Origin of the sequence: Comamonas aquatilis (assembly GCF_965139575.1) — a bacterium.
In the GTDB taxonomy this organism is placed as follows: domain Bacteria; phylum Pseudomonadota; class Gammaproteobacteria; order Burkholderiales; family Burkholderiaceae_C; genus Comamonas; species Comamonas aquatilis.
Map to the genome: position 1 here is coordinate 1 of NZ_CBCSIW010000010.1, position 57,671 is coordinate 57,671.

A 57,671-nucleotide genomic window follows, 5' to 3' on the forward strand; every position below is an offset into this window, starting at 1 on the left:
ATATTCGTTGGTACAACGAAAAACGTATCAAAGTATCTCTGGGACGTTTAAGTCCTGTGGAATACCGGCACAAGCTTGGCCTAGCCGCATAAAACCAGTCCAAGTTTTTATCCGCACCTCCACCGGGGGCTAGTGGGTCACTTCTGGGTGGAAATCAACAGCAGTCTTTCAATGAAAGATTGCTTTTTTTACTGGCTGATTCGATTGCGCACTCTGTCTTGCCCCTCTTTGCCATCTTCCAAGGATAGGTCTCCGCGCCTGTCATGCCGGGTCGCGCTTTTGTATGGATTCGGCCGCACTGGATGACTGGATGCTGCGGAGCCGTCACTGTGGAACTGTTGCGTGAGAAAGTTGTGCTGACTTTGCAGCTGGTCTAACTCGTTTTCTGCGTCCAACGCTTTGCGCCACCGAAGGCATTGCTCTTGCGAGCAATGCCTTTTTTGCTTGCCTGTTTCGAGGCGCAAAAGTGCTCTGTTTAGAGTTCCTTGAAGTCTTCGCTTAAGCAACTTGTCAAGCTGGTGAATCCCCTTTTTATTTTCACTGATCAATTGCTTTGTAAAAATAAAAAACGCCGCTAAGCTGGCTTCATGCAAGAAAGCAAAGACATCGCAACACCGCAGCGAAGAGGCAGAGGCAGGCCGCCCAAGAGTGCTCAGCAGCGCAATGAGGGCAACCGTCGCAACGAGCTGATTCTGGCCGCCGGCCGGCAGTTCAGGCTCAAAGGCTTTCACGGCACCAGTACCCGTGATATCGCAGCTGCCGCCGGCATGCAGAGCAGTGCGATGTTCTATTTTTTCGAGAGCAAGGAAGCCATGCTGCACGAGGTGATGCGCAGCGGCATGGATCAGGCCATGCAAAGCCAGAGTGCGGCGCTGGCAGCGCTTGGCAGCCGCGCCAATGCACTGGGGCGTTTGCGTGCGCTGGTGCGCAACCATCTACAGGTGCTGGTGGGGCCGGATAGCGACTTCATTCCCGTCATGTTGTACGAATGGCGCGTGCTCACGGTGGCGCAGCGGCTGGATGTCTCGGCGCAGAAAGATCTGTACGAGGGGCAGTGGATGCCGGCGCTCAATGCCTTGCATAGAACCGGCCGTCTCAAAGCCCAGCCGGAGATCGCGCGACTCCTGATTTTCGGGGCACTCAACTGGACGGCGCAGTGGTACTCGCCTCAGGGCAGTTTGAGTCTGGATGCCTTGACAACCGAAGCCTTGGCTCTGTTTATGGGAGAACGGTGATGTACGGATCTATCTTTCAGGCGGCGCTGTTTGCGCAGCAGGTCGCGGTGGTGACGGGCGGCGGCTCCGGCATAGGCCGCTGCGTGGCGCATGAGCTGGCGTCCCTGGGGGCCCAGGTGGTGCTGGTCGGGCGCAGCGAGGCCAAGCTGCAGGCTGTGGCAGCCGAGATCGCCGAGGCCGGCGGCCGCGCCAGTTGCCATGCCTGCGACATCCGGGACGAAGCTGCCGTCAAGGCCATGGTGCAGGCCGTGATAGCCGAACACGGGCGCATCGATGCCTTGGTCAATAATGCCGGCGGCCAGTACCTGACGCCGCTGGCAGCCATCAGCGCCAAGGGTTGGCAGGCGGTGATAGACACCAATCTCACCGGCGGTTTTCTGGTGGCGCGTGAATGCTTTAACCAGTGCATGGCCGCGCAGGGCGGGGCGATTGTGAACATGGTGGCCGATATGTGGGGCTCTATGCCCAATATGGGGCATAGCGGCGCGGCGCGTGCCGGCATGGTCAGCTTTACCGAGACTGCGGCGCTGGAGTGGGCTGGCAGCGGCGTGCGGGTGAATGCGGTGGCACCAGGCTATATCGCCTCTAGCGGCATGGATCATTACCCGCCCGAGGCCGCGCCTTTGCTGCGCAAGATGCCGGCCACCGTACCTGCAGGGCGCTTCGGCAACGAGGCCGAGGTTTCCGCCGCCGTCGTGTTTCTGCTCAGCCCCGCCGCCAGCTTTATCAGCGGTAGCGTGCTGCGTGTAGACGGTGCCAGGCCTCAGATGCGCATGGGCATGGCGGCCGGTGGAGCTTCTGCCGAGGTGCAGCAGCGCCCGGCGGTACGGCCTTTCGCTGGTTTTCCTCTCTATCAGATGCCCAAGGTGTTCCAGTCATGAGCCAATACGCATCTCAATGGAATGCCGCCGGTGCGCAGGCTCAGGCGCGCTCCGAGGCCACGCTGGCGCGCATTGCGGCCATGCGGGAGCTGGAAGAGCGCGCAGCACAGGCCTCGTTCAAATCCAAGCCCCAGTTTGAAAAACGCGGCCAGTTGCTGCCGCGTGAGAGGGTGGGCTTGCTGCTCGATGCTGGCGCGCCCTGGCTGGCACTGTGCAGCTTGGCAGGCTATATGCAAGACAGCACGGACCCGGCCAGATCCGTGCCCGGCGGGGGAATGATTGCCGGCATCGGCTTTGTCAGCGGCGTGCGCTGCATGGTGGTGGCCAGCGATTCGGGCATTGAAGCCGGTGCGATTCAGGAAAAAGGCCTGGATAAAATCCTGCGGGTCCAGGAGATTGCCCTGCAAAACAAGCTGCCCTTCATCCACCTGGTGGAAAGCGCAGGTGCCAATCTCATGCGCTACCGGGTCGAAGGCTTTGTGCTGGGCGGCGGCCTGTTTCGCAATCTGGCAAGGCTGTCTGCTGCCGGCATACCGGTGATCACGGTGCAGCATGGTTCGGGCACGGCGGGCGGAGCTTATATGCCCGGGCTGTCGGATGTGGTCATCATGGTGCAGGGCCGCTCGCGGGCTTTTCTAGCCGGGCCGCCGCTGCTCAAGGCCGCCACCGGCGAGATTGCAAGCGAAGAGGAGCTGGGCGGTGCCCAGATGCACACCAGCATTTCGGGTCTGGGCGAGCATCTGGCCCAGGACGACCGCCAGGCCCTGGCCATGGCGCGCGACGTGGTGGATCGCTTGTCCCAATGGAAATGCCACGAGACGCATAGTCAGAAGGCACAATATGCTCATCAAGAGATAGCAAATCCACCACTGTTGAATGCCGAGGATTTGCTGGGCCTGATGCCCGCCCATCACCGCGAGCCGGTGGACATGCGCGAAATCATTGCACGCCTGGTCGATGGTTCGGAGCTGCTGGAGTTCAAGCCCGGCTACGGCGCGGCCACCGTCTGCGTGCAGGCGGACATTGGCGGCCATGCGATCGGCATCATCAGCAACAACGGCCCCATCGATGTGGCCGGAGCCAACAAGGCCACGCACTTCATTCAATGGATGTGTCAGCTGGGCCAGCCCATCATCTATCTGCAGAACACCACGGGCTTCATGGTGGGCAAGGACAGCGAGCAGGGCGGAATGATCAAGCACGGCAGCAAGATGATTCAGGCCGTGACGAATGCCAGCGTGCCGCAGATCACCATTCAATGCGGTGCCAGCTTTGGTGCCGGCAACTACGGCATGTGCGGCCGGGGCTATGCGCCGCGCTTTCTGTTCAGCTGGCCCGGCGCCAAGACGGCGGTGATGGGAGGCGAGCAGGCAGCCCGCACCATGCAGATCGTGAGCGAGGCCGCGCTGGCGCGCAAAGGCCTTGCGCCAGACCCCGAGCAATCGCAGCAGCAGTTTGAGCAGATCGTCGCCATGTTCGAGGCCCAGGCCGATGTCTTCTACACCAGCGGTCTGCTGCTGGACGACGGCGTGATCGATCCGCGCGATACCCGCGAAGTGCTGGCGTTTTGCCTGGACACCATGGCCCAGGCGGCGCAGCGCAGTCTGCGACCCATGCAGTTCGGCGTGGCGCGCATGTAGCCGGCCCGGATCGGGGCGCCGTGGCGCTCGCTCCCTGTGATTTCCAGATTCGAACCCCCTTTGCAATCGACGGAGACAGACCATGCAGTTCACCCACGAGCACGAGCAGGTGCGAAGCACGCTCAAGCGCTATATCGATGAGCAGATCAATCCGCATGTGGATGAATGGGAGGAGGAGGGAATCTTTCCCGCGCACCAGGTCTTCAAAGGTCTGGGCAATCTGGGCTTGCTGGGCCTGAACAAGCCCGAGGCCTATGGCGGCTCGGGTCTGGACTATTCCTACAGCCTGCTGATGGCCGAGACCCTAGGCCATATTCGCTGCGGTGGCGTGCCCATGGCCATTGGCGTGCAGACAGATATGTGCACGCCGGCCCTGGCGCGCTTCGGCAGCCCCGAGCTGTGCCGACAGTTTCTGAGCCCGGCGATTGCCGGCGACATGGTGGGCTGTATCGGTGTGAGCGAGCCGGGTGCGGGCAGCGATGTGGCCGGCATCAAGAGCGTGGCGCGCAAGGATGGCGACGACTACGTCATCAGCGGCCAGAAGATGTGGATCACCAACAGTCTCCAGGCCGACTGGATGTGCATGCTGGTCAACACCAGCGACGGCCCCATGCACAAGAACAAGACCCTGGTGATGGTGCCCATGCGCGACGGCCCCCATGGCAAGCTGACCCATGGCATAGAGGTTGCGCAAAAGCTGCGCAAGATCGGCATGAACTCCTCGGACACCGGGCTGATCTTCTTTGACGAGGTGCGCGTGCCCCAGCGCTACCGCGTGGGCGAGGAAGGCCATGGCTTCATCTACCAGATGCAACAGTTTCAGGAGGAGAGGCTGTGGGCAGCGGCCAGCGGCCTGATGGCTCTGGATGAGTGCATACGCGAGACCGTGCAATGGGCGCAGCAGCGCCAGATGTTTGGCGCGCGTCTGATCGATCAGCAATGGGTGCAGTTCAAACTGACCGAGTTGCAGACCGAGGTGGAGGCCTTGCGCGCGCTGACCTATCGCGCAGCCGATATCTATATGCAGGGCAAGGATGCGCTGCAACTGGCATCCATGGCCAAGCTCAAGACCGGGCGACTGACCCGCGAGGTGGCCGATACCTGTCTGCAGTTCTGGGGCGGCATGGGCTTTACCTGGGACAACCGCATCTCGCGTCTGTACCGTGACGGACGCCTGGCCTCGATCGGCGGCGGTGCGGACGAGGTGATGATGGGCATCATTGCCAAGACCATGGGCATGGTTCAGCGGCCTGCCGCCTGAAGGGGATGGACATGTCCGAGCTGCTCTTGATTGAACGCCAGCCCTTGGGCCATGGCTTTGCCGAATGCTGGCGGCTCAATGCCCCCGCCACGCGCAATGCCCTGAGCGATGAAATGGTGCAGGCCTTGCTGCAGGCCTGTGCGCGGGCCGAGGTCGACCAGGGCTTGCGCGCCATCGTGCTGACCGGCAGCGGCGGCCACTTTTGCGCAGGCGGCAGCCTGGGCAGTTTCTCCGGTGCCATAGGCAAGCCCTGCGAAAGCGGCGTGACAGACCCGCTGATTGCCGTCAACCGGGGCTTTGGCCGCTTGCTGCAGGCCCTGGCGGGCTTGCCGCAGCAACTGGTCGTCGCCGTGCAGGGGGCGGCCATGGGCGGCGGCGTGGGCCTGGTGTGCACGGCCGATGTGGTGCTGGCCTCGGCCGATGCATCATTTGCCACCCCCGAGGTGACGCTGGGCATTGTGCCGGCACAGATTGCGCCTTTTGTGCTGCGCCGCCTGGGCGAGGCCAGAGCCCGCGAATGGCTGCTGAGCGGTCAGCGCTGGACGGCGGATCAGGCTTTGGCCGCGGGTCTGGTCAACCAGGTGGTGGCCGGTGATTTCGAAGCGCAGATCCAGACCAGACTGGCGCTTTGCAGCGCGGCGGCTCCCGAGGCGGTGGCGGCAACCAAGGCCTTGCTGGCGGCCGTGCCGAGCCAAAGCCTGGACGCGGTCCTGGATCAAGGCGCTGAGGCTTTTGCCCAGGCCTTGCGCGGCACAGAGGCGGCTGCCGGTCTCCAGGCCTTTGCGAACAAGCGGCCTGCGCCCTGGGCGTCCGGCCAGGAGGTGAAAGCATGAAGCGCATCCTGATTGCCAACCGGGGCGAGATTGCCCGGCGCGTCATTGCCACGGCCCGGCGCATGGGTCTGGAAACCGTGGCCGTGTTTTCCGAGCCCGATGCCAAGGCCTTGCATGTGCAGGAGGCGACCCTGGCCTATGCACTGGGCGGCAAGACCTCGGCCGAAAGCTATCTGAACCTGGCCAGGCTGCTGGAGGCGGCACAGGCCACCGGTGCCGATGCGGTACACCCAGGCTATGGCTTTTTGAGCGAGGATGCCGGCTTTGCCCAGGCGGTGCAGGATGCGGGCCTGATCTGGATAGGCCCGCCGCCGGCAGCCATTCGCCAGCTGGGCAGCAAGGCGGCGGCCAAGGCTCTGGCGCAGGCCCACGATGTGCCCTGTCTGCCCGGCTATGCCGGCGAAGATCAAAGCGATGCGCGCTTTGCCAAAGAGGCGCAGGTCATAGGCTTTCCCGTCATGGTCAAGGCCGTGGCCGGGGGCGGAGGGCGCGGCATGCGCCTGGTGCCAAATGCGGACCAACTGGCGGCTGCAGCGGCCAGTGCGCGCTCTGAAGCGCTGGCCGGCTTTGGCAACGGTGACTTGCTGATAGAGCGCGCCGTCATGCATCCGCGCCATGTGGAGGTGCAGATCTTTGCCGATGCGCACGGCCAGGTCGTGCACCTGGGCGAGCGCGATTGCTCGGTACAGCGCCGCCACCAGAAAATCATAGAGGAAGCGCCCAGCCCGGCGGTGGATGCGGCCTTGCGCGAGCGCATGGGCGCCTGCGCCGTGACGCTGGCCCGGGCCGCAGGCTATGTGGGTGCGGGCACGGTGGAGTTTTTGCTTGAAGGCAATCACTTCTTTTTGATGGAGATGAACACCCGTTTGCAGGTGGAGCATCCGGTAACCGAGGCGCTCACCGGCCTGGATCTGGTGGAGTGGCAGATTCGAGTGGCCCGTGGCGAGCCCTTGCCGCTGGGCCAGTCCGAACTGCGCTTTCAAGGCCATGCCATGGAAGTGCGTCTATGCGCCGAAGACGAAATGTTCAGGCCGCATGCCGGTCAGGTCCAGCACCTGAAAGCGCCGGCTGCTACATGTTTTGAGGTGGGCGCACTGCGCTTTGACCATGCTTTGCAGCAGGGTAGCGAGGTCTCGCCTTTCTACGATGCCATGCTGGGCAAGCTCATCGTGCACGCCGCCACGCGGGCCGAAGCCATCGAGCAGCTGACCGGCGCACTGCTGAGACTTGAGCTGCTGGGTCTGCCTACCAACCGGGCGTTTCTGATCGAGTGCCTGCAGGATGAAACTTTCAAGGCTGGCAAGGCGCTGATCTCTTTTCTGGCGACAGACGCCGATCGCTTGCAAACCCGGCTTCATGAGAAGGAGGGCCGGGCACAGCAAAGCCTGTCCGTGCTTTGCAGTCTGGGTGATGCACCTAGCCGCCTGGCCTGCCCCTATCCCCAGCCCAGACGGCTGCGCCACCGTGGGCAGACGGCTGATCTGTACGTCAAGGCGCTGGGCCGCCAGCAATGGCAGGTGCAGTACGGCGATGGGCGCCAGGATCAGTTGCAGGCTCATCCGGTGGCGATAGGCGAGGACGCACATGGCTGGCAGGTGGCTTTGGGCGACTGCAGTCAGATGCTGACCGGGGTCTGCTTGGAGGGCCTGGAGGGGCAAAGCCGCTGGCATATGCAGGCCCATGGCGTTGACTGGTGGGTCGAGGATGTGAGCTATTTGCCGCCCGCTGCTGCCGGTGGCGCAAGTGTGGCGACCGAGCTGCGCGCGCCTTTCAACGGCAAGTTGCTCAAGCTGGCCGTGCAGCCCGGCCAGAGGCTGCAGGCGGGCGAGGCGGCGCTGGTCATCGAATCCATGAAGCTGGAGCACAGTCTGGCGGCCCCGGCAGCGGTGGTGGTGGCCGAGGTGCTGGTCAGCGAAGGCCAGCAAGTGATGCCCGGTCAGGTGCTGCTGCGGTTTGCGGCGGCCGAGCCAGCGGCAGAGTCAGCGGTACCACCAGCGGCACAGCAGGAGTAAGACATGGCGGCAGATATAGAAGAGCGCGAAGATCGTGAACTTTTGGCGGCCACCGTGCGCCGCTTTGCGCGCGAGCAGATCGCGCCCTATGTGACGCAATGGGACGATGCGGGCGAGTTCCCGCGCGAGCTGTACCGTCAGGCCGCAGCTCTGGGTTTGCTGGGCCTGGGCTATCCGCAGGCACTGGGCGGCACGCCTGCATCCAGCGGCCTGCGTGCCACCCTGTGGGTAGAGCTGTGCCGCCACGGCGGCAGCGGCGGCGTGCTGGCTAGTCTGCTTTCCCACAATATCGGCCTGCCGCCAGTGCTGGCTCTGGGCAGTGCGGCGCTGCAACAGCAAATCATTGCGCCGGTGCTGGCCGGGGAGCAGATTGCCGGCCTGGCCATTACCGAGCCCGGCGGCGGCTCGGATGTGGCGGCGCTGCGCACCAGGGCGCGGCGCGAAGGGAATGAGTATGTGATTGATGGCGAGAAAACCTTCATCACCTCGGGCATGCGGGCCGACTGGCTGACGGTGGCGGTGCGCACGGGCGATGCCGGCGCACCCGGCGGCGGCATCTCGCTGCTGGCCGTGCCGGGAAACAGCCGGGGGCTGTCGCGCTCCAGGTTGGAAAAAATGGGCTGGCAATGCTCGGACACGGCCCATCTGCATTTCGACGGGGTGCGCGTGCCGGCCAGCCATCTGCTGGGCGAGGAGGGCCAGGGCTTCAAGGCCATCATGCACAACTTCAACAGCGAGCGCTTCGGCATTGCCTGCGGGGCGCTGGGCTTTGCCATGGCCTGTTATGACGAGGCCCTGGCCTGGGCGCAGCAGCGCAAGGCCTTTGGCAGCACGCTCAACCAGCATCAGGTCATACGCCACAAGCTGGTGGACATGCAGCAGCGCATACGTTCCACAGCCGCCTGGGTGGAGGCCGTGGCCGCGCGCGCCGATGGCGGCGATACCGGCCATGACTGGGTGGGCGAGGTCTGCGTGCTGAAAAACCATGCCACGCAGGCCATGCAGTTTTGCGCCGATACGGCGGTGCAGATTCTGGGCGGCATGGGATTCATGCGCGGCACGGTGAGCGAGCGCATCTACCGCGAAGTCAAGGTGCTGACCATTGGCGGCGGCACCGACGAGATCATGAAGGAGCTGGCTGCGCGCCAGTGGCAGATTTAAGCGTCAAATCGGGCTGTAGCGCCTATCCACAATGCGCAAGCAGCTTCTAAAAAAGGAGCGAATCGTGTCTGAAAAAGCCATCATCACCTGCTCGGTCACCGGGGTTCTGACGGACCCGAACCAGCACCATGTCCCCGTCACTCCCGAGCAGCTGGCTGCCGAGGCGCGCCGCGCCTACGACGCCGGCGCTTCCGTGGTCCATGTGCATTTTCGCCAGCAGCAAGAGGGCAAAGGCCATCTGCCCAGCTGGGACCCCGTGGTGGCCAAGGCCTGCGTGGATGCCATGCGCGCCGCCTGTCCCGACATCATCATCAACCAGACCACGGGCGTGGTCGGCCCCAACTACCAGGGGCCGCTCGATTGCCTGCGCGCCACCCGGCCAGAGATGGCGGCCTGCAACGCGGGCTCGCTCAACTACCTGAAGGTGCGCAGCAACGGCAGTTGGGCCTGGCCGCCCATGCTGTTCGACAACCAGCCGGCCAAGGTGCAGGATTTTCTGGACGTGATGGCCGAGACCCAGACCTTGCCCGAGTTCGAGTGCTTTGACGTAGGCATTGTTCGCTGCGTCGGCATGTATGTGGAAACCGGCATGTACCAAGGCCTGCCCGAGTACAACTTCGTGATGGGCGTGGAGTCCGGCATGCCGGCCGATCCGGATCTGCTGCCCATCTTGCTCAAGCTCAAGATCAAGGATGCGCCCTGGCAGACCACGCTGATAGGGCGCAGCGAAATCTGGCCTGCGCATTTGCGCACCGCCGAGCTGGGCGGCCATTTGCGCAGCGGCCTGGAAGACACGTTCTATCTGCCCGATGGCAGCAAGGTGACGTCCAACGCTCCGCTGGTTGAGCAGCTGGCCCGCTATGCCCGCGATGTGGGCCGCGAGGTGGCAACACCGGCCGAAGCACGCCAGATGCTGGGCCTGGCTGCGCTATCCGAAGTCTGAACGACTTGCCAAGGAACTCAAGTCATGACATTCGACACAATGCCGCCCACCGTGGGCCATGCCCTGGCGCAGACCGCAGCCCGCCACGCGGGAGCGGCTTATATAGAGCATGGAAAGTCCTATAGCTGGCGTCAGGTGGAGACCACGGTGACTGTGCTGGCGCGCAGACTGCAGGCCCTGGGCATAGGGCGCGGCGACCGCATAGCCATCATCTTGCCCAATTGCATGGCATGGATTCATACCTATCTGGCCGCTGCCCAGCTGGGCGCGGTGGTGGTGGGGCTGAGCGTGCGCTACCGGGGCGAGGAGCTCGACTTCATGCTCGGCGACAGCCAGGTCAAGGCCGTGCTGGCTCCGCTGGAGTTTGCGGGCTTCGACTATGTGAAGTATCTCAACGCCGCCCGCGCGCGCTTTCCAAACCTGCAACTGCTGCTGTTCCTGGGCGAGGTGGGGGAAGGCCAAGGGCTGGATTTTCACTCCCTGCTGCAAGCCGGCGCGGGCGATGAGCAACTGCCGCTGCCGCATGCCGCCGAGCCCGACGACCTGCTGATGATCATCTACACCTCGGGCACCACGGGTCGGCCCAAGGCGGCGGGGTTGACGCACCGCAGCCAGTTGGCCTCGGCCGGGGCGCAAAAAGCCCATACGCAGGCCCATGCCGAGGACAGGGTGCAGCTGGCCATGCCTCTCAACCATGTGGGAGGCATCAGCTGCGGCGTGTTGACGCAGCTGCTGGCCGGCGGTTGCTGCGAGCTGGTGCCCATGTTCAGCGCCGATGCGGTGTTGGAGATGACGCGCCGCAACCCACCCACCATGCTGACCGGCGTGCCTACCATGCTCACGCTGCTGCTGATCAACCCCGGGCTGGCCCAGGCGGATTTCAGTCGTCTGCGCCTGGTCATCGTGGGAGGCTCGAACGTGGAGCCGGCCTTGCTAGAGCATCTGCAAGCGGCTTTTCCGCAGGCCAGCTTCATGAATCTCTACGGCTTGTCCGAGTCCTCGGGCGCGATTGCCATGACGCCCTGGCAGGCCGACCAGCAGGCCTTGCTGCAATCGATTGGCAAACCGCTGGCCGGCGCCGAGCTGATGGTGGCCGGGGCCGACGGCGCGTCGCTTCCCGCCGGTCAGGTGGGCGAGCTGTGGTTTCGCGGTGCCGGCGTCATTCCCGGCTATGTCGGCGCCCAGAGCGACGGCGGGGCTTTTGATGCCGAGGGCTGGCTGCATACCGGCGATCTGGGCTATCTGGATGCCCAGGGACTGATCTATCTGATGGGGCGGCAAAAAGACATGTTCATTCAGGGCGGCTTCAATGTGTACCCGGCCGAGGTGGAAGCGGTGATCGGCACCCACCCCGAGGTGCTGATGGCCGCCGGCATCGGCGTGCCCGACCCGGTGATGGGCGAGGTAGGCCGCTACTACGTGATGCAAAAGCAAGGCAGCACGCTGACCCCGGAGCGTTTACAGGATTTTTGCCGCGAATGCCTGGCCGATTACAAGGTGCCCAGGCAGATCGTGTTCCGCGACCAGCTGCCGCTGACACCGGCAGGAAAGATCCAGAAAGCCGTGCTGCGCTCGGAGCTGACCCTGGCCTGAGCCAGTTCCTCTTCACCCAGGAGTTTGAACATGAATGTGCAATTTGACTTCGCCGGTCGCCATGTGATGGTCTTTGGCGGCACCACGGGCATCAATTTGGGGATTGCCCAGGCCTTTGCGCGCCAGGGCGCGCGGGTGACGGTGGCCAGCCGCAAGCAGGCCAATGTGGATGCGGCGGTGGCCACGCTGGGTGCGCAAGCTCTGGGCGTGGTGGCCGATGTGCGCGATGACGGGGCCGTGGCCGCAGCGCTGCAGCAGGCGGTGGATCGCAATGGCCCAGTCGATGTGCTGGTTTCGGGCGCGGCCGGCAATTTTCTGGCCCCGGCCGATCAGATGTCTTCCAACGCGTTCCGGGTGGTGGTCGATATCGATCTGCTGGGCAGCTTTCATGTGGCGCGCCGTGCCTTGCCGCATCTGCACAAACCTGGTGCCAGCCTGATTTTCATCACCGCACCCCAGGGGGCGGTGGCCATGGCCTATCAGGCCCATGTGTGTGCGGCCAAGGCCGGGGTGGATCAGCTCACGCGGGTGCTGGCGCTGGAATGGGGTGCGCAGGGCGTGCGGGTCAACGCCATCTCGCCCGGGCCGATTGCCGGCACCGAAGGCATGAAGCGGCTGGCGCCCCAGGGCCCTGAGGGCGATGCCATGGTGAAGGCCATGGTGCCGCTAGGCCGCATGGGCACGCCCGAGGATATTGCCCAGCTGGCCATGTATCTGGGCAGTGATGCCGCCAGCTATGTCTCGGGCACGGTGATTGCCTGCGACGGCGGCGCGCAAGGCAATCTGGCGCCCATGATTCTGGCGGCCGCCCAGCATGCTGCAGCGACCGGCAGCCCGCCAGCAGGCTGAAAGGCCGAGACCTTCACGACAGGTGTGAATAAAAAACAGAAAACAGGTAGGCAAGGACTTCCGACCCCCAACACTCCAAGGAGACAGGCAATGATCGATATCCAGCTCAGTGATACGGCCCGGCGCATTCGGCGGGTGGCTCTTGGTGATTTGCTGCACCGGACAGCGCGCAAGCATGGAGGGCGAACCGCCCTGGTTGACGGCGAGCAGCGCCTCAACTATGCCGAGCTGGACGCCCGCAGCTCGCGTTTTGCCCACTATCTGCTGAGCCTGGTGGGGGAGGGCAAGCAGATAGGCATGCTGTGCGCCAACTCGATTGACATGGTGGTGGCCTGCAACGGCATTCACAAGGCCGGCCAGGTCTGGGTGCCGGTCAACATCAAGCAGGATGTGACGGCGCTGGCCTATATCCTCCAGCATGCCGAGGTTTCGGCCGTGGTGGTCGATCAGGAGCTGTGGGCCGCGTTGCCGGGGCTGGCCGAGCTGCTCAAGCAGCTGGCCGTGCCTCTGATCTTTGCCCGCGCCCAGGACGGCAGCGACTTGCCCGGCCCCACACTGGCCCAGGCCGAAGCCGGGCACAGCGAGGTCTTGCCCGAGGTGATCATAGACGACAACCAGCCGGCCTTGCTGATGTATACCAGCGGCACCACGGGTCACCCCAAGGGCGTGCTGCACTCCCATCTGTCGGTCTATACCGCAGTGATGGGCAATATCGATGCCATACGCTACAGCGAGACTGATGTGCTCAGCGGCTGGCTGCCGCTGTTTCACTGTGCCCAGCACACGCTGAGCATCACCGCCTCCACCACGGGGGCTTGTGTGGTGCTGACCCGCCAGTTCGTGCCGCAGGAAGTGGCGCAATTGGTGATCAAGGAGGGGGTGACGATTTTTGTAGGCCTGCCGCTGATGTATGCGGCGGTGCTGGCAGATCCGAACTTTGCGCCCACCACCATACGCCACTGCATCTACGCCATGGCGCCGATTCCCAAGCCGCTGGTGGCGCAGATTGCGCAGCGCATGAGCCAGACCATCTCTCTGGCGACGGGCCAGACCGAGATCTATCCGGCCACCATGACCTTCTATCCCCTGCAAAACCCCGATGCCGATGCCAATTTCTGGGGCTCCTCGCTCAATACCTGCGAAGCCGCCGTCATGGACGAGGAAGGGCGCTTGCTGGGCCCGGGCCAGATGGGCGAAATCGTGCATCGCGGCCCCAATGTGATGCTGGGCTATTTCAAGGATCCCGAAGCCACGGCAGCGGCCCAGAAATTTGGCTGGCACCACACGGGCGATCTGGGCATGTGGGACGCACAGGGCCGCATGCAGTTTCTGGACCGCAAAAAAGACATGATCAAGACCGGCGGCGAGAACGTGGCTAGCATCAAGGTGGAGGCCGTGGTGCTGGCCCACCCGGATGTGGCGGCGGCGGCGGTGTTCGGTCTGCCGCATCCGCACTGGAGCGAGGCCATCTGCGCCTTTGTGGTGCGCAAGCCGGGTACGGCTGCGGATGCCGAGTCGGTGCTGGCCCATTGCCGCAAGCATCTGGGCGGCTTCGAAGTGCCCAAGCTGGTGCATTTTGTCGATGCCTTTCCGGCCACGGCCACGGGCAAGGTGCAAAAGCATTTGATGCGCAAGCAGTTCGTGTCAATGGCCCAGCAGCTGTGGGGCGAGGGCTGAGCGGCCCGACGTGCATTGAGCGCCAAGGGCTGCGCTGCAGCCCTTTTTTACGTCCGGGTTGCCCTGCTGCGGCACACTGCGGGGCAAAGGACTGAATGCCATGAATCCCATGACCCCCAAGCTCGAAGCCATGCTGGCCGCAGGCAAGGACTCCGCCATGCTGCGCCTGACGCTGGGCAAGAACTATCTCGATGATGGCGATGCCGCCATGGCGCAAACCCATTTGCAGCATGCGACGCAGCTCGATGCCGCTTACTCCGTGGCCTGGAAGCTGCTGGGCAAGGCCTGTCTGGAGCTGGGCGATGCTACGGCCGCGCGTGCGGCCTGGGAGCAGGGCCTGACCGCGGCCCAGGCCAAAGGCGATGCCCAGGTGGTCAAGGAAATAGGCGTTTTTCTGCGCCGACTGGACAAGGCGGCGCAGACCTAAACCCTGAGCCCTGAACTGCTTTCAGGCGTTTTCTATAAAGCCCGCTGCCGGGGCCTGGCCCAGGGCCGTGACGGTTTCGCGGCCATCCTCATCGACGCAGCGCATGATGAACGAGGTCTGGCGCGAGCGCAGGGTGTGAATTTTCCACTGGCCGTCCTCGCGCCGCAGTTCGTTGCGGCAGCGGGGCAGGCTTGCAAACCGTCTGTTCGGACGAGGGGCGCAGTCATCCAATAGCTATCAAAAAAATAGCTGCTGGCGCATACGGAATATGCGCCAGCAGCTTGTTTGATAGAAATTTCAGTCAGTGCTGAAACTCAGGCCATGTCAGTGCGCTCCAGCCGCTGCATCGGCGCCGCCGGGGCTGGCTTCGGGCCGCTTGGTAAACCAGATCAGGATGATCAGGCTCAGGAACAAAAAGGACGAGGCCAGAAAGATATCGTCTGCCGCGCGGGTGAAGGCCTGCTGGTCGATCAGACGGTTGATCTGGGCATAGGCCTGCTCGGCGCTGAGGCCCTTGGCCTGTAGCTGCTGCACCGTCATGCCGAACACGCCCTGGCCCTGAACCAGGGACTCCGTCAGATGGGCATGGTGCATGGCGGCGCGGTTCTCCCAGAGCGTGGTGGCAATCGAGGTGCCCATGGCGCCGGCCGTGATACGCACAAAATTGCTCAGACCTGCAGCAGCGGGAATGCGCTCGGGCGCGATGCCGCTCAAGGTGATGGTGGTCAGCGGAATAAAGAAAAACGCCATGGCCCCGCCCTGGATCAGCGTGGGGATGAGGATGTGGCGAAAATCGGTTTCCACCGTGAACTGCGAGCGCATCCACAGCACCAGTGCAAACACCATAAAGGCTGCCGTGGCCATTTTGCGCGGGTCCCAGACCGCCACTTTTTTCCCCACCAGCGGGGTCAGCAAGATGGCGAGCAAGCCCACGGGCGCCAGTGCTAGGCCGGCTGCGGTGGAGGTATAGCCCATCCACTGCTGCAGCCACAGTGGCAGCAGCACCACGTTGCCGAAGAACAGGCCGTAGGCAATCGACAGCGAAATCGAACCTGCTGCAAAGTTGCGCCGCTTGAACAGGCGCAGATCCACCACCGGGTGGGCGTCGGTCAGCTCCCAGACGATGAAGACGGCGAAGCTCACCACGGCCAGCACGGCAAACATGATGATTTCACTGGAGGCAAACCAATCGAGCTCCTTGCCCTTGTCCAGCATCAGCTGCAGCGCACCTACCCACAGCACCAGCAGGGCCAGGCCCACGGTGTCTATGGGCAGCTTGCGCGTGGGCGTCTCGCGCTTGCGGTAAATGCTCCAGGTCATGGCGGCCGAGAGCAGGCCTACGGGCACGTTGATGTAGAAAATCCAGGGCCAGGAGATGTTGTCCGTGATCCAGCCGCCCAAAAGCGGCCCGACCACCGGGGCCACCAGGGTGGTCACCCCCCACAAGGCCAGGGCGGTTCCGGCCTTGGCCGGTGGGTAGCTGGCCAGCAGCAGCGTTTGTGACAGCGGAATCATGGGGCCGGCCACCGCGCCTTGCAGCACGCGAAACAGCACCAGGGTCTCCAGCGATCCGGCAAAGCCGCACAGCCAGGAGGTCAGTACAAACAGCAGCACGCTCATGGTGAACAGGCGCACGGCGCCAAAGCGCTGTGTAAGCCAGCCGGTCAGCGGCACGGAGATGGCATTGGCCACACCAAAGCTGGTGATGACCCAGGTGCCCTGGCTGGGGCTGACGCCCACATCGCCGGCAATGGCCGGAATGGCCACGTTGGCGATGGAGGAGTCCAGCACGTTCATGAAGGTGGCCAGCGACAGGGCAATGGTGCCCAGCACCAGTTGCGCACCGGTCAGAGGCTGGGGCCGCCCAGCCATGGCCGCCGGTGGCGGCAGCGGTGCCGCGCTAGGGCCTTGGCCCTCGGGCGTTGCAGAAGAGGTCGTGCTCATGGCAATGCCTGTTTACTTGCCGGCCGCTTCAAGGGCTGGCGCTGTGGGTACCGCAGCCGCTGCTGGTGTGGCCGATGCGCTGGTGCTGTCATCCACATGCTTGAGGCTTGGCACGGTATCGCCGGCGATGATGCGGCCTATGCGCTCTTCGGCCTGGGCCAGCGTGCCTTCATAGACGCGGGTCTGGGCCACGGGCGTGGTGCGCGGGGCGTTGGCCAGGGCCGGGCCATTCTGGTCACGCTGATCGACCTTCACATCCATGGACAGGCCCACGCGCAGCGGGTGCTGCTTGAGCATGTCTTGCGCCAGGCTGATGCGCACGGGCACGCGCTGCACCACCTTGATCCAGTTGCCGGTGGCGTTTTGCGCCGGCAGCAGCGAAAACGCTGCGCCCGTGCCTGCGCCCAGGCCGACCACCGTGCCTTGGTAGCTGATCTTGTCGCCATAGACGTCAGCGGTCAGCTCTGCCTTCTGGCCTATGCGCAGATTGGCCAACTGGCTTTCCTTGAAGTTGGCATCCACCCACAGATCGTGCAGATCCACCACCGTCATCAGCGGCGAGCCCGCGGCCACGCGCTGGCCCAGCTGCACGCCGCGCTTGGCGACATAGCCGTCCACGGGCGAGAGCAAACGCGTGCGCTGCAGGTTCAGATAGGCTTCGCGCACCTTGGCGGCAGCGGCCATGACGGCAGGGTAGTCCTCGGCCGTAGTGCCCTTGGTCTGGGCTTCGGCGGCCGTCAGCTGGGCCTTGGCGGCGCGCACGGCGGCCTGGGCGGCGACCACGGAATTGCTGGCCGCCGTGGCCAGGGCCTTGGCATGGTCAAACTCTTCCTTGCCCACGGCGCCGGTGGCGGTCAGCGGGCGGCGGCGCGTCACATCGTCGCTGGCGCGGGCCGCTTCGGCCTGCAGGCGCAGCAGATCGGCTTCGCGCTGGGCCACTTGTGCGGCCAGCGGGGCATTGTTGGCATACAGGGTGCGGGTCTGGCGGGCGGTCTGGGCCAGTTGCGACTCGGCCTGCGACAGGGACACCAAGGCATCGGAAGGATCGAGCTGGACCAGCACCTGGCCGGCCTTCACATAGTCGGTATCGTCGGCGCCAATGCTGATCACGGTGCCGCCCACCTGGGGCGTGATCTGCACCACGTTGCCTGCCACATAGGCGTTGTCCGTGGTCTGGTAGTTGCGGGCCACCATCCAGTGCCAGCCGCCCCAGGCCACGGCGCCGACCACTGCAGCCGCAGCCACGATGGTCAGGCCTTTGCGGCGGCCCGTGGGGTTGGCGGCGGGGGAAGCCGAAGCTGCAGGAGTCTTGGAAGCTTGGTTGTTATCGGTCATTTCGGGCGCTTTGTTATCTATGAGTCTGGTTTTGCGACCGGGCCTGTGCCTTGGGGCATGGCCCTGGTAATGGTTTCGTCAGTCGGCTGTTCAGCGTTCGCTCAGCTGCAGGCTGCTGTCCTGCCAGCCCCCGCCCAGGGCCGCCATCAGGGCCACACGGGTGTCGAGCTGGCGTGAGAGCAGGTCTGCCGCCAGGCGGCGCTGGTTGATGAGCTGGGTTTCGGTGTTGAGCACGGTGATCTGCGTGCCCAGGCCGGCCTGGTAGCGCTGCACGGCAAAGGCATAGGCTTGCTCGGCCTTGGCCAGAGATTCGGTTTGCAGTACTTGCTGGCGCTGCAGCGATTGCACCGAGGCAATGGCGTCGCCGGCTTGCTTGACGGCATCGAGCACCACGCCGTTGTACTGGGCAATGGCGGTATCGAGATCGGCCTGTTTGCCGCGCAGCTGGGCGCGCAGGCGCTTGCCGTCGAAAATCGGCAGGCGCAGCGCGGGCGTCACGCCCATCTGGCGCGAGCCGGCCTGAAAGAGATTGTCAAAACCCAGCGCATTGAGGCCCACAAAGGCGGTCAGGTTCACGTCGGGGTAGAAGTCGGCCTTGGCCGCGTCAATACCGCTGCCGGCCGCTTCCACCCGCCAGCGGGCTGCCACCACATCGGGGCGGCGGCCCAGCAGATCGGCTCCCAGCACCTGGGGCACGGTCTGCAGCTTCAGGGCCGAAAGCCGGGGGCTGAGCGTGGCCTGGGCATCGGGGGCCTGGGCGCAGAGCACGGCAATGGTGCGGCGCGCCAGGGTGATTTGCTCGGCCAGCATTTCGATTTGCGTGCGTGCATCGGGCAAACCGGCCTGGGCCTGGGTTAGCTCCACCTGACTGTCCAGCCCGGCCTGGGTGCGCTGCTGACTCAAGTTCAATAGCGACTGGCGCTGATCCAGCGTGCGCTGCGCCACATTTTTCTGTTCAATCAAGCGGGCCAGGGCCACATAGCTGCGCGCCACCTGGGCAGCCAGCTGGTTGGCGGCGGCAGCGCTATCGGCCTTGGCGGCACGGGCCTGGCCCAGGGCAGACTGCAGCTCGGCCGAGTGCTTGCCGAAAAAGTCGGGCGCCCAGGACAGGCCGGCCTGCACATTGGCGCTGTTGTAGACATGGCCGGCAATGGGGGCCGGAATCATGCCGTTGGCCGTGTAGCGCTGGCGCGTGGCATCGGCGCTCAGGGTGCCGCGCACGTCGGTGGCCGTGCCGGCGGCGTCGGCCAGTGCGGCGGCCTTGTCAAAGCGGGCATTGCTGGCTGCCAGGCTGGGGCTGCCTTGCAAAGCCTGGCCTACCAGGGTGTTGAGCTGGGCGTCGCCCAGGGCCGTCCACCAGTCGGCAGCGGGCAGGGCGGCATTGGCGGCCTGATCCGGCGTCTGGCCCGCTTGCTGATTGTCGGCAAGGCCTAGCTGGCTGGCGTTCAGCCGCGGGGCCGCAGCGTGATCGGGCCCCTGGGAGGCGCAGCCGGCCAGCGTCAGTGCTGCGCACAGCGCCGAGACGGCGAAAAAAGAGGATGGCGCAAAGCGCGCAGTGTGTCTGGACAAGGACATGGAAATCAGCGTTTCTTGTTTTGTATGGTTTTCAAAAGCTGGGAGAGCGAAATCGGGCAGACGAAGCGGGTGGCAAGTCTCAGGTGGCAGCGCTAGGCGGGCCATCGTCCGACTGCGCAGCGGCTGCTGGCGCTGGCGCCGCGCCGGCAAGGGCTTCGCGCAGTGCATCGCCATTGGCCAGCATGCGCTGCAGCATGGACAGCATCAGCTCGCACTCGCTGTGACTGAAACCTGCCAGATGGCAGTTGAGCACTCTGGACAGTACCTTGGGCACCTCTACCGCCACGCGGCGGCCTTCGTCGGTCAGCACCAGATGCACCACGCGGCGGTCGGTGGTGGAGCGCTCGCGTCGCAGCAGGCCTTTGGCCTCGATGCGATCCAGGGCGCGGGTGACGGAGGCCGGGTCCATGCCCAGATCCTTGGCCAGCGCGGCGCTGGTCGTGTCCTGGCAGATCAGCAGCTTGTACAGCGGCAGCCATTGCACATAGGTCATGCCGTGTTCGGCCAGCTGGGCGTCGGCCAGCTGCAGGATGGAGCTGAGCACGCGGCGCATGAGAAAGCCCACGCTTTGCTGGGGCGCGTACTGGCCTGACTGGTAGAAGAACGTGGCTTCGTTCTCGGGATCGATGATGGGGCTGCTCATGGGTACGGTGACAGTGCCGGCATTGGATAATGTTTGACTGATCAATGATTGTGGAGGCAATTATTGCTCAGGCTAGTTTCTTTGTGCAGTCCCTGGCTTCAAAAAATCCTGCAGCGCTCATGGTCAAAATACTGGATGCTTCAAAAACAATAGCTTTATGCATATGTTTAAGAAGGGCTATGCGCCGATATGAGCTGAAACAAGCGCGGGCCGGCATGAAGCCGCAGCCAACAAAAAAGCCCGGCCTGCATTCGCAGGACCGGGCTTGACTTCGGATGCCTAGGGGCGCGGATCAGGGCAGGGGAACGCGCAGCACGATCACGATCACCAGGCCCAGGGCCAGATTCAGCGCCACCCACTGGCGAATGCTGGCCAGGGCTGCGCCGCCGGCTTTCCAGTCCTTGGCCTTCACGGCGGTATCCAGGCGTTTGAAGAGCGCAAATCGCAGATGGCCGAAGACGGCCATCATCACCAGGCCCAGCGCGCTCATCACCATCCACGACAGCGGCATATTGAACTTGCTGCCGGCCTGGGCGGCCATGGAGTGGATGCTGCCGATCATGCCCACGCCGGTGGCCAGCACCAGGACCACAATGACCGTCACGGCCGCGAAAAAGCGGCGCAGCACCTCATGCATGAGCTGCACGCGCTCGGGCGGTTGCAGGTTTTGCGCGGCAGGGCGCAAAAAGAAATGGGCAAAAAACATGCCGCCCACCCAGATGATGATGGACACAAGGTGCAGGGCTTTGAGAAGAATGAAGAGCATGGTGGTGGGTGTTGGTAATAGGCTTGTAATAGAGGAGCTGCGCAGAGCCGCCCATTCTTGCAGCAAGCGCGCACAGGCTGCGGCTGCTGCGGTATTTGGGCATGATGTGGCACACCCCATCGCTCAAGTCTTTGCCCATGCTCCTGATTCGCCCCGCTGTCACCGCCTTGATCGCCTGCCTGGTCTGTGCGCTCATGCTGCCCTCGGCACGGGCCCAGCGGCTGGCGCTGAGTTTTGATGACGGCTACAACCCCGATCAACTGGCAAATGCCCGCGAACTCAACAACCAACTGCTCAAGACCCTCAAGGACAACGAGGTCAAAAGCATTCTGTTCGTGGCCGGTGCCCGGGTGGACAGCCAGGACGGCATGTACCTGGTGGCGCAATGGCTGCAGCAAGGGCATGAGGTGGGCAACCACAGCTATTCCCATCTGAATCTGGGCAGAGTCGATGTTTCGCTCGATGCCTATCTCTCCGATATGGAGCGCAATGAAAGCCTGCTGGCCCGTTTGCCCAGCTGGGCCAGGCGCTATCGGTTTCCATATCTCAAGGAGGGCGATACCCTGGCCAAGCGCGATGGCGTGCGCCAGTGGCTGTCTGCGCACCACTATGGCTCGGGCGCGGTGACGATTGACGCCAGCGACTGGTATTACGACCAGCGGCTGCGCGCCTGGATGGCCGCGCATCCGGGCCAGGCGCCCCAAGCGTTCAAGCAGCCCTATATACGCCATGTGCTGGACCGCGCCCGCTATTACGCGGGGCTGGCGCGCCAGACCATGGGGCGCGAGGTGGACCATGTGCTGCTGCTGCACACCAACACTATCAACGCCTTGTTTCTGGACGATGTGATCGCCGCCCTGCGCGAGGCGGGCTGGAAGCTGATCGACCCCAGCGAAGCCTATGCCGACAGCGTTTATGAACAAGCCCCCGATGTGCTGCCTGCCGGGGAAAGCCTGGTCTGGTCGCTGGCAAAAAAACAGGGCCTCAAGGGCTTGCGCTATCCGGCCGAGAGCGATGCCTATGAAAAGCCTGTGCTGGATGCGCTGGGGCTTTGACGCTCGTATTGCGGCGCAAAGACCGCTGGCCGCTTTTCCATGAAGGCGTTCACGCCTTCCAGACTGCTGGGGTTGCGGGCGCAGGCCAGCATGGCGTCGCGCTCGGCATCCAGATGCTCTTTCAGGCCGTGATTCATGGCCGAATTACAGAGTTTTTTGATGCCTGCCAGTGAATTGCCCGGACCGGCGGCCAGGCTCTCGGCCAGCTGGGTGGCGGCTGCCAGCAGCTGATCGGGCGCATGGAGCTCGTCAAACAGGCCCAGACGCAGGCATTCCTGGGCGTTCAAGACCTGGTTGCTCATGAGCAGATACTTGGCCCTGGCCGCACCTGCCCGCCGCGTCAGATAGTAGGAAACGCCCAGATCCGGGCTCAGGCCAATGGCCGAGTAGCCGCCGCGCAGATAGGCGCTGGTGGAGGCCAGAACCATATCGGCGCACAGACCCAGACCTATGCCGCCGCCGCCCACCGAACCCTGGATGGCACTGATGACCGGCATGGGCAGCTGGGCCAGCTGGTGCATGGTGGGATGCAGCAGCTCCAGCATCTGCGCAATCATGGGTTCCAGCTCCCAGCGGTGCTGCACAAAGGCGGCGATGTCGCCGCCGGCGCTGAACTGCTTGCCCCTGGCACTGATGAGCACCGCACCTATGGCGGCGCTGTCGGCTTGCCTGACCACCCGGGCCAGCGCCTGGGCCAGGCTGGCGTCTATGACATTGGCGCGCTCGGGGCAGTTGAGCACGATATGACCCACGCGGTTGCGGATCTCCCAGTGAAGCGGTGTAGTAGCCATCAGGCCACCTTTCTTTCTCTGTCCGTCCAGAACGGCGCGCGCAGCGTGGTCTTGAGTATCTTGCCCGCGCCGGACAAGGGCATGGCTTCAATGAAGGAGACATCGCGCGGACATTTGTACGTGGCAATGTGCAGCTTGCAAAATTCCATCAGCTCGGCGGCCTCCAGCGCCTGGCCTGGCTTGCGCACGATGAAGACATGTACCTGCTCGCCCCATTGTTCATGCGGCACGCCGATGACGGCACAGGTAGCCACGGCAGGATGGGTGGCGATCACGCTTTCCACTTCCACGCTGTAGACGTTTTCGCCACCGGTGACGATCATGTCCTTGAGTCGGTCCACGATGAAGACATAACCGTCCTCATCCATGCGGCCGCCGTCGCCCGTGTGCATCCAGCCGCCGCGGATGGCGGCCGCAGTTTCGGCGGGCTTGTTCCAGTAGCCCAGCATCACGCCGGGGCCGCGCACCGCCACTTCGCCCACCTCGCCCAGCGGCAGCTCCCGGCCGTCGGGGTCGACAATCCTGACTTCGCAGCACACGGTGGCCCGGCCCGCGCTGCGGTGCCTGCCCTTGGCGCGCCCGGCCTGGCGGTGCATCTCGGGGCTGAGTATGGTGGCAATCGGGGCCAGCTCCGTCATGCCGTAGGCCTGGGTGAAGCCGGCATTGGGCAAGGTTTTCATGGCCCGGTCCAGCACACCTTCGGAGATGGGCGAGGCCCCGTAGAGCAGCATTTGCAGCCGGCTCAGGTCGTACCGGGCCACATCGGGATGATCCACCAGCATCTGCACCATGGTGGGCACCAGCAGCACATCGGTCACGCCTTCGCTCTCCATGGTCTGCAGCACGTTCACGGGATCAAAGCGCGGCACCATCACATGGCAGCCGCCGCAGGCCAGCAAGGCGTTCATGAAAGCGCCGTCGGCCAGGTGGAACATGGGAGCGGCATGCAAGCCTATGCTGGCGCGGCTGGTGATGCCTTCGGTGACGGCAGCAATCGCATTGGAGTAGAGGTTGCGGTGGCACAGCATCACGCCTTTGGGCGAGCCCGTGGTGCCGCCGGTATAGAACACTCCGGCCAGATCATCGCCGCTGCGCAGCGCGTCCTCCACGGGCTCATGAGCGGCAACCAGGGCCTCGAAGGACAGCAGACCTTCGGGGGGCGGGCCTTCTCCCATGTGGATCAGCGTCTGCAGGGCCTGGCTGCGCTGGCGGATTTCAGGCAGCAGCGGCAAAAACGTGTCGTCGACCAGCAAGATCCGTGTCTGGCAGTCGTCCAGCGAGTAGGCGATTTCACCGGCGCTCCAGCGGATATTGATGGGGTTGACCGCCGCACCGGCCCAGTAGCTGGCCAGGTAGTACTCCAGATACCAGTCGGAGTTCAGGCTCAGAATACCCACGCGGTCGCCGGCCTGCACGCCCAGCGCGCGCAAGGCGCCGGCAAACCGGGCCACCCGCTGGCCCATGGCTTCGAAGCTGCGCTTGCGGCCGTTGTAGATGGTGGCCGTGGCATGGGGCTGCTGCTGCATGGAGCGGCGCAGACTCTGGGTGAGATACATGGCAAACCTTTCTGGCAGTGGGACTACGAGGTGGTGGGAGTACACAAAATGCGGCCGCTTCGTGCTGCGGCGCCAGCTCAATGGGCAAACAGCTTGCGGGCGATCAGGTCCTTCATGATTTCGTTGGTGCCGCCGTAGATTTTCTGGATGCGGGCATCGGCATACATGCGGGCAATCGGGTACTCCTGCATATAGCCGTAGCCGCCAAACAGCTGCAGGCATTCGTCCATTACCCGGCATTGCTGTTCGCTGCACCACCACTTGGCCATGTAGGCCGCCTCGTTGTCCAGTTTGCCGTCCAGCAGACGCTGAATGCAGTCATTGACAAAGCTGCGCACCACATGGGCGAGCGTGGCGCATTCGGCCAGCTTGAAGCGGGTGTTCTGAAAATCGGCAATCGCCTGGCCGAACGCCTGGCGCTGGCGGGTGTAGTCAACGGTCAGCTCCACCGCCCGCTCTATGGCGGAGGCGGCCGCCACACCCAGCAGCATGCGCTCATAAGGCAGCTGGCTCATGAGCTGCTTGAAACCCTGGCCTTCCACACCGCCCAGCAGGTGGCTGGCGGGAACGCGTACGTCTTCAAAGAACAGCTCGGCGGTGTCAGAGGCATGCTGGCCTATCTTCTCCAGTCGGCGGCCCACGCGAAAGCCCGGCAGGTCCTCCGTCTCCAGCACCAGCAGCGATACGCCGGCGCTGCCCGCATCGCCGGTGCGCACTGCCACCACCAGCAAGTTGGCGGTGAATCCGTTGGTGATGAAGGTCTTGGAGCCGTTGATGACATAGCTGTCGCCTTGCTTTTCGGCACGGGTGCGCAAGGCCTTGAGGTCCGAGCCCGCGCTGGGTTCCGTCATGGCAATGCCGGTCAGCATCTGGCCGCTACACAGCTGAGGCAGCCAGCGCTGCTTTTGCTCCGGCGTTCCATAGGCTTTGATGTAATGCGCGGCAATGGTGTGCACGCCGGTGATGGCCGGCACCTCGGCCCGGGTCAGCTCGTCCTGCACCACCAGCTGGTAGGCCAGATTGCCACCACCGCCGCCCCATTGCTCGTCCATCTCGGGCAACAGAAAACCGTGTTGGCCAAAGCCGCGCCAGACCTCGCGCGGCACATAGCCCTGGGCCCGCCATTGAGGCAGCTGAGGGCATAGCTCGCGTGTGATGTAGCGTCGAGCCTGCTCGCGAAAGGCTTCGATCTCGGCATCCATCCAGGGATGCTGGTGCAGTTGCGGCAGCATGCTCAGATCCCCGTCAGGCCGCCGGTGCACATCAGGGTCTGGCCGCTGATGTAGTCCGACTCAGGTTGGCAAAACAGATAGACGGCGCCGGCGGCTTCCTCGGGCGTGCCGCCGCGCCCCAGCGGGATCATCTGCTCCATGGCCGCCATTAGGCCGGGGTTGACGCCTATCTTGATGTCGCGTCCCTCAATATGCGCGGTGTCGCCGTCGGCCGCCGAGCTGGTCAGCCGGGTCTTGATCAGGCCGAAGGCCACGCAGTTGACGTTGACGTTCATGCGCCCCCATTCCTTGGCCAACGTCATGGTCATGCCGGTAATGCCGGCCTTGGCCACGGAATAGTTGCTCTGGCCGGCATTGCCGAACAGCCCGGCCACCGAGGAGATGTTGACCACTTTGCGCATCACGCGCTGGCCGGCTTGCGTCTCGGCATGGGCCAGTTGCTTGATCACCGGCTGGGCCGCCCGCAGTATGCGAAACGGAGCCGTCAGATGACAGTCCAAAATGGCATACCACTGCTCGTCCGTCATTTTCTGAATCACGTTGTCCCAGGTGTAGCCTGCGTTGTTGACGATGATGTCCAGGCCCTGGTAATGCTGCACGGCCGTGTCTATGAAACGCTCGACAAAGTCGGTGTGGGTCACGTTGCCCACGCAGCTCACGGCCTGGCCACCCTGGGCACGGATCAGCTCCACGGTCTCCTCGGCCGGGGCGGCGTCCAGGTCGTTGACCACCACCCGCGCTCCCTCGGAGGCCAGCTTCAGCGCGATGGCGCGCCCTATGCCGCGACCCGAACCTGAAACCAGAGCCACTTTGTCCTGCAGTTTGGCATTCATGCCGCTCTCCTTTTTTCGGATATTCATGGCAAAGCCACCCAGGCATCGCCCGAGATCTTGGTTTGCCCGTGCTGGTTGGTGCTTTGCAGCTGCACCCGCACGCAGCGGTCGCTGTCGCGCTTTTCGGCAATGCGCCCGCTGCAGCTGACTGCATTGGCCAGATGGGTTATGCCCAGAAACCGCACCTCGAACTGGCGCAGCTGGGACTGGGGTGCCCACTGGGTGAGCAAGCGCCCCAACCAGGCCATGCCCAGCATGCCGTGGGCAAACACATCGGACATGCCGGCCTGGCGGGCAAAGTCGATGTCGATATGAATCGGGTTGTGATCGCCCGAGGCGCCGGCAAACAGGGCCAGCGTGCTACGCCTGAGGGGTTCCAGCTGCAAGACGGGCAGCAGATCGCCTACCTGCACGGTGTCGAATCGGGGTGTGCTCATGCGGTGTTCCTCAGTGGCGGACCACGATGACGGAGCGCATCTCGGCCACCAGTTCGTGGTGTTGATTGGTGGCGCGCGAGGATTTCACGACAAACTCCAAGGCTCCGTTTTTCTTGGCGTAGATGTCGTCCACGGTGGATTGCACGGTCAGGGTGTCGCCGGCACAGGCCACGCGGTGGTAGCTGAAGCTTTGCTCGCCATGCAGGATCTTGGCAATCGGCACCTCGAGCCTGGCCAGCAACTGATCCACCGCACCCGAGTCCAGCTCGGCGGCAAACACAAAAGTGGGCGGCGCGGGCAGATCGGCATAGCCTGCGGCCCGCGCCGCCTCCACATCGGTGTAGAGGGCTGCCGTCTCGCCAATGGCTTTGGCAAAAAAGCGCAGACGCCCCCGGTCCAGGGTGATAGTGGAAGCCGGCAGCTCGTGGCCTATCCATTTCTTGTCAATCATCCGGCTCTCCTTACACGCGCTCGTAGAGCGTTACCACGCAGGCCCCGCCCAGGCCCAGGTTGTGCTGCAGGGCCAGGCGGGCATTGGCCACCTGGCGGTCTGCGGCCTTGCCGCGCAGCTGCTGAACCAGCTCGGTGCACTGGGCCAGGCCCGTGGCGCCCAGCGGGTGGCCTTTGGAGAGCAGGCCGCCCGAGGGGTTGGTGACATATTTGCCGCCATAGCTGTTGTCGCCATCGCAGACGAATTTCTCGGCCCCGCCCACGGGGCACAGGCCCAGGGCTTCGTAGCTGAGCAGCTCGTTATGGGCAAAGCAGTCATGCAGCTCCACCACCTGCACATCTTCTGGGCCTATGCCGGCCTGCTCATAGACTTGCCGCGCGGCGGCCTGGGCCATGCCAAAACCCACGACTTCTCGCATATCGTGGGCCGCGAAAGTCTCCGGGCCGTCGGTGGTCATGGCCTGGGCGCGTATGCGCACGCTGTGGTCCAGGCCGTGTTGTCTGGCATATGTCTCCGAGACCACGATGGCGGCGGCCGCGCCGCAGGTGGGCGGGCAGGCCATGAGGCGGGTCATCACGCCGGGCCACAGCATGGGCGCGGCCAGTATCTCCTCCTCGCTCACTTCGGTGCGAAACAGGGCCAGCGGATTGCGCGCCGCATGGCGGCTGGCCTTGGCGCGGATCTTGGCAAAGGTCGACAGCTGGGTGCCGAACTCCTGCATATGGGCTTTGCCCGCGCCGCCAAAGTAGCGCAGGGCCAGGGGAATATCGCTTTGGCCGACCAGGGCATCGGTTTCCTGGTCGAAGCGGTCGAAAGGACTGGGCCTGTCGCTATAGACCGAACCCAACGCGCCGGGGTTCATCTGCTCGAAGCCCAGGGCCAGCACGCAGTCGGCCGCGCCGCTGGCCACGGCCTGGCGGGCCAGAAACAGCGCCGTGGAGCCCGTGGAGCAGTTGTTGTTGACGTTGACGATGGGAATGCCGGACATGCCCACCTCGTACAAGGCGCGCTGACCGGCCGTGGAGTCGCCATAGACATAGCCCACATAGGCTTGCTGCAGGGCGCCATAAGCCAGGCCGGCATCGGCCAGGGCCAGCCGGGTGGCGGTGGAACCCATCTGAAAGTAGGGCTCGCTTTTGCCCGGTTTAGCAAAAGGAATCATGCCGACGCCCGCCACAAACACATCACGGCTCATGAAATTGCTCCTGGTCGCTTGAAAAGAGATCAGCCATCGTAGAAATTACCGATGCGCCAGCCCATGGCGGAGGGCATCGTTCGTATGTCAAAAGACCTCAATCTTCAAAGCGCATGCCAGCGAAACCCGCGACCGCAACCGCTGCCAAGGCAGCTCCCTTCACCGTCTCCATGGCCTTGGTGCGCGGTATCGTGGCCGGTGCCAGCCGTCGCGGCCACAGTCCCGACGGCTTTTTGCAGCGCGCAGGCATTGCGCCCGGCTTGCTGGCGCAAGAGGGCGCGCGCGTCACTTCCGACCAGTACATTGCCCTGATGTGGCGGGTGCTGGAGGCACTGGGCGACGAAGCGCTAGGCCAGTTCTCGCGCCCGCTCAAGCGCGGCAGCCTGGAGCTGATTGCCAGGCTGGCGCTGACCGAACGCCATGCAGAGCCTGCGCTGCGCCGGATGTGCCAGGCCTTCAGCCTGCTGCAGGACAACTTGGAACTGAGCCTGGTGCGCGAGGACGCGCAGGTCGGTATTTGCCTGCAACCCCTGGGCTCGGAGCCGCAGCCGAATTTCCGGCACGAGTTTTCCCTGCGCGTGCTGTGGCGCATCACGGCCTGGCTGCTGGGCGGCTCGCTCAAGGTGCAGCGCTTTGACTTTGCCTTTGCCCGCCCCGACTATGCCGGCGACTATGGCGAGACCTTTCCCGCTCCGCTGCGCTTCGATCAGCAGGCCTCGGCGTTCTGGTTTGATGCGGCCGTTTTGCAGCGCTGCTGCAGCCGCGACGAGCAGGCCTTGCAACGCTTTGTGGCCAGTTGGCCCTCGGCGGCCGTCATCCACAGCCGTGGCGGCGACAGCATAGAGTCCAGGGTCCATGCCCATTTGCTGCAATCGCGCCCGGCCTGGGTGGGGCTGGAGGCAGCGGCCTGCGCCCTGCATATGTCGCCGCCCACGCTGCAGCGCAAGCTGGCGTTGGCAGGCACCTCGTTTCAGGCCATCAAGGACGAGCTGCGTCGCGATATTGCCGTCTCCCGCCTGGGCACCAGCCAGGCCAGCTTCACGGATCTGGCTGCCGACCTGGGCTTTGCCGACGCTGCCGCCTTTCAGCGTGCCTTCAAAGGCTGGACTGGCAGCCCGCCAGGAATGTACCGCTCGCGGCCGCTGCAGGCCTGAAATGTGCAGCTTTAGAGGGAAATTGACTGGGGGCGCCGGTTGGATATGCGCAAGATGCTATGATTTTTGAAGTCCATGGAACTTGGCTTCCCGGGCGGCGGAGCGCGTTATGATTCCCGCCATTGCCTATCGGTTGCGTGTTGCGGGTTTGGTCGTTTTTCAAACCATCTGCGGCGCAGCCGGTTTTTCCGTTTCTGACTCCCACATAAAGCTGCTCGCTAGACCGCCTCTGACACCGTGCGCCTGAATTCCATCAAGCTCTCCGGCTTCAAATCCTTTGCCGAACCCACCAACTTCGTCCTGCCAGGCCAGATGGTGGGCGTGGTCGGCCCCAACGGCTGCGGCAAGTCCAACATCATGGACGCGGTGCGCTGGGTGCTGGGCGAGAGCAAGGCCAGCGAGCTGCGCGGCGAGTCCATGCAGGACGTGATCTTCAACGGCACCACGCACAGAAAGCCTTCGAGCCGGGCCAGCGTGGAGCTGACCTTCGACAACAGCGACCACCGGGCCGGCGGCCAGTGGGGCCAGTTTGGCGAGATCGCCGTCAAGCGCGTGCTCACGCGCGAGGGCAATAGCAGCTACTTCATCAACAACCAGCCCGTGCGCCGTCGTGACGTGCAGGACGTGTTCCTGGGCACGGGCCTGGGGCCGCGCGCCTACGCCATCATCGGCCAGGGCACGATCAGCCGCATCATCGAGTCGCGCCCCGAAGAGCTGCGCTTGTTCCTCGAAGAAGCCGCCGGCGTCTCCAAGTACAAGGAACGCCGCCGCGAAACCGAGAACCGCCTCTCGGCGACCACCGAAAATCTGACCCGCGTGGAAGACATTCTGCGCGAGCTCAACGCCAACCTCGACAAGCTGGAAAAGCAGGCCGAGGTGGCGGCCAAGTACAACGGGCTCAATGCCCAGGTCACGCTCAAGCAGCATCAGCTGTGGTTCATGAAGCGCAGCGAGGCCGAGGCCGAGCAGGACCGGGTGCGCGTTGAAGGCCTGAAGGTCGTCAACGAGCTCGAAGAGCGCATGGCCGACATCCGCAACAACGAAAGCGGACTGGAGACCCTGCGACAGGCCCACTACGACGCCAGCGATCAGGTGAATCAGTCCCAGGCTAGGCTGTATGAAGCCACGGCCGAAGTGGGAAGGCTGGAGGCCGAAATCCGCTATGTGGTCGAAGGCCGCCAGCGCGTCACCCAGCGTCTGCAGCAACTGGCCGAGCAGGTGCTGCTGTGGAACAGCCGCAACGAGGAAGCCCAGGGCGAGATCGAGAATATCGAAGGCCAGGGCATGAATGCCGAAGAGCAGGCCGAAATGCTGGCCGCCCAGGTCGAAGAGCAGACCATGCGCCTGCCCGATCTGGAAGATGCGCTGCGCCATGCCCAGAAGGCCGATAGCGACCAGCGCGGCTCCGTGGTGCAGGTGCAGCAGCAAATTCAGGTACTGGCCGCCGAGCAGCGCAGCCTCGACGAGCAGCGCCGCCAGTTCGAAAGCCGCTTCGAGCGCCTGCGCAGCGACCGCAACGCACTGCAAACCCCCGACGAGGCGCGCCTGCTGAATCTGCAAACCCAGCTGGCCGAAGCGCAGGAGCTGGCCGAGATGGCGGCTGCCGTGCTCAACGAACTGCAGGAAAGCGTGCCACAGCTCGACGAGGACCGCCGCACGCGCCAGCAGGCCGTGAACCAGGAAAACCGCCGCCATGCCGATCTGTCGGCACGTTTGGAGGCCCTGAAAGCCCTGCAGGAAAAAGTCAAGACCGACGGCAAGCTCCAGCCCTGGCTGGCCAAGCACGGTCTGGACGGCATGCAAGGTCTGTGGAGCCGCATCGCCATTGAGTCCGGTTGGGAAAATGCCCTGGAAGCCGCGCTGCGCGAGCGCCTGGGCGCGCTGGAAGTGGGTCGCCTGGATATGGTGCGCGGCTTTCTGGGGTCGGGTGGCCACGATGCGCCGCCGGCCCGTCTGGCCTTTTTCAGCCCGCCGCAGGCAGGCAACTCGCCAGCGGGCGGCCGTTTCTCGCGCCTGTCCGATCTGCTCAAGGTCAGCAACAACGGCCTGCATGCGGTGCTGGTGGACTGGCTGACGGGCTGCTTTACCGCGCCCACGCTTGATGAAGCCCTGACCCAGCGCGATCAGCTGCAGGCCGGCGAAATCATTTACGTGCCTACCGGCCATGCCGTTACCGCACATAGCGTGACTTTTTATGCCCAGGATTCCGAGCAGTCCGGCCTCTTGGCCCGGGCCCAGGAAATCGAGCACCTGGAAAAAGAAGTCCGCGCCCAGGCGCTGATTGCCGAGGAGTCGCGGTCCACCCTGGTAAGAGCCGAAAGCGCCTATGCCGATGCCTCGCAGCGTCTGGTCTCAGCGCGCCGCGAAGCCACCGAGGCCCAGAGCCGCGCCCATGAGCTGCAGGTCGAAACCTTGCGCCTGTCCCAGCTGGCCGAGCAGGCCCGGGCCCGCAATGCGCAGATCACGGCCGACCTGTCCGAGGTGGAGGCCCAGCTGTCCGATATCGAGGAGCGCAAAGTCTCGGCCGAGGCCCGCTTTGAAGAGCTGGATATGCAGCTGGCCGACAGCCAGGAGCGTCATGCACAGCTGGGCGACAAGGTGCTGGAGGCTGAGCGCCGCCTTAACGAATCGCGCGAGCAGCTGCGCAGTCTGGAGCGCCAGGCGCAGGAAGCCACGTTCTCGCAGCGCAGCCTGCATGCACGCCGCTCCGAGCTGTCGCGCACCATCGAGACTGCCAGCCAGCAGACCAAGGCCTTGGCCGAGGAGCAGCAGCGCGCCCAGGATGAGCTTGCTCGCCTGACCGATGCGGCCGCCCAGGGCGGCTTGCAGGATGCGCTGGATTTGAAGATGCAGCGCGAAAAAGACGTGGCCGAGCGCCGCAGCGAATACGACGACCTGACCAACAAGCTGCGCGCCAGCGACGAGCGCCGCCAGAGCCTGGAAAAAGCGCTGGATCCGCTGCGTCAGCGCATCACCGAATTCCAGCTCAAGGAACAGGCTGCCCGCCTGGGTCTTGAGCAGTACAGCAATTTGCTGACCGAAGCCGAGGCCGATCTGGCGGCCGTGTCCCAGTCCATTGCCGAGGGCAATGTGCGCATGCACGGTCTGCAGGGCGAAATCGACCGCTTGCACCGCGAAATTGCGGCCCTGGGTGCGGTGAATCTGGCAGCGCTCGACGAGCTGGCGCTGGCCAGCGAGCGCAAGATCTTCCTCGATGCGCAGGTGGACGATTTGACCCGCGCCATGAACACCCTGGAAGAGGCCATCAAGAAGATCGACGCGGAAACGCGGGAGCTGCTGTCCGGCACCTTCGAGATCGTGAACCGCCACTTCGGCCGCATGTTCCCCGAGCTGTTCGGCGGCGGTCAGGCCAAGCTGGTGATCACGGGCGACGAAATTCTGGATTCCGGCGTGCAGGTGGTGGCCCAGCCGCCCGGCAAGAAGAACCAGACGATTCACCTGCTCTCGGGCGGAGAGAAGGCGCTGACGGCGATTGCCCTGGTGTTTGCCATCTTCCAGCTCAACCCCGCGCCTTTCTGTTTGCTCGATGAGGTGGATGCGCCGCTGGACGACGCCAACACCGAACGCTATGCCAAATTGGTGTACAGCATGAGCAAGGGCACGCAGTTCCTGTTCATCAGTCACAACAAGATCGCCATGGAAATGGCCGGTCAGCTGATCGGCGTGACCATGCAGGAGCAAGGTGTTTCACGAATTGTTGCCGTGGACATGGAGTCCGCTTTGTCCATGGCTGAGCTATCCTGAGGGGGATGCTCCTCGCAGTCCCTATCCCAACCTGTTGACCGTTTGAACCTCTTTTTTCCAAATGAGTAACTTGCAAATCAGTCTGGCCGTTGTGGGCGTTGTGCTGCTGGTCCTGATCGTTGCCTACAACTCTTGGTCTGCCCGCCGCAACGCGCCCAAGCGCTCCGAGCCGGTTGACGAGGCAGCGCAGGCCGATCCCTTGCGCCACGAACCCGGCATGGACACCGTAGGCCACACTTCCGACCTCACCAAATACCAGCACGAACCCGTGCTGGGCGACTTCAGCAAGGCCGTGCCCGGCGCCGAGCCGCTGCCCATGCCCGAGGCGGGCGGCCGCTTTGCCGAGACCGATGCCGAGCTGGCCAGGCTGGTGGCCCAGGAGGCCCATGCCGAGCAGCAGCGTCACGTTGTGGCCACGGCCCATGGCGAGATGGAGGATGAGCTGCAGTCCGGTGCCACGGCATTGCGCACCGATGCCGCCATGGCCCAGCAGGCAAACATGGCAGGCGCCAAGCAGGAGCCGGTGTTTACCGAGGCTCCGCTGGCCGCTTCCGTGCCGCCGGCCGCTTCCATGGAGCGTCGAGGCCATCTGGATGCGCTGATCGATGCCATTGCCCCGATCCAGGTCGGTCAGGCCGTGCCCGGCGAAGTGGCCATGCAGGCCCAGCCCAGCACACGCCGCGCCGGCAACAAGCCTTTTGCCATCGAAGGCATGAACCAGCAGACCCGTCAGTGGGAGCCGCTGCAGGCCGGTCAGCGCTATCTGGGTTTCCAGTCCGGAGTGCAACTGGCCAACCGCACGGGCGCACTCAACGAGATCGAGTTCTCGGAGTTCGTGGCCAAGACCCAGCGCTTTGCCGACGCCTTGAGCGCGCTGCCCGATCTGCCCGATATGCTCAACGAAGTCTCGCGTGCCCGCGAGCTCGACCAGTTCGCCAGCGAGCACGATGCCCAGCTGAGCTTCATGATCCGCGCCCGTCAGGCCTCCTGGAGCGCCGGCTATGTGCAGCAAAACGCCGGCCGCCAGGGCTTTGTGCCCAGCTCCATGCCGGGGCGCATGGTTTTGCCTTCGCCCAATGTCGGCATGCCGCCGGTGCTGGTGCTCAACTACGATCCGCAGGCGGCGGTGGCTGACGATCTCGATCAGTCCGTGGTGCGCGAATTCCTGATCAGCCTAGATGTGGCCCAGGTGCCGCGCGGCGAACAGCCTTTTGCCCATTTGCGCCAGGTGGCCGAGCAGATGTGCCAGACCATGGACGGCGTGCTCTGCGACCAGAACGGCTATCTGCTGCCGGTCTCGGCGCTGGACCCGATTCAGCACGATCTGGAGCTGCTGTATGACAAGCTCGACAGCCACGAGCTTTCCGCAGGTTCGCTGCTGGCGCGGCGCCTGTTCAGCTGACAGCCCAGGGCCAGATTTTCTGGCCCCTTTTTTTGATTTCCCCCGGCGGATAGCGCATGACCGAGAACCTAGACCTTTTTTCCGCTGAACCGCCCGCCAGGAATGCGCCAGATGCTACGCAAAGCATAGCGCCCGAAAAAGTGCTGACCAAGGTGGCCGAGCTGCGGGCCCAGCTCAACCAGTGGGCGCACGAGTATTACGTGCTCGACGAGCCCAGCGTGCCCGATGGCGAATACGACCGCCTCTACCAGCAGCTGGAAGCGCTGGAAGGCGCTTACCCGGCTCTGATCACCCCCGATTCGCCCACGCAGCGCGTGATTGGCGCGGTGCTTGACGGCCTGCAGCCGGTGCGCCATGCCGTGCCCATGCTCAGCATCCAGACGGAAACCGACAACCAGGCCAGCGGCGCCCTGGCATTCGATGCCCGCGTGCGTAAGGAGCTGGGGCTCGATGAGAGCGCGCCCGCTGTGGAATATGTGGCCGAGCCCAAGTTCGACGGTCTGGCCATGAATCTGCGCTATGTGAACGGTGTGCTGGTGCAGGCCACCACGCGCGGCGACGGCGAGGTGGGTGAGGATGTGACGCACAACATCCGCACCATCCGCAAGATTCCGCTGTCTCTGCCCAAAGACCAGGGCGTGCCGCCCGTGGTCGAAGTGCGGGGCGAAGTCTATATGGGCCGCGCCGATCTGCAAAAGCTCAACGAGCGCCAGAGCGCGGCCGGAGCCAAGACCTTTGCCAATCCGCGCAATGCGGCGGCCGGTTCGGTGCGCCAGCTCGATTCGGGCATTGCCGCCCAGCGGCCGCTGTCGTTTTTTGCCTATGGTCTGGGCGAGATCACGCCGCCTGCGCAAGGCGGGCCGGATTTCGGCACGCATTACGCCATGCTGCAAACGCTGAAATCATGGGGTTTTCCGGTTGCACCCCAGGTGTGTGTTGCGCGCGGTGCTTCTGAACTGGTAGCGTTTCACCAGCGCCTGGGTGCCGAGCGCGATGCTCTGCCCTACGAGATCGACGGCGTGGTCTACAAGGTCAATTCTCTGGCGCTGCAGCGCCAGCTGGGCTTCAAGTCACGCGAGCCGCGCTGGGCCGTGGCCCACAAATATCCGGCCCAGGAAATGCCCACGCTGATGGAAAGCATCGATGTGCAGGTGGGGCGCACCGGCAAGCTCACGCCCGTGGCCAGACTGGCGCCCGTGGCCGTGGGCGGCGTGATCGTGACCAACGCCACCTTGTCCAATATCTTTGATATCCGCAAAAAAGGCGTGCGCGTAGGCGATACCGTCATCGTTCGCAGGGCGGGCGATGTGATTCCCGAGGTCGTAGGGCGTGTGCCCGGCGAGCGTGCCGCCTATGTGCCCAACTTTCACATGCCCAAAAACTGCCCCATCTGCGGCAGCGCCGTGGTGCGCATGAAGGGCGAATCCAACCACCGTTGCACGGGCGGGCTGTTCTGCGGCGCGCAGCGCAAGGAGGCAATCCTGCACTTCGCGGCCCGTCGCGCCATGGACATCGAAGGCCTGGGCGACAAGCTGGTCGATCAGCTGGTGGACGCCCAGGTGGTCAAGGTCCTGCCCGATCTGTATCGCCTGGGGCTGACGGCCCTGGCGTCTCTGGACCGCATGGCGGAGAAATCGGCCCAGAACGTGCTGGCGGCGCTGGAGAAATCCAAGCACACCACGCTGCAGCGCTTTCTGTTCGGCCTGGGCATACGCAATGTGGGCGAGGCCACGGCCAAGGATCTGGCGCGCCACTTCGGCACGCTGGACGCCATCATGGATGCCGATGTCGAGGCCTTGCTGCAGGTGCCCGACGTGGGGCCGGTGGTGGCCGACAGCATTCACACTTTTTTTGCCCAGCCTCATAACCGCGAGGTGGTGGAGCAGCTGCGGGCCTGCGGCGTGCACTGGGAAGAGGGTGCACCGCCCGAGAAGGCGGCCCAGGTGCTGGCCGGCATGACGGTGGTGCTGACCGGCACTCTGCCCACGCTCTCGCGCGACGAGGCCAAGGATATGCTGGAGGCGGCCGGGGCCAAGGTCTCCGGCTCGGTGAGCAAGAAAACCAGCTATGTGGTGGCCGGGGCCGAGGCCGGCAGCAAGCTGGTCAAGGCCCAGGAGCTGGGCGTGGCCGTGCTGGACGAAGCCGGTATGCTGGCGTTGCTCAGGGGCCAGACGCCGGCATCGCCGGCCGCCTGATGGACAAAGACAATGCTGCGGCGACGCAGAACAAGAGGGATGTATCACCGTGATTGCACGTAAACCCGTGGTGGGCGTGGCTTTGGGCAGTGGCTCGGCACGCGGTTGGGCCCACTTTGGCGTGCTGCGCGCCCTGCGCGAGGCCGGTATCCAGCCCGATATCGTCTGCGGCACCTCCATAGGCTCTCTGGTCGGCGCCGCCTATGCGGCCGGGGAGATGGACCGTTTCGAGGAGTGGGTGCTGGGCCTGGGCATGCGCAAGGTCTTTGGCTTTATGGACTTCAACCTGGGCAGCGGCATGCTCAAGGGCGAGAGAATCATCGAGTTCTGGCGCGAGCATTTTGTGCAGGAAACCATGGAGGAGCTGGCAGCCCCCTTTGGCTGCGTGGCCACCGATCTGCATACCGGCGCCGAAGTCTGGCTGCGCAAAGGCTCGATTGCAGATGCCGTGCGCGCCTCGATTGCTCTGCCCGGCCTGTTCACGCCGGTTATTCGCGACGGGCGCTTGCTGGTGGATGGCGGTCTGGTCAATCCCGTGCCGGTCTCGCTGGCGCGGGCCATGGGCGCCGATGTGGTGATTGCCGTGGATTTGAATGCCGACCTCATGCGCCGTAACAGAAATGCGGTCGGCATGGGCGCAGCTGCGGCCAGGCCCGGCAAACCGCAGGCCCAGCAAGCGGCCGAGCCGGAACCGGCCTTCACCGATCTGGAGCCGCCTGCGGGCATGTTCCATGCCAATGTGCCGCCCATGGGCTGGAGCGGCAAGTGGAAAAGCTCCATGACCAGCGTGAAGTCGTTTTCCTCCTCGGTGCTCAAGCGCGGCATTCACAAAAGCGATGAAGAGCTGCAGCAGAACATTCCCTCGCTGCTCAACGTGGTCATGTCCAGCGTCAACATCATGCAGATGCGCATCACGCGCAGCCGCATGGCGGGCGATCCCTCCGAAGTGCTGATCGCGCCCAAGGTGGCGCATATCGGCCTGCTGGACTTTCATCGGGCCCGGGAAGCCATCGATGAAGGCTATGCTGCCGCCAAGGCGGTGCTGCCGAGCTTGAAGGACTGGGGCGTCTAGAGTCGCTGTGCCGGCTTTGATGCGTGGCTGACCGCTGCTCTAGCGCGTGGCTTGCGCCAATATTGCTATGGTTTGTCTAGCTAGAGGCGATTGATAATCAAGGGCTGGGTCGGTTTTTTGTTCCAATAAATGCGGTGAATGGCCTGGTCGCAGCTGAGCCGTCCAGGCGCTGTAGCTGCGCAGCGCCATGGCATGCAACTGGCCCAGATGGACAGGCAGCTGGGACAGAATCTGCGCCTCGCTCTGCACCCCGGGGCCGTGCGCCAGCAGCAATTCCTCATGGCCGGTGCGGCACCACTGCTTGATGCTTTGCTCCGTCACCTCCAGGTGGCCTTGAAACGCCCAATGGCGTCCATGGCGGAAGCCCTTGTTCAGGCAATGCGTGCCCACCATGGTGCGGCTGGCGCCTTTGGGGATTTCAAAAGTGTCGTAATGCCAGTTGAAGATGGTGGCCTGGCTGGGCAGGTGCATCTGTTGCTGGGCTTCGCGCGTGGTCCATATCGAACTCCAGCCTATATTGGGGCAGGGGTTGCGCCAGACGCGGGCACCCATGGCGCGGGCCAGCATCTGCGCGCCAAAGCAGTGGCCCAGCACCGGCACATCGCAGGCCAGCGCGTTTTGCAGCAGGCAGCGTTCATCTTCAATCCAGCGCAGTTGCTCGTTGGCGCAGTGGTTGCTGCCCAGCACGATGATGCCGTTGTAGTCTCGTGCATGGGCCGGTGCTGAGCCCTCGGCGCAGGGGTCTATCAGCACATAGGCCAGGTCTTGCTGGCGCAGATGATCGAGCAAGATGCCAGGGCCTTGCGAAGCTTCATGCTGGAGGATGGCGACAGGTTTCATACAAGAGGCGGGGCACAGCCGCCCGTGGTGGTGAGGCCTTGAATATAGGAATCACGCCATCAAGCCCTTGTATGGATTGCGCAGCCTGCTATCAAGATTGCATCAAGCGCATGGGATGAGGGCGGCTTGAGGCTGGCTTTTAAATGGGGTTTGGCGGCTTTGCTATGATCAACTGTATAAATTCACAGTTAAACCGATTTCACTCCTCTCAGGTGATCGCGTGAGCACGCCGCCCCCCCATCGCTTTTACTATCTGCACAACTTTCAGCGTGCGCTGGACTGGTTGGGCCAGCGCTATGGCGATCTGCTCAACGCCCAAGAGCTGCAGTTCATGACGCGCTTTGCCCAGCTGCCCCAGGCCTCGCAGGCGCTGCTGGTGCGCATGATCATGCGCCGCGGGCCCTGGTTCAGGGCCGGCAAGCTGGTGTATGAGGAAATCCCCGCGCTGGCCGATGCGGCCCAGCCTTTGCGCCAGGAAGGCTGGATTGACGATGCTCAGCACATGACGGCGGCCGAACTGTTCGGCTTGCACACCAAGCCCGAGCTGCTGCAGATTCTGAGAGATTTTCCCTGTAGCCTCGATACCAGCCCCGACACCAGTCCTGCTATCAGCTTCACCATCAGTCCCAGCCTGCGCAAAAGCGAAATGCTGGCGCTGGTGCAAAGCGCTCACCAGGGCGACAGAGCTTATGCCCAGTGGCACCCGCAGGCCGCCGAGCCGGTCTGGCGCCTGATGGTGGGCGAGCTGTGCGAGCGCTTCAGGCTGATGTTCTTTGGCAATCTCTACCAGGACTGGTCGGAGTTTGTGCTGGCCGATCTGGGCGTGTTTCGCTATGAGAGCGTGGCGTTCGATGCCGGCTCGCGGGCATTTCAGCAGCGTTGCGATGTGGATGTCTATCTGGCGCTTTCGGCCTGCCGCCAGGCGCTGGACGAAGGCGCGGACGTGGCGGCGCTCGGTGAGTCGCTGGCTCAATACCAGAGCGCCAACCCCTGGCTGGAAAAGCGCCGCGCCAAGATTTTGCTGCAGCTGGGCCAGGCCTGCGAGCGGGCACAGAACTGGACCCTGGCCCAGAGCCTTTATGCGCGCTGCAACTACCCGGGTGCGCGCCACCGCCAGATTCGGATGCTGGAGCGGCTTGAACAGTTCAATCAAGCGCTAGCCCTTGCCGAGCTTGCACAATCTGCTCCTGAAAGTGAGGAAGAAGCTCAGCGCATTGCCCGCATGCTGCCGCGCCTGCGTCGCAGCACAGGGGCGGGCGCAGCCCAGGAGAAACGCCGGCGTGCGGCCGCACTGGCCCCTGCCGTGGCTGGGCTGCGCTCTGATGTGACGCTGGCTTTGCCGGCCGAGCCGATGGCCGTGGAGTACGCGCTGCGCGATCACTGGCAGTCTGAGCAGGCGCCGGTGTTCTATGTGGAGAACGCGCTGATCAACTCGCTGTTTGGCCTGCTGTGCTGGCCCGCCATCTTTGCGCCGCTGCCGGGCGCGTTTTTTCACCCTTTTCAAAGCGGCCCGGCCGATCTGAGTGCCCCCGATTTTGTGCCGCGCCGCCAGGAGCTGTTCGATGCCTGTTTGCAGGCGCTGGCAGACGGCAGCTACCGCCGCGTGATTGCCCAGCGCTTTGCCGAAAAGCAGGGCCTGCAGTCGCCGTTTGTCTTTTGGGGCACGCTGAGCGAGGAGTTGCTGGCTCTGGCGCTGGACTGCATTCCGGCCGCCCATCTGCAGCTGTTTTTTGCCCGGCTGCTGCAGGATGTGAAGGGCAACCGCACCGGCTTTCCCGATCTGGTGCGCTTTTGGCCAGCGCGGGAGCAGGAACGGCCGCGTTACGAACTGGTGGAAGTCAAGGCGCCGGGCGACAAACTGCAGGACAACCAGATTCGCTGGCTGGTGTATTGCACGGACCATGGGCTGCCGGTCAGCGTCTGCCATGTGCAGTGGAGTGATGGACTGCCTGCGGAGGGCGCTTGAGCGCTGAAGCCACCGATCACAGCAGCGCGCCAGCCGTGGTCGGCGTTCGCGCTCTGTGCGAATTCACGGCCCGCAGCGGCGATCTGGACCTGCGCTTCACGCCTTCGCCCACTTCGCTGGAAGGTATGGAAGGCCATGCCACGGTGCGCCGCCGCCGCGCCGCGGGCTACGAGTCTGAAATCAGCCTCGGCGGGCAGTACCTGGGCCTGCGGGTTCAGGGGCGGGCCGATGGCTTTGATGCAGCAGCCTGCCGGCTGGAAGAAATCAAAACCTATCGCGGCACGCTGGACGGCATACGCCCCAACCACCGCGCTTTGCACTGGGCCCAGGCCAAGGTCTATGCGCATCTGCTGTGCCAGGCGCGGCAGCTGGCGCAGATCAATGTGGCGCTGGTGTATTTCCATGTGGGCAGCGGCGAGGAAACCGTGCTCAGCAGCCTCTACGCCGCCGATGAGTTGCAGCTGTTTTTCGACAGCCAGTGCCAGCGCTACCTGGCTTGGGCGCGCGGCGAAGCGGCGCATCGGGCGCTGCGCAACACCGCCTTGCAGGCGCTGGACTTTCCGCATGCGCAGTTTCGCGCCGGGCAGCGGCAGTTGGCTGTGGCCGTGTATCGCACGGCAGCATCGCCAGCGCCAGCGAATAGCCAAGGCGACAGATCAGGCGATGAACCAGAAGATAAGCCAGGTGATACCAAAGCCGGCGGGCGCAGCCTGATGGCTCAGGCCTCTACAGGCATTGGCAAAACCCTGGGCACGATTTTCCCGCTGCTCAAGGCCATGCCGGGCCAGGGGCTGGACAAGCTGTTTTTTCTGACTGCCAAGACCACCGGCCACGCGCTGGCGCTGGATGCGCTGGCACAGCTGCAGCAGTCCACAGCGCCCGGTGTTTTGCGGGTGCTGGACCTGCAAGCCAGAGACAAGGCCTGCGAGCACCCGGACAAGGCCTGCCATGGCGACTCCTGCCCGCTGGCCCAGGGCTTTTACGACCGCCTGCCTGCGGCACGCGAACAGGCGGTAAGCCTGGTTGTGCAGGACGCTCCGGCCGTGCGCTCGGTGGCGCTGGCCCATGGCATCTGCCCCTATTACCTGATGCAGGAATTGACGCGCTGGGCTGATGTGGTGGTGGGCGACTACAACTATTACTACGACAGCTGCGCCATGCTGTATGCGCTGACCCAGGCCCAGGGCTGGAAGGCGGCCGTGCTGGTGGACGAAGCCCATAACCTGCTGGACCGTGCGCGGCGCATGTACACGGCCGAGCTTTCGCAGTTTGTGCTGCATGCGGCGCGCAAGCAGGCTGGGGGCCGGGTGAAAAAAGCGCTGGACGGCCTCAACCGGGCCTGGAACGCCTTGAACAAGGTGCAGCACCACAACTACCAAAGCTATGCCGAGCCGCCAAGCAGTCTTTTGAACGCCGTGCAGCGTGCGATCAGCGCCATTGCCGAAGTGCAGGCCGATCAGCCCCTGCCGCCTGCCGATCCGGTGCTGGCCCTGTATTGGGAGCTGCTGCAGTTTCAGTCGCTGGCCGAGGCTTTCGGGCCGCATGCGCTGTTTGACATCAACCTGGCCACGGCGCTGCCGGGCCGTTCCGGTCGCTCAGGCTCCGCCGCCCGGGCGCCGTTTTCCACGCTGTGCATTCGCAATGTGCTGCCCGCTCCCCATCTGCTGCAGCGCCATGCGGCCGCGCATACCAGCGTGCTGTTTTCGGGCACGCTGAGTCCGCCGCAGTTTTACCGCGACATGCTGGGCTTGCCCGCGCATACGGCCTGGCTGGAGGTGGATGCGCCGTTCAAGGCCGAGCAGCTCAGCGTGCAGGTGGCCGGCCATATCTCTACCCGCTGGCACGACCGCCAGGCCTCTTTGCAACCGATTGCCGATATCGTGGCGCGCCAGTTTGCGCTGCAGCCGGGCAACTATCTGTGCTTTTGCAGCAGTTTCGACTATCTGCAGCAGGTGGCGCAGGAGTTGACCAGGCTTCACCCCGGCCTGCCCATGTGGAGCCAGACCCCGGCCATGGACGATGCCAGCCGCACCCAGTTTCTGGCGCGCTTTGTACAAGGCGGGCGGGGCATAGGCTTTGCGGTGCTGGGCGGGGTGTTTTCAGAAGGTGTGGACCTGCCCGGCAGCCGCTTGATAGGCGCTTTTGTCGCCACGCTGGGTCTGCCCCAGGTCAACCCGGTGAACGAGGCCATGAAGCAGGCGCTTGATGACTATTGGGGCCGTGATGCGGCACATAAACAGGCGCATAGGCAGGCCCAGGGCTATGACTACACCTACCTCTACCCCGGTCTGCGCAAGGTGGTGCAGGCCGCCGGCCGCGTGATTCGCACCGAAAGCGACCGCGGCGTGGTGGTGCTGATGGACGACAGATTCCAGAGAGCGGATGTCCAGGCGCTGCTGCCCAAATGGTGGCGGCTGGAGCATGGCAGCTTTCGCTGAAGCGGTTTACACCGCCAGCAGCTTCCATTCGGCTTCGCTGATCGCCAGGCGGTGCGTCAGCTGCAGAGCCTGCAGCAAGGCTTCGTCGTGCGACACCAGCACCAGCGTGCCCGGGTATTGGCAGAGCATGGCTTGCAGCGCCTGTTGCGAGGACAGATCCAGGTGATTGTCCGGCTCGTCAAGCAACAGCATCTGCGGCGCTGCATCGCGGTAGAGCACGCAGGCCAGAGCGGCTTTGAGGCGCTCGCCTCCGCTGAGCAAACGGCATGGCTGATCCATATGGCTGGCATCCAGCCCCAGCTGGGCCAGGCGCATGCGCTGCAATCCCTGCGGCGTGCGGGGTGCTGCCTGTTGCAACTGGGCGATCACCGAGAGCTCATCGTCCAGGCTGCTCAGCCGCTGGTCCAGCCAGGCAAAAGAGGTAGTCATCTGGCGCCTGCCCTGCAGCGGCTCTATCTCGCCTGCCAGTACCCGCAGCAGCGTGGATTTGCCGCAGCCATTGGGCCCGGTGATGGCGATGCGCTGGCCTGCCTGCAAGCGCAGCGAAACCGCTGGTAGTTGGCAACTCCAGGGCAGTTGCACCGCAGCGAGCTCGGCCACCACACGCTCTGGCGGCAGCAACTCCTGCAGCGGTGGCACATGCAGGTAAATGCTGGCGGCCTGCCAGTCAATGGCCTGGGCTGCCTCGCGCACGCGCTGCTGCGCAGCCTCTCTGGCCTGGGTCTGTTGCTGGGCCAGCCGCCCGGCCGTGGCCTGGCTGCGTGCTTTTTGCGTGCCCAGCAGCAGCTTGGCCTGATTTGCGTTCTTGCCGGCCCGGTTCGCCGCTGCCTGTTGGCGTTGTTGGCGCTGGTGTTGCTCATGCAAGCTGCGCTGTTGGCGGTCGCGCTCCAGCTTGGCCTGGGCCAGCGTCTGTAGCGCGGCTTGTTCCTGCTGCCGTTTGCTGTTCAAGTAAAAATCATAGCTGCCACCATAGAAGGTAAGGGCGTTTGATGCCAGTTCTGCTATGCAATCCATGGCGTTCAGCAAGCTGCGGTCATGGCTGATCAGCAACAGGCCGCCACGCCAATGGCGCAGCTGCGTGGCCAGGGCGCTGCGGTGGGCGGCATCCAGGTGGTTGCTGGGCTCATCCAGAATCAGAAAATCCGCACCCGATAGCTGTGCGCCCACCAGGGCCACGCGCATGGCTTGGCCGCAGCTCAGTTGCTGGACGTTGGCATCTGCATCCAGGCCGGGCAACTGGGCGGCGTGCAGCGCGGCCTGCAATTGCGGGCGTATGTCCCAGCGCTCGGCCAGCAACTCGTAATCGTGGTCGGCGCAGCTGCCTTGCTCTATGCGGGCTAATGCGTCAAATGCGGGCTGCAGGCCGGCCAGCGTGACCACGGTCTGATCAGCGTTGGTTTGGAGCAGATCTTGCGCCAGATAATGCACGCGGCCCGAACGGGCCACGCTGCCGCTGCTGGGCGCGGTCTCGCCGGCCAGAATGCGCGCCAGCAGGCTTTTGCCCATGCCATTGCGACCGACCAGGCCGGTGCGTTGCGCGGCAAAGCTGGCGGATAAATCAGAGAAAAGCGTTTTGCCCGTAGGCAGCACATAAGAGACGCCATGCAGCGTCAAACGAGGTTCGGTCATAAAAACCCAAGCGATGAATGCCAGACATCCCCTGTGCCATGGAGGCCGCTGCAAGTCGTGCACGCGGTGAAACAGGGAGTGGGGAGGTGGCCGTCAGCAAGACGGCGGCATCAATAGCGCATGGGTGTAAGACCTCGTGAATGGTGCAAAGTGGGCGATTGTAGGCAGAGCAGGCCAGCGGTCAAGCTGACGGTGGTGCGAGCACCACGCTGCACCACGTGCAACTTGCCCAAAAGCGGCGGCTGGCAGTGGCATGATGCGGCGCAGGCCCTGCAGCCGGAGAGATCTGTGAATGAACTGAAGATTGTGCAATGCACACATGAGCGCCACGCGGGCGCGATTTTGGATATTTTGAACGACGCCATCGTTCATTCCACCGCGCTTTATGACTACCAGCCGCGCACGGCGCAAAACATGGTGACTTGGTTCGAAGCCAAGCGCGCCGGCCAGTGGCCGGTAATAGGCATAGAGGATGCCGAGGGCCAGCTGCTGGGCTTTTGCAGCTACGGCAGTTTTCGCGCCTATCCGGCCTACAAGTACACGGTGGAGCATTCGGTCTATGTGCACCCCGAGCACCGCGGGCGGGGCCTGGGCAGGCAGCTGATGGATTTGCTGATTGCCGAGGCCCGCCGCCGTGGCGATGTGCACGCCATCGTGGGCGCCATCGATGCCGCCAACGAGGGCAGTATCGGCTTGCACAAACGCCTGGGTTTTGCGCATGTGGGCCAGATGCCGCAGGTGGGCTTCAAATTCGGCCGCTGGCTGGATCTGGCTTTTTATCAGCTGACGCTACAGACGCCGCTGCATCCCGTGGATGGTTAGATTTTGCTATTGAATCAATAGTTTGCAGCGCAATGGATAAAAGCGCTGCGAGCTGTTTTTTCCGGTGTTCAACGCTCAGCCATCAATCCCAGACCGGTGCCAGTCCCTCGGGGTTGACCTCGCGGCCGTTGCGCTCCAGCTGGGCGATGCGCGCCATATCGTCGGCATCGAGTTGGAGCTCGCGCGCCTTCAGATTGCTGGCTAGATTCTCGCGTCGGGTCGATGAGGGAATCACTGCATACCCCAGCTGCAGCGCCCAGGCCAGTGCGACCTGGGCCACAGTGGCCTCATGCTTGGCGGCAATCTCGGCCAGCACCGCATCCTTGAGCACCTTGCCATAGGCCAGCGTCATGTACGAGGTGGTCTGAATGCCTTGTTCGGTGAGAAATGCCGTCAATTGGCGGTTTTGCAGATAGGGACTCAGCTCGATCTGGTTGGTGGCGATTTCGCCCGCGCCCACGGCGGCAATGGCCTGGCGGGTCAGCTCGATGTTGAAGTTGGAAATGCCGATGTGTCGCGTCAGCCCCTGGGCCTTGGCCTGGGCCAGTGAGCCCATGAATTCCTCCAGCTCCACGCCGTTGCCGGGTGCCGGCCAGTGGATTAGCGTCAGGTCCACATAGTCGGTGCGCAGCTTTTTCAGGCTGTCTTGCAGGCTGGGGATCAGCTTGGCCTGGCTGTAGTTGTCGGTCCAGATCTTGGTGGTGACAAAGAGCGCATCGCGCGCCACGCCGCTTTCGGCAAGCGCCTGGCCCACCTGGGCTTCATTGCCGTAAATCTGTGCCGTATCCACGGCGCGGTAGCCCAGATCGAGCGCATTGCGCACGGAATCGATAACGACTTGATCTTTGAGGCGGAAAGTGCCGACGCCAAATGCAGGAATACTCATGTTCTTTGTCCTTGAAGAAGACGCCAAGTCTGAAGCATAGGGCGGCAAAGATGAAGCACCGCAGCGCACAAGCACTTGTGCCGTGGTGGAACAGATGGTGAGCGGCAGCTCGATGTGGTCAGTTAGAAAAGTGGCCCAGGCACTGCGATGGGCCGATCGCTTGTTCCTCAGGCGCCTGCTTACTCGCCCAGCGCATCCAGCGCGCGGGCCGAATACACCATGGCCGCACCGGCATTGAGAGCCACGGCCACGCCCAGGGCTTCGGCAATTTCTTCCTTGCTGGCGCCGGCAGCCTTGGCGGCCTTGGTATGCACGGCAATACAGCCGTCGCAGCGCGTGGTCACGCCCACGGCGATGGCAATCAGCTCGCGGGTTTTGGCATCCAGATGGCCGGTCTTGCTGCCGGCGGCGGCCAGGGCCTTGTAGCCTTCCATGGTGCCGGGCGACAGCTGTGAAAACTCGCCCAGTCGGCCCGCCAGTTCCTTGCGGTATTCGTTCCAGTCCAGCATGTGTGACTCCTTTGCGCTTGGCGCGTTGAACCCGATGAAGCCCCCAGATTACCGCGATGCGATCTTGTTTTCTACGCTGGGCTGGAGCGGATGGTGCTGCAAAGGATGAAATTGCGGCTTAAAACGGGTTTGTTGGATGCGAGCCGGTGTTTAGACGCAACAATGCGCGTTGTTAAACAAGGAGTTCCCGTGAACCAAGCCAATCCACATGCTGCACTGATCGCCAGCTACCGCAAGGTCGCAGCCGAGGCAGCGAAGAAAACCGCACTCATCCAGGTGGTGGCAACCAAGGGCCCCAGAGCGATTGCCACGGCAAGCGAGACAGCGGCCAAAGCCATGCGCCGTCGCGATGTGCTGGCATCCAAGCTCGCGAAGCTGGGCGTGGTGCTGACCGACTAAGCCTTATCCCGGCAAACCGTTACGCGGTGCGTCGGGTGCCCGGAGTCTGGCCATCAAAGCTCCGGATCTATCCAGCCTACGCGGCCTTGGCCGCTTTCATTGAGTCTGGCCATAAATTCCTGCGCCTGCGCCTCCGGCAGGCAAAAGTGCAGCGTCACCAGACTGCCATGCTCCACCTGCAGCAGTTCGGCCTCGGCCTGCTCGATCTGGCGGCGCACCAGACCTTCCAGTGCATAAGGCACGGTGCAGCACAGCGTCTGCATGCGGCGAATCGCCACTTTCTCGGCCGTCAGCAAGGCCTGGGCGACAGCATCGGTATAGGCGCGCACCAGCCCTCCGGCACCCAGCTTCACGCCGCCAAAGTAGCGCACCACGGTGGCCAGCACGCCTTCCAGATCCTGATGGCGCAGCACGTCCAGCATGGGCCGCCCCGCCGTGCCGCTGGGCTCGCCATCATCCACGGCCGCCGATTGACCGCCGGCCAGCAAGGCCCAGCAAACATGGGCTGCGCCCGGGTGCTCGCGCCTCAATGCATCGACCACGGTCTGTGCAGTGGCGCGGTCCGTCATGGGTTGCACGCAGCCGATGAAGCGGCTTTTCTTGATCAGCAAATCACTGTGAGCGGGGGTGCGTAGAGTCTGGGGCATAGCGGGCCGCAGCATAGCCGCAAAAGCCGGTGCGTACAGCTTGACTGCCTTGGTTGGCTGTCTGTAGTCAAGGTCGCGCCGCCAAAGCGGCAGGGCAATGGCCGGGGCTGACGCGCCCGCCATATGAGGTAGACAAGCCATAGTTTCTTTTTCCTACAATGTTTGTAGGGTGATTGGCGTACGCTATGCAACAAAGGAGACTGCCATGACCACACCGCATCGCACCGAGCTTCCTGCCAATGAGCATACTTTTGGCCGCGAACATCTGTCTCCGCCCCCTCTGGAATGGGAGCAAGGTAATGGGCAATGGGTGGCGGGCGTGCAGCCCGAAGAGGAGGTCGACTGGGTGCAGCGCATTCGCAACGTGGGCGAGTGGTAGCTGGTCAGTCATCGCTCCGGTTTGAAACTTTTCCTCTTTCCATGAAGCATCCGGCTGATCACCAAGGTGGCAGCCGGATTTTTCATGGGCGACTGGCTTGACAATGCGGGCTGCATCACCGTTTCTTGCCGCCACGCCTCCTCACCATGAATGCCGTCAATCAAAGCGCGAACCAAGTCCAGGCCTCGCACTGGATGCTGCTGCCCGCAGCAGCCCAGACGGCCGTGCTGCCCGTGGCGCTGGCCGATGTGACGGCCTTGATGGAAAAAGTGGGTCGTAGCAGCAGTGATGGCGTGGCCGAGCAGATCTTACATTTGCTGGGCCACCAGGTGCCGCTGGCCCAGTGCACGATTTTTTCCTTTCAGGGCATGGCGCGCCCGCGCGTGATGGGCATGGGCGACAGAGCGCGTACCGGCGCACTGCCCATGATTTCGCAGGACTATAGCGAGCGCTTTTACCCTCTGGACGGCTCCCAGCAGGTGATGAAGGCCGAGCTTGCGCGCCTGGCCAAGGACCCGCATGCCAAGCCGCGCGTGTGGCTGCACCGCCAGGGACCGGGCGATGTGCAGCACCCCGAGTACCGCCAGATCTGCTACGAGCTGCCGCGCATTGCCGAGCGCCTGTCCCTGCTGTGCTTGCAGGAAAATGCCCGCTGGCTGTCGGTCAATCTCTACCGGGGCGAGGAGCACGGGGTGTTTGATGCGGGCGCGATAGCGCTGATCGAAGCGTTTGCGCCCCTGGTCATGCAGGCCATGCGCTTGCACTACGCGGGCCAGACGCTGCAGGACGATCTGGTCGGCCTGGTGCTGGCGCGGCTGAGCAAGCGCTTCGAGCAGCTTACGCCGCGCGACCTGGATGTGGTGCGCGCCCTGGCCCAGGGGCTGGATGCCGATGCCTTAGCCCAGTGCCTGGGAATTACCGTGAGCAGCGCTCGCACCTATATCAAGCGTGTCTGCGCCAAGCTGGGCGTACAAGGCCAGCGCGAGCTGTTTGCCCTGCTGATGGAGCCGGCCGAGGTTTAATCTATTTTGATAGCGGCTTGTGAATGATGCGCCTGAGCTTGAGTCTTGTTTTATTCAAAATTCTCGGGTGTATGGCAAGCTGGCGCTTGCATGTCCTCAAATGGTGACATTCCGATGATCCGGCTTTTCTACACTTGGCTTCAAGCCCGTGAGAAGGCCGATCAAGGCGCGCCGGAAAACCGCAAGTCAAGCGAACAGACGGCCGCGCAGCCTCAGGAGACAAGATATGCACCAGCCTTATGCCGAGCCTCGCCGCTCGATTTACTACCAGTACCGAGTCAACCAGCCCTGGCTGCCCTCCGAGCACCCCGGCGCGCAAAGCCATCCCATCGTCATCGTCGGCACCGGCCCCGTGGGCCTGACCACGGCGCTGGAAATCGCCCGCCACGGCCAGCGCTGCGTGGTGCTGGAGTCGGAGCTGCAGGTGTCCGAAGGCAGCCGTGCCATCGTGTTCACGCGCCGCTCCATGGAAATCTTGCAGCAAGTGGGCGTGGCCCACCGCGTGACGGAGACCGGCTTGCCCTGGTGCTTTGGCAACAGCATTTATCGCGGTCAGCGTGTGTTCCGCATGGAAAACGCTCGCGCCGACGATGATCGCTTCTTTCCCATGATCAATCTGCAGCAGCAGTATCTCGAGGAGTATCTGGTTGATGCCGTAGAGGCTCATCCGCTGATCGAGCTGCGCTGGGGCAACCGTGTCAACCAGGTGGAGCAGGTGGGGGGCAAAGCGCTTGTCGAGGTGGACACGCCCGAAGGCAGTTACCCGCTGCAGGCCGACTGGCTGGTAGCTTGCGACGGCGCGCGTTCGGGAATCCGTAGCGCCATGCATCTGCAGATGGAAGGCGCTTCGTACGAAGGCCGGTTTGTGATCGCCGATATCCGCATCGACCTGCCTTTGCCTACCGAGCGCCTGGCGTTTTTCGATCCCAGCTGGAACCCCGGCAACACCATACTCATGCACCGCGAGCCGCATGGCATCTGGCGCGTGGACTATCAGCTGCCAGCTGGCGAAGACCCCGAAGATGCGCTCAAGCCAGAGTCGCTCAAGGCCCGCATCGATGCCCAGTTGGAGATGATCGGTTTTGGCGGTACGCCCTGGGAGATGGACTGGAGTTCGGTCTACTCGGCCCGCGCGCTGACCTTGCCCAATTACGTACACGGCCGCGTGATTTTTGCCGGCGATGCCGCCCATATGCTGCCTATCTTTGGCGTGCGCGGCGCCAATACCGGCTTTCAGGATGCGCAGGCCCTGGGCTGGCGCCTGGCCCTGGTGGCCAAGGGTGCGGCCAGCCCTCAATTGCTGGAAAGCTACAGCAGCGAGCGCGTGGGCGCGGCCCGCGAGATTGTGGAGGAAGCCGGCAAGAGCACGCGCTTTATGGCGCCGCCCACCCGAGGCTTCAGACTGCTGCGCGATGCCGTGCTGTCACTGTCGCTGAGCCAGCCTTTTGTGGGCCCGCTCTACCACTGGCGCACCTCGCGCCCGCATGAATACGACAGCTCGCCGCTCAACAGCGTGGGCGACGACAATCTGCTGTTCAAGGCCGGCCCGGCCCATGGCGCGCCGCCCGTCAACGTGCGTTTTGCGGCCGACAGCTATCTGCTTGATCATCTGGGTGGCGGTTTTGATCTGCTGTACTTCAACGATGGCGCGGCCGTTCCCGCCGAGCTGCGTCGGGTGGTCGATGGCGTGAAAGCCAGAGGCGTGGGAGTGCGTTTGATTGCCGTGAGCAGCCAGCCGGTGGCAGCCGTGGAGGGCGCCGATCTGACACTGCGCGATGGTGACGGCCGCTGCCGCGCTCGCTATGGCGTGATGGCCCAGGGTGCGGCCTATCTGCTGCGGCCCGATCAGCATGTCTGCGCCCGCTGGATGGCGCTGGACGCCAACCGCCTGCAAGCCGCTTTCAATCTGGCGCTGCCCGCCTGAACCAAAAGGAGAACTCAATGACAACAGCAAACACTCCGGCTGCAGCGGCCGGCCTGGATATAGCCGGGCTGGAAACCGTGTACGACCAGCTGGCCACGGCAATCGATGCCGTGGGGGCGGAAAAATCCGAACTCTTTCTGGTCAAGCTGGCGCTGCTGGGCGCCAATCGTCTTGGCGATGCCGCGCTGTTTGGCGAGCTGATTGCCGCGGCTCAGCGAGATTTGTAAGCGCGCTGCTGCGCAGCAATGCCGCTTTGAAAGCCCTCCGGTGCAACTGCCAGGCGGGCTTTTTTTGTTTTGAATGGTTTGAACTCTTGAATCGCCGGTTTTTTGTACTTATCTGCTGACTAAATAAGCTGGCTATAGAAGGCCGATGGGGTTACAAGGGCAGGCAGGCCTGTATTTTTGCAGCAGGCAAGCAAGGCCGCTGGCGCTTGAGCACGGTTTTGCATGCCCCCAAACACCGTTTCGGCAGGCCGGTTTTCAATTGCTTTACCGTTGATCAGGAGATGAATAAATGAAACTGAGCAGCACCGCCTTGGGTTTGAGCATTGTTCTGGGTTTGGCTGGCGCACCTGCCATTGCCAAATCCGCGGCCGAGTGGCAGGCCCTTACCGCAACGACAGCCGTGGGTATCACGCAGGCCATGGAAAAGCCCAGACCGTGGCCCCCGGCAAAGTCATAGAGGCCGAGCTGGAAGCCGGCAAGAAAGGTGCGGCTCCCTACTACTCGGTGACGCTGGTGTCGCCGGCCAACGAAGAAATCAAGCTGCGCGTGAATGCCACCACCGGCGATGCCGCGATTGAAAAGAACAAGGGCAAGGCCGAGCGCAAGCACACCAAGTATCTGGCCGAGGCCCAGATCACCCTGGCCCAGGCCGTGGATGCTGCCGTGGCCCATACGCCCGGCAAGCCCGTCGAGGCCCAGCTGGATTCTGACTGGGGCAAGACCAGTTACAAGGTCAAGCTGCTGAAGGCCGACAATGTGGTGACCAGCGTCAGGCTGGATGCCGAGACGGGCAAGGTCACCGGTACGAAAAAAGACTGAGTGGCCGTTGGAAAAGCCGGTTTTGCTATGGATTTGAAAGTAGGCCGCGCATGCGCTGACTGGATTTAATGGTTGTTAGCGCTTTATTTTCAGTCAGTGAATGCGCTGCCTGCTATGAATTTAAAAGTCCCGACCCTGGATTTGCAAGACCTTGCAGATGCAAGGCCAGGGGGAGAAACGTACACTGGCCGGTTCTTTCCCCGTACTGGCCGCTAGAGCCCACTGCACATGAACGCCCCGGTTGATGTTTCCTTTTTTCATCGCGATGCCAAACCGCTGACCAGCTACAAACCGTACTGGGCCAAGCGCTTTGGCCCGGCGCCGTTCCTGCCCATGACCCGTGCGGAGATGGATCAGCTTGGCTGGGACAGCTGCGACATCATCCTGGTCACGGGCGATGCCTATGTGGATCACCCCAGCTTCGGCATGGCGGTGATCGGCCGTGTGCTGGAGGCCCAAGGCTTTCGCGTGGGCATTATTGCCCAGCCCGACTGGACCAGCGCCGAAGCCTTCAAGGCTCTGGGCAAGCCCAACCTGTTTTGGGGTGTGACGGCCGGCAATATGGATTCCATGATCAACCGCTACACGGCTGATCGCAAGATTCGCTCCGACGATGCCTACACGCCCGGCGACGTGGGCGGCAAGCGCCCGGACCGCGCGGCCATCGTCTACAGCCAGCGCTGCCGCGAAGCCTACAAAGATGTGCCCATTGTGCTGGGCGGCATCGAAGGCTCGCTGCGCCGCATTGCCCACTATGACTACTGGAGCGACAAGGTGCGCCGTTCCATCGTGGTGGACAGCAAGTGCGACATCCTGCTTTACGGCAATGCCGAGCGGGCCCTGGTCGAAGTGGCTCACCGCATTGCTTCGCGCGAGCCGGTGGAAAACATCACCGATGTGCGCGGCACCTCGTTTTTCCGCCGTGCCTCGGAAGAGGGCTGGTTTGAAGTCGACTCTTCCACCGTGGACGAGCCCGGCGAAGTCGAGCCGCATATCAATCCCTATATGACCACCAGCGAGCAGGCGGAGGCCCAGGGCCAGACCTGCTCCAAGGAAGACGGCACGCAAGGTGATGCTACAGAAAATGTAGCTGCTGGCGCAGGTACATCTTGCGCTACAGGCCAAAAAGATGCCGCATCGGTGGCCCAGGTGCAGACGATTCAATTCGTGCCCAATCTCTCGCTGCGCAGCAAGTCCAAGCTGCCGGCGCGCGACCGCACCGTGCTGCGCTTGCCCAGCTACGAGGAAGTCAAGAGCGACCCCATCCTCTACGCTCACGCCAACCGCGTGCTGCACCTGGAAACCAATCCCGGCAATGCCCGTGCGCTGGTTCAGGCTCACGGCGAAGGCCTCACGGCCCGCGATGTGTGGATGAACCCGCCTCCCATTCCGCTGACCACGGCCGAGATGGACTGGGTGTTTGGCCTGCCATACGCCCGCAATCCGCACCCCAGCTATGCCGACAGCAAGGGCAGCCATGATGGCGAGACCAAGATTCCTGCCTGGGAGATGATCCGCACCTCGGTCAACATCATGCGCGGCTGCTTTGGCGGCTGTACTTTCTGCTCGATCACCGAGCACGAAGGCCGCATCATCCAGAGCCGCTCGGAAGACTCCATCATCCAGGAGCTGGAAGAGATACGCGACAAGGTCAAGGGCTTTACCGGCACCATTTCCGACCTGGGCGGCCCCACGGCTAATATGTACCGCCTGGGCTGCAAGAGCCCGCAGATCGAAGCGGCCTGCCGCAAGCCCAGCTGCGTGTTCCCCGGCATCTGCCAGAACCTGCACACCGACCATGCCCCGCTGATCAAAATCTACCGCCGTGCGCGCAAGCTGCCCGGCATCAAGAAGATTCTGATCGGCTCCGGCCTGCGCTACGACCTGGCCGTGAAGTCGCCCGAGTACATCAAGGAGCTGGTGCAGCACCATGTGGGCGGCTATCTGAAGATCGCGCCCGAGCATACCGAGGCCGGCCCGCTGGGCAAGATGATGAAGCCCGGCATCGGCAGCTATGACAAGTTCAAGCAGCTGTTCGAGAAATTCAGCGAAGAGGCCGGCAAAAAGCAGTTTCTGATTCCGTACTTCATTGCCGCCCACCCGGGTACCAGCGATGAGGACATGATGAATCTGGCCATCTGGCTCAAGAAGAACGGTTTCCGTGCCGATCAGGTGCAGACCTTCTACCCCAGCCCCATGGCCACCGCCACGGCCATGTACCACAGCGGCCGCAACACGCTGACCAAGGTACGCCGCCAGATGCGCGACGAGGCCGAGGAGCGCGTGGACATCGTGCGCGGTGAAAAACGCCGCCGCCTGCACAAGGCCTTTTTGCGCTACCACGACCCGAACAACTGGCCCATGCTGCGCGAGGCCTTGAAGGCCATGGGCCGGTCCGATCTGATCGGCAACGGCAAGCAGCATCTGATTCCTACCTTCCAGCCCATGGTGGACGGCAGCTATCAAAGTGCCCGCAAGAAAAACAGCACCCAGTCCGGCAGTGGCGGTGGCATCGGCTATACCGTCAACAAGGAAGGCAAGGCCGTGGCCGTGCGTCGGCGGACGCAGGAATCGAACGAGCCTCAGGGCGATGTGCGCTTCAGAACCGCCCAGCCCAAGCCCGGCCAGATGCTGAGCCAGCATACCGGCCTGCCTCCGCGCGCTGGTGTGAAGAGTGGCAAGCCCGCAGGCAAACCGGCTTTCAAGGCCGCGGCCAAGCCCGGCTCTGCAGCGCGCAAGCCGCGTTGATTGATCCTTGCCATAAAAAAAGCCCGGTTATCCGGGCTTTTTTGTGGCTTACAGGGCGAATGCAGTCATTGCGTGATCAATTCTCCGCACCACTGGGGCAGCTCGCCACCGGAGTTGGGCAGAAAGTATTCGGGCACCAGAGGGGTGGGGCGGGCAATGGCATAGCCTTGACCATAGTCCACCCCCATGGCCTGAAGGGCTCGCGCAATCTCGCGGCTTTCCACGAATTCGGCCACGGTCTTCTTGCCCAGAATATGGCCTATGCGATTGATCATCTCCACCATGGCGTGGTTGCTGGGCTCTTGCAGCATGTCGCGCACAAAGCCGCCGTCGATCTTCACATAGTCCACCGGCAGCTGCTTGAGGTAGGTCAGCGAGGACATGCCCACGCCGAAATCATCGAGCGCAAACCGGCAGCCCAGGGCACGCAGTGCCTGTATCAGTCGGGTGGCATTGCTCAGGTTGGCAATGGCGCTGGTTTCGGTGATTTCAAAGCACAGCAGATGCGGCGCAATACCGTGCAGCACGATCTGCTTTTTGACAAAGTGCAGCAGCTCCTCGTCATCCAGGCTGGCCCCGGAGAGATTGATGGCACAGGTATCCACGGGGCGAGAGCCCGCCGGACGCCGGGCCAGGCTTTGAAGGGCCTGGCTGATGACCCAGCGGTCCAGTGTGGGCATCATGCCGTAACGCTCGGCAGCCGGTATGAAGGCGCCGGGGGCTATGATCTGGCCTTGCTCATCCTTGAGGCGCAGCAGTACCTCGAAGTGCATGCCCCGTTCGTCGGGATTCTGCAGCGGGGCAATGGTTTGCGCATACAGGCAAAACCGATCCGAATCCAGGGCCGAGCGCACGCGCATCACCCATTCCATCTCGCTGACATAACGGTTGTAGGAACCGTCGTTGTGGGTATAGACAAAGACTTTGTTGCGCCCTTTGTCCTTGGCCTGGTAGCAGGCCATATCGGCCAGACGCAGCAAATCGGCCGCACTGCTGGCATCGCCTGGAATGTGCACCAGGCCCATGCTGAAGCCCGTGCGCAGGGTTTTGTTGCCCCATTGCACTTGCAAGGTCTCGGCGGCGGCGCGCAATTTTTCAGCAATCGCCATTGCGGCCTGAGGCGGGCAGTTTTCCAGCAGAATGCCGAATTCATCCCCGCCCATGCGAGCCAGCGAGTCTGATTCGCGCAGATTGCCCAGCAGCATGCGGGAAACCTCACACAAAACCTCGTCGCCAGCGTGATGGGAGCTGGTCTCGTTGATGAGCTTGAACTGGTCCAGATCGATATACAGCAGAGAGCAGGGCTTGATCTGATGGCGGCCCTGGTTGAGCAGATGCTGCAGCCGGCGCTCGAACTCGCCACGATTTTCCAGTCCTGTCAGCGTGTCATGGCTGGAGTTCCAGGAAAGCTGGTCCATGAACTGCTGCTCTCGCGAGACATCGCGCAGCACAATCACCGTGCCCGTCACCAGGCCGTCGCTCTTGATACTTGAGCCCACGACCTTGACCGGCAGAGTGCCGTGATTGTTGCGGCGCAGCCAGTGGGTCTGCTCGTCGCGGCGCGTGACATCCCCGCTCAGCAGCTGTTTCAACAGCACTTCGCTGCTGTAACTGGAGTCCAGGGAGTAAAACTGCAGCACATGCTTGAGCGAGCGGCCAATCGGGCTTTGCTGGCCTGCGCCCAACAAACCGAGGCCAACCGGATTGATATAGGTGAGCATTCCATGAGCGTCGGTGGTGATCACGGCATCGCCCAGAGCCGCAAGCGTGACTTGCGCACGCTCTTTTTCGGCATCCAGCACCGACTGGGTTTGCTGTCGCTGGCGCAATGCGCGCAGCGTGCTCAGGCTCCAGACCGCGACCAGCACCAGGGCCAGCGTACAGTTGATGCCCAAAAGAATGTAGACGATGCGGCGTGAACTTTGACCCAGTGAATCGGTAAAGGCCTTGGCTGCAGGCGATGCGCCGCTGTTGATCAGACCGATCTCTCGCTTCCAGGTCCTGATGGTCTCTTTGGTTGGCGGCTTGCTCTCGTTGTAGCCTTGCTCGACTTCTGCCGCCAGCAGCCCCAGTTGAGCCAGGTACTCATCACCCTGTTTCCAGTAGTAAACGGGCTCCTGTATCAATTTGAAATGGCGAAAATTGCGCAGCAGCCAGATCAGCGAATTGATGTCGTCGGGGTGATTGGCTCCTTGCAGCAGGCCTTTGCGTGCTGCAGCCAGATCTGGCGGGCTCTTCTCCAGTGCTTCGCGGGCATCGGAATCTCCGCGCGGTACCAGCATGGCGCTGTGGTATCTGTCCAGATGCTCGCGGTTGCCGGCTTCGGCATAGCGTGTCAAATAGTAGATGGCATCTTTTTGAGATTTCGACCAGAAGCTTTCGCCTGCAACAATGCCACGTACGGCAGACAGCAGGTAAATGCTGGTGCCGGCCGTGATCACCAGGATGGCCGTCAATAGTGCGAACGGCCAAACCCTTTGCCAGAATGCCAATCTGCTACCCC

The 57,671-nt window shown here is 63.5% G+C and carries 48 protein-coding genes (1 of these 48 running past the window's edge); 29 read left to right on the plus strand and 19 right to left on the minus strand.

Annotated features, from left to right (window positions below; genetic code table 11):
* The 13 genes from ACNAZA_RS13100 to ACNAZA_RS13160 all read left to right on the plus strand — a co-directional run.
* Nucleotides 1-92: IS3 family transposase (locus ACNAZA_RS13100; RefSeq protein ID WP_415797097.1), on the plus strand; the 92-nt coding region annotated here is incomplete at its 5' end.
* A gap of 495 nt (nt 93-587) precedes the next feature.
* Entirely contained in the window at nt 588-1,235 is a 648-nt protein-coding gene (locus ACNAZA_RS13105; RefSeq protein WP_415797006.1) for a TetR/AcrR family transcriptional regulator, read from the plus strand.
* Nucleotides 1,235-2,116: an SDR family oxidoreductase gene (locus ACNAZA_RS13110; RefSeq protein WP_415797007.1), complete on the plus strand. Its 882-nt coding sequence runs from the start codon at nt 1,235-1,237 to the stop codon at nt 2,114-2,116. The genes ACNAZA_RS13105 and ACNAZA_RS13110 overlap by 1 nt, the downstream gene beginning before the upstream one ends.
* Nucleotides 2,113-3,756, plus strand: a complete 1,644-nt coding sequence (locus tag ACNAZA_RS13115) for an acyl-CoA carboxylase subunit beta (RefSeq protein WP_415797008.1) — start codon at nt 2,113-2,115, stop codon at nt 3,754-3,756. The genes ACNAZA_RS13110 and ACNAZA_RS13115 overlap by 4 nt, the downstream gene beginning before the upstream one ends.
* A gap of 82 nt (nt 3,757-3,838) precedes the next feature.
* On the plus strand, nt 3,839-5,017 hold the full coding sequence (locus tag ACNAZA_RS13120; protein ID WP_415797009.1) for an acyl-CoA dehydrogenase family protein: 1,179 nt from the start codon (nt 3,839-3,841) through the stop codon (nt 5,015-5,017).
* An 11-nt stretch (nt 5,018-5,028) separates the two neighbouring features.
* Nucleotides 5,029-5,850, plus strand: a complete 822-nt coding sequence (locus ACNAZA_RS13125; protein WP_415797010.1) for an enoyl-CoA hydratase/isomerase family protein — start codon at nt 5,029-5,031, stop codon at nt 5,848-5,850.
* The gene (locus ACNAZA_RS13130; protein ID WP_415797011.1) at nt 5,847-7,862 is read left to right on the plus strand and encodes an acetyl/propionyl/methylcrotonyl-CoA carboxylase subunit alpha; all 2,016 of its coding nucleotides are present in this window, start codon (nt 5,847-5,849) and stop codon (nt 7,860-7,862) included. The genes ACNAZA_RS13125 and ACNAZA_RS13130 overlap by 4 nt, the downstream gene beginning before the upstream one ends.
* Nucleotides 7,863-7,865: 3 nt before the next feature.
* The gene (locus ACNAZA_RS13135) at nt 7,866-9,023 is read left to right on the plus strand and encodes an acyl-CoA dehydrogenase family protein (protein ID WP_240466977.1); all 1,158 of its coding nucleotides are present in this window, start codon (nt 7,866-7,868) and stop codon (nt 9,021-9,023) included.
* 64 nt (nt 9,024-9,087) lie between these two features.
* Entirely contained in the window at nt 9,088-9,966 is an 879-nt protein-coding gene (locus ACNAZA_RS13140) for a beta-keto acid cleavage family enzyme (RefSeq protein ID WP_415797012.1), read from the plus strand.
* A gap of 24 nt (nt 9,967-9,990) precedes the next feature.
* A complete protein-coding gene (locus tag ACNAZA_RS13145; RefSeq protein ID WP_415797013.1) occupies nt 9,991-11,559 on the plus strand; it encodes a class I adenylate-forming enzyme family protein in 1,569 nt (522 codons plus the stop codon).
* A 30-nt stretch (nt 11,560-11,589) separates the two neighbouring features.
* Complete coding sequence (locus ACNAZA_RS13150) at nt 11,590-12,408, plus strand: SDR family oxidoreductase (protein WP_415797014.1); 819 nt, start codon at nt 11,590-11,592, stop codon at nt 12,406-12,408.
* A gap of 90 nt (nt 12,409-12,498) precedes the next feature.
* Entirely contained in the window at nt 12,499-14,085 is a 1,587-nt protein-coding gene (locus ACNAZA_RS13155) for a class I adenylate-forming enzyme family protein (protein WP_415797015.1), read from the plus strand.
* Between the two features lie 100 nt (nt 14,086-14,185).
* Nucleotides 14,186-14,512, plus strand: coding sequence for a tetratricopeptide repeat protein (locus ACNAZA_RS13160; RefSeq protein ID WP_415797016.1), 327 nt, complete (start codon nt 14,186-14,188; stop codon nt 14,510-14,512).
* A gap of 21 nt (nt 14,513-14,533) precedes the next feature.
* On the opposite strand, the gene ACNAZA_RS13165 is transcribed toward ACNAZA_RS13160, so the two are convergent.
* The 6 genes from ACNAZA_RS13165 to ACNAZA_RS13190 all read right to left on the minus strand — a co-directional run bounded on the left by ACNAZA_RS13165 (nt 14,534) and on the right by ACNAZA_RS13190 (nt 20,775).
* The gene (locus ACNAZA_RS13165; RefSeq protein ID WP_415797017.1) at nt 14,534-14,743 is read right to left on the minus strand and encodes a hypothetical protein; all 210 of its coding nucleotides are present in this window, start codon (nt 14,741-14,743) and stop codon (nt 14,534-14,536) included.
* A 93-nt stretch (nt 14,744-14,836) separates the two neighbouring features.
* Nucleotides 14,837-16,456 (minus strand): DHA2 family efflux MFS transporter permease subunit, encoded by a 1,620-nt coding sequence (locus ACNAZA_RS13170; protein ID WP_415797018.1) that lies wholly within the window; start codon nt 16,454-16,456, stop codon nt 14,837-14,839.
* Nucleotides 16,457-16,468: 12 nt separating this feature from the next.
* Nucleotides 16,469-17,791 carry an efflux RND transporter periplasmic adaptor subunit gene (locus tag ACNAZA_RS13175; protein ID WP_415797019.1) on the minus strand — a complete coding sequence of 441 codons (1,323 nt, stop codon included), beginning with the start codon at nt 17,789-17,791 and terminating at the stop codon, nt 16,469-16,471.
* A gap of 90 nt (nt 17,792-17,881) precedes the next feature.
* A complete protein-coding gene (locus ACNAZA_RS13180) occupies nt 17,882-19,366 on the minus strand; it encodes an efflux transporter outer membrane subunit (RefSeq protein ID WP_415797020.1) in 1,485 nt (494 codons plus the stop codon).
* Nucleotides 19,367-19,445: 79 nt separating this feature from the next.
* Nucleotides 19,446-20,009 (minus strand): MarR family winged helix-turn-helix transcriptional regulator, encoded by a 564-nt coding sequence (locus ACNAZA_RS13185; RefSeq protein WP_415797021.1) that lies wholly within the window; start codon nt 20,007-20,009, stop codon nt 19,446-19,448.
* Between the two features lie 292 nt (nt 20,010-20,301).
* Nucleotides 20,302-20,775, minus strand: coding sequence for a CopD family protein (locus ACNAZA_RS13190; RefSeq protein WP_120967704.1), 474 nt, complete (start codon nt 20,773-20,775; stop codon nt 20,302-20,304).
* A 101-nt stretch (nt 20,776-20,876) separates the two neighbouring features.
* On the opposite strand from ACNAZA_RS13190, the gene ACNAZA_RS13195 reads away from it, so the two are divergent.
* A complete protein-coding gene (locus ACNAZA_RS13195; protein WP_415797022.1) occupies nt 20,877-21,830 on the plus strand; it encodes a polysaccharide deacetylase family protein in 954 nt (317 codons plus the stop codon).
* Here ACNAZA_RS13195 and ACNAZA_RS13200 read toward each other — a convergent pair.
* From ACNAZA_RS13200 to ACNAZA_RS13230, 7 genes are all read right to left on the minus strand, one after another.
* The gene (locus tag ACNAZA_RS13200) at nt 21,794-22,621 is read right to left on the minus strand and encodes an enoyl-CoA hydratase/isomerase family protein (RefSeq protein ID WP_415797023.1); all 828 of its coding nucleotides are present in this window, start codon (nt 22,619-22,621) and stop codon (nt 21,794-21,796) included. The genes ACNAZA_RS13195 and ACNAZA_RS13200 overlap by 37 nt on opposite strands.
* The gene (locus ACNAZA_RS13205) at nt 22,621-24,177 is read right to left on the minus strand and encodes an acyl-CoA synthetase (RefSeq protein ID WP_415797024.1); all 1,557 of its coding nucleotides are present in this window, start codon (nt 24,175-24,177) and stop codon (nt 22,621-22,623) included. The genes ACNAZA_RS13200 and ACNAZA_RS13205 overlap by 1 nt, the downstream gene beginning before the upstream one ends.
* A gap of 77 nt (nt 24,178-24,254) precedes the next feature.
* Nucleotides 24,255-25,409, minus strand: coding sequence for an acyl-CoA dehydrogenase family protein (locus ACNAZA_RS13210; protein WP_415797025.1), 1,155 nt, complete (start codon nt 25,407-25,409; stop codon nt 24,255-24,257).
* A 2-nt stretch (nt 25,410-25,411) separates the two neighbouring features.
* Nucleotides 25,412-26,242, minus strand: a complete 831-nt coding sequence (locus ACNAZA_RS13215) for an SDR family NAD(P)-dependent oxidoreductase (RefSeq protein ID WP_415797026.1) — start codon at nt 26,240-26,242, stop codon at nt 25,412-25,414.
* Nucleotides 26,243-26,265: 23 nt separating this feature from the next.
* Nucleotides 26,266-26,679 (minus strand): MaoC family dehydratase, encoded by a 414-nt coding sequence (locus ACNAZA_RS13220; RefSeq protein ID WP_415797027.1) that lies wholly within the window; start codon nt 26,677-26,679, stop codon nt 26,266-26,268.
* A gap of 10 nt (nt 26,680-26,689) precedes the next feature.
* Entirely contained in the window at nt 26,690-27,130 is a 441-nt protein-coding gene (locus ACNAZA_RS13225; RefSeq protein ID WP_415797028.1) for a MaoC family dehydratase N-terminal domain-containing protein, read from the minus strand.
* Between the two features lie 10 nt (nt 27,131-27,140).
* The gene (locus ACNAZA_RS13230) at nt 27,141-28,325 is read right to left on the minus strand and encodes a lipid-transfer protein (protein ID WP_415797029.1); all 1,185 of its coding nucleotides are present in this window, start codon (nt 28,323-28,325) and stop codon (nt 27,141-27,143) included.
* 113 nt (nt 28,326-28,438) lie between these two features.
* Here ACNAZA_RS13230 and ACNAZA_RS13235 point away from each other — a divergent pair, with 113 nt between their 5' ends.
* The 5 genes from ACNAZA_RS13235 to ACNAZA_RS13255 all read left to right on the plus strand — a co-directional run bounded on the left by ACNAZA_RS13235 (nt 28,439) and on the right by ACNAZA_RS13255 (nt 37,913).
* A complete protein-coding gene (locus ACNAZA_RS13235; protein ID WP_415797030.1) occupies nt 28,439-29,479 on the plus strand; it encodes an AraC family transcriptional regulator in 1,041 nt (346 codons plus the stop codon).
* A 237-nt stretch (nt 29,480-29,716) separates the two neighbouring features.
* The gene (gene smc, locus ACNAZA_RS13240) at nt 29,717-33,244 is read left to right on the plus strand and encodes a chromosome segregation protein SMC (protein ID WP_415797031.1); all 3,528 of its coding nucleotides are present in this window, start codon (nt 29,717-29,719) and stop codon (nt 33,242-33,244) included.
* A gap of 61 nt (nt 33,245-33,305) precedes the next feature.
* Entirely contained in the window at nt 33,306-34,646 is a 1,341-nt protein-coding gene (locus tag ACNAZA_RS13245; protein WP_415797032.1) for a cell division protein FtsZ, read from the plus strand.
* Nucleotides 34,647-34,702: 56 nt separating this feature from the next.
* Complete coding sequence (gene ligA, locus ACNAZA_RS13250) at nt 34,703-36,841, plus strand: NAD-dependent DNA ligase LigA (RefSeq protein WP_415797033.1); 2,139 nt, start codon at nt 34,703-34,705, stop codon at nt 36,839-36,841.
* A gap of 43 nt (nt 36,842-36,884) precedes the next feature.
* Entirely contained in the window at nt 36,885-37,913 is a 1,029-nt protein-coding gene (locus ACNAZA_RS13255) for a patatin-like phospholipase family protein (protein WP_415797098.1), read from the plus strand.
* A 39-nt stretch (nt 37,914-37,952) separates the two neighbouring features.
* Here the strand turns inward: ACNAZA_RS13255 and ACNAZA_RS13260 are convergent, their stop codons facing one another.
* A complete protein-coding gene (locus ACNAZA_RS13260; RefSeq protein ID WP_415797034.1) occupies nt 37,953-38,753 on the minus strand; it encodes a type 1 glutamine amidotransferase in 801 nt (266 codons plus the stop codon).
* A 220-nt stretch (nt 38,754-38,973) separates the two neighbouring features.
* On the opposite strand from ACNAZA_RS13260, the gene ACNAZA_RS13265 reads away from it, so the two are divergent.
* The gene (locus ACNAZA_RS13265) at nt 38,974-40,719 is read left to right on the plus strand and encodes a VRR-NUC domain-containing protein (protein ID WP_415797035.1); all 1,746 of its coding nucleotides are present in this window, start codon (nt 38,974-38,976) and stop codon (nt 40,717-40,719) included.
* Nucleotides 40,716-43,157: an ATP-dependent DNA helicase gene (locus ACNAZA_RS13270; RefSeq protein WP_415797036.1), complete on the plus strand. Its 2,442-nt coding sequence runs from the start codon at nt 40,716-40,718 to the stop codon at nt 43,155-43,157. Before ACNAZA_RS13265 ends, ACNAZA_RS13270 begins: the two co-directional genes overlap by 4 nt.
* Nucleotides 43,158-43,163: 6 nt before the next feature.
* Here ACNAZA_RS13270 and ACNAZA_RS13275 read toward each other — a convergent pair whose 3' ends face one another.
* Nucleotides 43,164-44,786 (minus strand): ABC-F family ATP-binding cassette domain-containing protein, encoded by a 1,623-nt coding sequence (locus ACNAZA_RS13275; protein ID WP_415797037.1) that lies wholly within the window; start codon nt 44,784-44,786, stop codon nt 43,164-43,166.
* 297 nt (nt 44,787-45,083) lie between these two features.
* On the opposite strand from ACNAZA_RS13275, the gene ACNAZA_RS13280 reads away from it, so the two are divergent.
* Nucleotides 45,084-45,608 carry a GNAT family N-acetyltransferase gene (locus tag ACNAZA_RS13280; RefSeq protein ID WP_415797099.1) on the plus strand — a complete coding sequence of 175 codons (525 nt, stop codon included), beginning with the start codon at nt 45,084-45,086 and terminating at the stop codon, nt 45,606-45,608.
* An 82-nt stretch (nt 45,609-45,690) separates the two neighbouring features.
* Here the strand turns inward: ACNAZA_RS13280 and dkgB are convergent, their stop codons facing one another.
* The gene (dkgB, locus tag ACNAZA_RS13285) at nt 45,691-46,494 is read right to left on the minus strand and encodes a 2,5-didehydrogluconate reductase DkgB (RefSeq protein WP_415797038.1); all 804 of its coding nucleotides are present in this window, start codon (nt 46,492-46,494) and stop codon (nt 45,691-45,693) included.
* A gap of 179 nt (nt 46,495-46,673) precedes the next feature.
* Nucleotides 46,674-47,003: a carboxymuconolactone decarboxylase family protein gene (locus tag ACNAZA_RS13290; protein WP_120967738.1), complete on the minus strand. Its 330-nt coding sequence runs from the start codon at nt 47,001-47,003 to the stop codon at nt 46,674-46,676.
* 189 nt (nt 47,004-47,192) lie between these two features.
* Here ACNAZA_RS13290 and ACNAZA_RS13295 point away from each other — a divergent pair, with 189 nt between their 5' ends.
* Nucleotides 47,193-47,402 (plus strand): hypothetical protein, encoded by a 210-nt coding sequence (locus ACNAZA_RS13295; protein ID WP_415797039.1) that lies wholly within the window; start codon nt 47,193-47,195, stop codon nt 47,400-47,402.
* A 53-nt stretch (nt 47,403-47,455) separates the two neighbouring features.
* On the opposite strand, the gene ACNAZA_RS13300 is transcribed toward ACNAZA_RS13295, so the two are convergent.
* Nucleotides 47,456-48,049 (minus strand): IMPACT family protein, encoded by a 594-nt coding sequence (locus tag ACNAZA_RS13300; protein ID WP_415797040.1) that lies wholly within the window; start codon nt 48,047-48,049, stop codon nt 47,456-47,458.
* Nucleotides 48,050-48,254: 205 nt separating this feature from the next.
* Between ACNAZA_RS13300 and ACNAZA_RS13305 the strand changes: the two genes are divergently transcribed.
* The 6 genes from ACNAZA_RS13305 to ACNAZA_RS13330 all read left to right on the plus strand — a co-directional run bounded on the left by ACNAZA_RS13305 (nt 48,255) and on the right by ACNAZA_RS13330 (nt 55,168).
* A complete protein-coding gene (locus ACNAZA_RS13305; protein ID WP_415797041.1) occupies nt 48,255-48,428 on the plus strand; it encodes a hypothetical protein in 174 nt (57 codons plus the stop codon).
* Between the two features lie 146 nt (nt 48,429-48,574).
* Entirely contained in the window at nt 48,575-49,450 is an 876-nt protein-coding gene (locus ACNAZA_RS13310; protein ID WP_415797100.1) for a helix-turn-helix transcriptional regulator, read from the plus strand.
* Nucleotides 49,451-49,676: 226 nt separating this feature from the next.
* Nucleotides 49,677-51,374, plus strand: a complete 1,698-nt coding sequence (locus ACNAZA_RS13315; protein WP_415797042.1) for an FAD-dependent monooxygenase — start codon at nt 49,677-49,679, stop codon at nt 51,372-51,374.
* Between the two features lie 17 nt (nt 51,375-51,391).
* Nucleotides 51,392-51,601, plus strand: a complete 210-nt coding sequence (locus ACNAZA_RS13320) for a DUF2783 domain-containing protein (RefSeq protein ID WP_415797043.1) — start codon at nt 51,392-51,394, stop codon at nt 51,599-51,601.
* Nucleotides 51,602-51,973: 372 nt separating this feature from the next.
* Entirely contained in the window at nt 51,974-52,420 is a 447-nt protein-coding gene (locus tag ACNAZA_RS13325) for a PepSY domain-containing protein (protein WP_415797044.1), read from the plus strand.
* 228 nt (nt 52,421-52,648) lie between these two features.
* Entirely contained in the window at nt 52,649-55,168 is a 2,520-nt protein-coding gene (locus tag ACNAZA_RS13330) for a YgiQ family radical SAM protein (RefSeq protein WP_415797045.1), read from the plus strand.
* Nucleotides 55,169-55,233: 65 nt separating this feature from the next.
* On the opposite strand, the gene ACNAZA_RS13335 is transcribed toward ACNAZA_RS13330, so the two are convergent.
* On the minus strand, nt 55,234-57,671 hold the 3' portion of the coding sequence (locus ACNAZA_RS13335) for a putative bifunctional diguanylate cyclase/phosphodiesterase (protein ID WP_415797046.1). 22 nt of this gene lie beyond the right edge of the window; the window shows 2,438 of its 2,460 coding nt (coding positions 23-2,460); the start codon falls outside the window, past its right edge; the stop codon is at nt 55,234-55,236.

Coding starts and splice junctions, on each gene's coding strand:
- ACNAZA_RS13130 (WP_415797011.1), top strand. CDS start 5,847: ATGAAGCGCATCCTGATTGCCAACCGGGGCGAGATTGCCCGGCGCGTC.
- ACNAZA_RS13315 (WP_415797042.1), top strand. CDS start 49,677: ATGCACCAGCCTTATGCCGAGCCTCGCCGCTCGATTTACTACCAGTAC.
- ACNAZA_RS13110 (WP_415797007.1), top strand. CDS start 1,235: ATGTACGGATCTATCTTTCAGGCGGCGCTGTTTGCGCAGCAGGTCGCG.
- ACNAZA_RS13275 (WP_415797037.1), bottom strand. CDS start 44,786: ATGACCGAACCTCGTTTGACGCTGCATGGCGTCTCTTATGTGCTGCCT.
- ACNAZA_RS13320 (WP_415797043.1), top strand. CDS start 51,392: ATGACAACAGCAAACACTCCGGCTGCAGCGGCCGGCCTGGATATAGCC.
- ACNAZA_RS13245 (WP_415797032.1), top strand. CDS start 33,306: ATGAGTAACTTGCAAATCAGTCTGGCCGTTGTGGGCGTTGTGCTGCTG.
- ACNAZA_RS13195 (WP_415797022.1), top strand. CDS start 20,877: ATGATGTGGCACACCCCATCGCTCAAGTCTTTGCCCATGCTCCTGATT.
- ACNAZA_RS13310 (WP_415797100.1), top strand. CDS start 48,575: ATGAATGCCGTCAATCAAAGCGCGAACCAAGTCCAGGCCTCGCACTGG.
- ACNAZA_RS13135 (WP_240466977.1), top strand. CDS start 7,866: ATGGCGGCAGATATAGAAGAGCGCGAAGATCGTGAACTTTTGGCGGCC.
- ACNAZA_RS13230 (WP_415797029.1), bottom strand. CDS start 28,325: ATGAGCCGTGATGTGTTTGTGGCGGGCGTCGGCATGATTCCTTTTGCT.
- ACNAZA_RS13220 (WP_415797027.1), bottom strand. CDS start 26,679: ATGAGCACACCCCGATTCGACACCGTGCAGGTAGGCGATCTGCTGCCC.
- ACNAZA_RS13180 (WP_415797020.1), bottom strand. CDS start 19,366: ATGTCCTTGTCCAGACACACTGCGCGCTTTGCGCCATCCTCTTTTTTC.
- ACNAZA_RS13155 (WP_415797015.1), top strand. CDS start 12,499: ATGATCGATATCCAGCTCAGTGATACGGCCCGGCGCATTCGGCGGGTG.
- ACNAZA_RS13185 (WP_415797021.1), bottom strand. CDS start 20,009: ATGAGCAGCCCCATCATCGATCCCGAGAACGAAGCCACGTTCTTCTAC.
- ligA (WP_415797033.1), top strand. CDS start 34,703: ATGACCGAGAACCTAGACCTTTTTTCCGCTGAACCGCCCGCCAGGAAT.
- ACNAZA_RS13200 (WP_415797023.1), bottom strand. CDS start 22,621: ATGGCTACTACACCGCTTCACTGGGAGATCCGCAACCGCGTGGGTCAT.
- ACNAZA_RS13125 (WP_415797010.1), top strand. CDS start 5,029: ATGTCCGAGCTGCTCTTGATTGAACGCCAGCCCTTGGGCCATGGCTTT.
- ACNAZA_RS13115 (WP_415797008.1), top strand. CDS start 2,113: ATGAGCCAATACGCATCTCAATGGAATGCCGCCGGTGCGCAGGCTCAG.
- ACNAZA_RS13330 (WP_415797045.1), top strand. CDS start 52,649: ATGAACGCCCCGGTTGATGTTTCCTTTTTTCATCGCGATGCCAAACCG.
- ACNAZA_RS13160 (WP_415797016.1), top strand. CDS start 14,186: ATGAATCCCATGACCCCCAAGCTCGAAGCCATGCTGGCCGCAGGCAAG.
- ACNAZA_RS13260 (WP_415797034.1), bottom strand. CDS start 38,753: ATGAAACCTGTCGCCATCCTCCAGCATGAAGCTTCGCAAGGCCCTGGC.
- ACNAZA_RS13190 (WP_120967704.1), bottom strand. CDS start 20,775: ATGCTCTTCATTCTTCTCAAAGCCCTGCACCTTGTGTCCATCATCATC.
- ACNAZA_RS13215 (WP_415797026.1), bottom strand. CDS start 26,242: ATGAATGCCAAACTGCAGGACAAAGTGGCTCTGGTTTCAGGTTCGGGT.
- ACNAZA_RS13225 (WP_415797028.1), bottom strand. CDS start 27,130: ATGATTGACAAGAAATGGATAGGCCACGAGCTGCCGGCTTCCACTATC.
- ACNAZA_RS13290 (WP_120967738.1), bottom strand. CDS start 47,003: ATGCTGGACTGGAACGAATACCGCAAGGAACTGGCGGGCCGACTGGGC.
- ACNAZA_RS13120 (WP_415797009.1), top strand. CDS start 3,839: ATGCAGTTCACCCACGAGCACGAGCAGGTGCGAAGCACGCTCAAGCGC.
- ACNAZA_RS13210 (WP_415797025.1), bottom strand. CDS start 25,409: ATGCTGCCGCAACTGCACCAGCATCCCTGGATGGATGCCGAGATCGAA.
- ACNAZA_RS13300 (WP_415797040.1), bottom strand. CDS start 48,049: ATGCCCCAGACTCTACGCACCCCCGCTCACAGTGATTTGCTGATCAAG.
- ACNAZA_RS13175 (WP_415797019.1), bottom strand. CDS start 17,791: ATGACCGATAACAACCAAGCTTCCAAGACTCCTGCAGCTTCGGCTTCC.
- ACNAZA_RS13170 (WP_415797018.1), bottom strand. CDS start 16,456: ATGAGCACGACCTCTTCTGCAACGCCCGAGGGCCAAGGCCCTAGCGCG.
- ACNAZA_RS13105 (WP_415797006.1), top strand. CDS start 588: ATGCAAGAAAGCAAAGACATCGCAACACCGCAGCGAAGAGGCAGAGGC.
- ACNAZA_RS13205 (WP_415797024.1), bottom strand. CDS start 24,177: ATGTATCTCACCCAGAGTCTGCGCCGCTCCATGCAGCAGCAGCCCCAT.
- ACNAZA_RS13235 (WP_415797030.1), top strand. CDS start 28,439: ATGCCAGCGAAACCCGCGACCGCAACCGCTGCCAAGGCAGCTCCCTTC.
- dkgB (WP_415797038.1), bottom strand. CDS start 46,494: ATGAGTATTCCTGCATTTGGCGTCGGCACTTTCCGCCTCAAAGATCAA.
- ACNAZA_RS13305 (WP_415797041.1), top strand. CDS start 48,255: ATGACCACACCGCATCGCACCGAGCTTCCTGCCAATGAGCATACTTTT.
- ACNAZA_RS13145 (WP_415797013.1), top strand. CDS start 9,991: ATGACATTCGACACAATGCCGCCCACCGTGGGCCATGCCCTGGCGCAG.
- ACNAZA_RS13150 (WP_415797014.1), top strand. CDS start 11,590: ATGAATGTGCAATTTGACTTCGCCGGTCGCCATGTGATGGTCTTTGGC.